This is a genomic window from Pseudomonas sp. GW822-FHT06B12, from assembly GCF_058799675.1.
Genome location: NZ_JBXALR010000001.1, coordinates 112,133 through 169,803, shown reverse-complemented (window position 1 = coordinate 169,803; position 57,671 = coordinate 112,133). Strand labels below are relative to the sequence as shown.

Annotated in this window: 49 protein-coding genes (2 of these 49 running past the window's edge); 23 read left to right on the top strand and 26 right to left on the bottom strand. The window is 57.7% G+C overall.

The annotated features are described in order from the left end of the window. From AC1RKH_RS00830 to tssB, 9 genes are all read right to left on the bottom strand, one after another. Positions 1-482: the 5' portion of a DUF2931 family protein gene (locus AC1RKH_RS00830; protein ID WP_493060698.1), read on the bottom strand. The gene continues 157 nt to the left of window position 1, outside the view; 482 of the gene's 639 nt are visible here — the first part of the coding sequence; it begins with the start codon at positions 480-482; the stop codon falls past the left edge of the window. After that, on the bottom strand, positions 479-4,456 hold the full coding sequence (vgrG, locus tag AC1RKH_RS00825) for a type VI secretion system tip protein VgrG (RefSeq protein WP_493060697.1): 3,978 nt from the start codon (positions 4,454-4,456) through the stop codon (positions 479-481). The genes AC1RKH_RS00830 and vgrG overlap by 4 nt, the downstream gene beginning before the upstream one ends. 2 nt (positions 4,457-4,458) lie before the next feature. Next, positions 4,459-7,122, bottom strand: a complete 2,664-nt coding sequence (gene tssH / locus AC1RKH_RS00820; RefSeq protein ID WP_493060696.1) for a type VI secretion system ATPase TssH — start codon at positions 7,120-7,122, stop codon at positions 4,459-4,461. A gap of 155 nt (positions 7,123-7,277) precedes the next feature. Next, a complete protein-coding gene (locus tag AC1RKH_RS00815) occupies positions 7,278-7,769 on the bottom strand; it encodes an Hcp family type VI secretion system effector (protein WP_493060695.1) in 492 nt (163 codons plus the stop codon). Further along, a complete protein-coding gene (locus AC1RKH_RS00810; RefSeq protein ID WP_493060694.1) occupies positions 7,735-9,525 on the bottom strand; it encodes an OmpA family protein in 1,791 nt (596 codons plus the stop codon). Before AC1RKH_RS00810 ends, AC1RKH_RS00815 begins: the two co-directional genes overlap by 35 nt. A 7-nt stretch (positions 9,526-9,532) precedes the next feature. Beyond that, positions 9,533-10,216 (bottom strand): type VI secretion system protein TssL, short form, encoded by a 684-nt coding sequence (gene tssL, locus AC1RKH_RS00805; RefSeq protein ID WP_493060693.1) that lies wholly within the window; start codon positions 10,214-10,216, stop codon positions 9,533-9,535. Further along, a complete protein-coding gene (gene tssK, locus AC1RKH_RS00800; protein ID WP_493060692.1) occupies positions 10,213-11,568 on the bottom strand; it encodes a type VI secretion system baseplate subunit TssK in 1,356 nt (451 codons plus the stop codon). The genes tssL and tssK overlap by 4 nt, the downstream gene beginning before the upstream one ends. A 41-nt stretch (positions 11,569-11,609) precedes the next feature. After that, the gene (gene tssC / locus AC1RKH_RS00795; protein WP_493060691.1) at positions 11,610-13,148 is read right to left on the bottom strand and encodes a type VI secretion system contractile sheath large subunit; all 1,539 of its coding nucleotides are present in this window, start codon (positions 13,146-13,148) and stop codon (positions 11,610-11,612) included. Positions 13,149-13,181: 33 nt separating this feature from the next. Next, complete coding sequence (gene tssB / locus AC1RKH_RS00790; protein WP_493061356.1) at positions 13,182-13,685, bottom strand: type VI secretion system contractile sheath small subunit; 504 nt, start codon at positions 13,683-13,685, stop codon at positions 13,182-13,184. Between the two features lie 563 nt (positions 13,686-14,248). Here tssB and AC1RKH_RS00785 point away from each other — a divergent pair. Then, positions 14,249-14,929 carry a glutathione S-transferase family protein gene (locus AC1RKH_RS00785; protein ID WP_493060690.1) on the top strand — a complete coding sequence of 227 codons (681 nt, stop codon included), beginning with the start codon at positions 14,249-14,251 and terminating at the stop codon, positions 14,927-14,929. A 432-nt stretch (positions 14,930-15,361) separates the two neighbouring features. Here the strand turns inward: AC1RKH_RS00785 and AC1RKH_RS00780 are convergent, their stop codons facing one another. Further along, a complete protein-coding gene (locus AC1RKH_RS00780; RefSeq protein ID WP_493060689.1) occupies positions 15,362-16,366 on the bottom strand; it encodes a LysR family transcriptional regulator in 1,005 nt (334 codons plus the stop codon). Between the two features lie 159 nt (positions 16,367-16,525). Here AC1RKH_RS00780 and AC1RKH_RS00775 point away from each other — a divergent pair, with 159 nt between their 5' ends. From AC1RKH_RS00775 to alr, 9 genes are all read left to right on the top strand, one after another. After that, positions 16,526-17,824, top strand: coding sequence for an MFS transporter (locus AC1RKH_RS00775; RefSeq protein ID WP_493060688.1), 1,299 nt, complete (start codon positions 16,526-16,528; stop codon positions 17,822-17,824). Between the two features lie 12 nt (positions 17,825-17,836). Continuing rightward, a complete protein-coding gene (locus tag AC1RKH_RS00770; protein WP_493060687.1) occupies positions 17,837-18,592 on the top strand; it encodes a class II aldolase/adducin family protein in 756 nt (251 codons plus the stop codon). Then, positions 18,589-19,518: a 2-hydroxyacid dehydrogenase gene (locus AC1RKH_RS00765; RefSeq protein WP_493060686.1), complete on the top strand. Its 930-nt coding sequence runs from the start codon at positions 18,589-18,591 to the stop codon at positions 19,516-19,518. Before AC1RKH_RS00770 ends, AC1RKH_RS00765 begins: the two co-directional genes overlap by 4 nt. A 23-nt stretch (positions 19,519-19,541) precedes the next feature. After that, the gene (locus AC1RKH_RS00760) at positions 19,542-20,780 is read left to right on the top strand and encodes a Zn-dependent hydrolase (protein WP_493060685.1); all 1,239 of its coding nucleotides are present in this window, start codon (positions 19,542-19,544) and stop codon (positions 20,778-20,780) included. Between the two features lie 177 nt (positions 20,781-20,957). After that, complete coding sequence (locus tag AC1RKH_RS00755; protein WP_493060684.1) at positions 20,958-22,286, top strand: MFS transporter; 1,329 nt, start codon at positions 20,958-20,960, stop codon at positions 22,284-22,286. 80 nt (positions 22,287-22,366) lie between these two features. Then, positions 22,367-23,692, top strand: coding sequence for an OprD family porin (locus AC1RKH_RS00750; RefSeq protein WP_493060683.1), 1,326 nt, complete (start codon positions 22,367-22,369; stop codon positions 23,690-23,692). Between the two features lie 59 nt (positions 23,693-23,751). Beyond that, entirely contained in the window at positions 23,752-24,147 is a 396-nt protein-coding gene (locus AC1RKH_RS00745) for a RidA family protein (protein WP_493060682.1), read from the top strand. Further along, complete coding sequence (locus AC1RKH_RS00740) at positions 24,144-24,761, top strand: RraA family protein (protein WP_493060681.1); 618 nt, start codon at positions 24,144-24,146, stop codon at positions 24,759-24,761. The genes AC1RKH_RS00745 and AC1RKH_RS00740 overlap by 4 nt, the downstream gene beginning before the upstream one ends. A 315-nt stretch (positions 24,762-25,076) precedes the next feature. Continuing rightward, the gene (gene alr, locus AC1RKH_RS00735) at positions 25,077-26,315 is read left to right on the top strand and encodes an alanine racemase (RefSeq protein ID WP_493060680.1); all 1,239 of its coding nucleotides are present in this window, start codon (positions 25,077-25,079) and stop codon (positions 26,313-26,315) included. Positions 26,316-26,451: 136 nt separating this feature from the next. On the opposite strand, the gene mqo is transcribed toward alr, so the two are convergent. Then, the gene (mqo, locus tag AC1RKH_RS00730; RefSeq protein ID WP_493060679.1) at positions 26,452-28,101 is read right to left on the bottom strand and encodes a malate dehydrogenase (quinone); all 1,650 of its coding nucleotides are present in this window, start codon (positions 28,099-28,101) and stop codon (positions 26,452-26,454) included. 317 nt (positions 28,102-28,418) lie between these two features. Next, the gene (locus tag AC1RKH_RS00725; RefSeq protein WP_493060678.1) at positions 28,419-29,300 is read right to left on the bottom strand and encodes a LysR family transcriptional regulator; all 882 of its coding nucleotides are present in this window, start codon (positions 29,298-29,300) and stop codon (positions 28,419-28,421) included. Positions 29,301-29,412: 112 nt separating this feature from the next. On the opposite strand from AC1RKH_RS00725, the gene AC1RKH_RS00720 reads away from it, so the two are divergent. Beyond that, a complete protein-coding gene (locus tag AC1RKH_RS00720) occupies positions 29,413-30,432 on the top strand; it encodes an SDR family oxidoreductase (protein WP_493060677.1) in 1,020 nt (339 codons plus the stop codon). 23 nt (positions 30,433-30,455) lie between these two features. Here AC1RKH_RS00720 and AC1RKH_RS00715 read toward each other — a convergent pair whose 3' ends face one another. The 3 genes from AC1RKH_RS00715 to AC1RKH_RS00705 all read right to left on the bottom strand — a co-directional run bounded on the left by AC1RKH_RS00715 (position 30,456) and on the right by AC1RKH_RS00705 (position 34,998). Then, the gene (locus tag AC1RKH_RS00715) at positions 30,456-31,985 is read right to left on the bottom strand and encodes a sensor domain-containing diguanylate cyclase (RefSeq protein WP_493060676.1); all 1,530 of its coding nucleotides are present in this window, start codon (positions 31,983-31,985) and stop codon (positions 30,456-30,458) included. 190 nt (positions 31,986-32,175) lie between these two features. Next, complete coding sequence (ggt, locus tag AC1RKH_RS00710; protein WP_123425515.1) at positions 32,176-33,903, bottom strand: gamma-glutamyltransferase; 1,728 nt, start codon at positions 33,901-33,903, stop codon at positions 32,176-32,178. A gap of 225 nt (positions 33,904-34,128) precedes the next feature. Next, positions 34,129-34,998, bottom strand: coding sequence for an AraC family transcriptional regulator (locus tag AC1RKH_RS00705; RefSeq protein ID WP_493060675.1), 870 nt, complete (start codon positions 34,996-34,998; stop codon positions 34,129-34,131). Between the two features lie 171 nt (positions 34,999-35,169). Between AC1RKH_RS00705 and AC1RKH_RS00700 the strand changes: the two genes are divergently transcribed. After that, on the top strand, positions 35,170-35,670 hold the full coding sequence (locus AC1RKH_RS00700; RefSeq protein WP_493060674.1) for a GNAT family N-acetyltransferase: 501 nt from the start codon (positions 35,170-35,172) through the stop codon (positions 35,668-35,670). 90 nt (positions 35,671-35,760) lie between these two features. On the opposite strand, the gene AC1RKH_RS00695 is transcribed toward AC1RKH_RS00700, so the two are convergent. From AC1RKH_RS00695 to AC1RKH_RS00685, 3 genes are all read right to left on the bottom strand, one after another. Then, positions 35,761-36,105 carry a cupin domain-containing protein gene (locus AC1RKH_RS00695; protein WP_493060673.1) on the bottom strand — a complete coding sequence of 115 codons (345 nt, stop codon included), beginning with the start codon at positions 36,103-36,105 and terminating at the stop codon, positions 35,761-35,763. 532 nt (positions 36,106-36,637) lie between these two features. Beyond that, positions 36,638-37,561, bottom strand: a complete 924-nt coding sequence (locus tag AC1RKH_RS00690) for an NADP-dependent oxidoreductase (protein ID WP_493060672.1) — start codon at positions 37,559-37,561, stop codon at positions 36,638-36,640. Between the two features lie 76 nt (positions 37,562-37,637). Further along, positions 37,638-38,081: a DoxX family protein gene (locus AC1RKH_RS00685; protein WP_123425520.1), complete on the bottom strand. Its 444-nt coding sequence runs from the start codon at positions 38,079-38,081 to the stop codon at positions 37,638-37,640. Between the two features lie 120 nt (positions 38,082-38,201). Here AC1RKH_RS00685 and AC1RKH_RS00680 point away from each other — a divergent pair, with 120 nt between their 5' ends. Both AC1RKH_RS00680 and AC1RKH_RS00675 read left to right on the top strand, forming a co-directional pair. Then, on the top strand, positions 38,202-39,110 hold the full coding sequence (locus AC1RKH_RS00680) for a LysR family transcriptional regulator (protein ID WP_493060671.1): 909 nt from the start codon (positions 38,202-38,204) through the stop codon (positions 39,108-39,110). 57 nt (positions 39,111-39,167) lie between these two features. After that, entirely contained in the window at positions 39,168-39,467 is a 300-nt protein-coding gene (locus AC1RKH_RS00675; protein WP_493060670.1) for a hypothetical protein, read from the top strand. A gap of 164 nt (positions 39,468-39,631) precedes the next feature. On the opposite strand, the gene AC1RKH_RS00670 is transcribed toward AC1RKH_RS00675, so the two are convergent. Genes AC1RKH_RS00670 through AC1RKH_RS00655 form a run of 4 tightly spaced genes read right to left on the bottom strand, consistent with a single transcriptional unit; the run spans position 39,632 to position 43,841 of the window. After that, positions 39,632-40,756 carry an agmatine deiminase family protein gene (locus AC1RKH_RS00670; RefSeq protein ID WP_493060669.1) on the bottom strand — a complete coding sequence of 375 codons (1,125 nt, stop codon included), beginning with the start codon at positions 40,754-40,756 and terminating at the stop codon, positions 39,632-39,634. Between the two features lie 14 nt (positions 40,757-40,770). Next, positions 40,771-41,874, bottom strand: coding sequence for an extracellular solute-binding protein (locus AC1RKH_RS00665; protein WP_493060668.1), 1,104 nt, complete (start codon positions 41,872-41,874; stop codon positions 40,771-40,773). A 1-nt stretch (position 41,875) separates the two neighbouring features. Then, positions 41,876-42,784, bottom strand: coding sequence for an N-carbamoylputrescine amidase (gene aguB / locus AC1RKH_RS00660; protein WP_493060667.1), 909 nt, complete (start codon positions 42,782-42,784; stop codon positions 41,876-41,878). A gap of 4 nt (positions 42,785-42,788) precedes the next feature. Continuing rightward, on the bottom strand, positions 42,789-43,841 hold the full coding sequence (locus AC1RKH_RS00655) for an agmatine deiminase family protein (protein ID WP_493060666.1): 1,053 nt from the start codon (positions 43,839-43,841) through the stop codon (positions 42,789-42,791). 134 nt (positions 43,842-43,975) lie between these two features. On the opposite strand from AC1RKH_RS00655, the gene AC1RKH_RS00650 reads away from it, so the two are divergent. The 5 genes from AC1RKH_RS00650 to AC1RKH_RS00630 all read left to right on the top strand — a co-directional run bounded on the left by AC1RKH_RS00650 (position 43,976) and on the right by AC1RKH_RS00630 (position 48,307). Further along, positions 43,976-44,848 (top strand): LysR substrate-binding domain-containing protein, encoded by an 873-nt coding sequence (locus tag AC1RKH_RS00650; RefSeq protein ID WP_493060665.1) that lies wholly within the window; start codon positions 43,976-43,978, stop codon positions 44,846-44,848. 164 nt (positions 44,849-45,012) lie between these two features. Next, positions 45,013-45,390 carry a c-type cytochrome gene (locus AC1RKH_RS00645; RefSeq protein ID WP_493061355.1) on the top strand — a complete coding sequence of 126 codons (378 nt, stop codon included), beginning with the start codon at positions 45,013-45,015 and terminating at the stop codon, positions 45,388-45,390. A gap of 129 nt (positions 45,391-45,519) precedes the next feature. Then, the gene (locus AC1RKH_RS00640; RefSeq protein WP_493060664.1) at positions 45,520-46,176 is read left to right on the top strand and encodes a hypothetical protein; all 657 of its coding nucleotides are present in this window, start codon (positions 45,520-45,522) and stop codon (positions 46,174-46,176) included. 998 nt (positions 46,177-47,174) lie between these two features. Next, positions 47,175-47,552 carry a c-type cytochrome gene (locus tag AC1RKH_RS00635; RefSeq protein ID WP_493061354.1) on the top strand — a complete coding sequence of 126 codons (378 nt, stop codon included), beginning with the start codon at positions 47,175-47,177 and terminating at the stop codon, positions 47,550-47,552. A 107-nt stretch (positions 47,553-47,659) separates the two neighbouring features. Then, a complete protein-coding gene (locus AC1RKH_RS00630) occupies positions 47,660-48,307 on the top strand; it encodes a VOC family protein (protein ID WP_493060663.1) in 648 nt (215 codons plus the stop codon). A gap of 172 nt (positions 48,308-48,479) precedes the next feature. On the opposite strand, the gene AC1RKH_RS00625 is transcribed toward AC1RKH_RS00630, so the two are convergent. The 4 genes from AC1RKH_RS00625 to AC1RKH_RS00610 all read right to left on the bottom strand — a co-directional run bounded on the left by AC1RKH_RS00625 (position 48,480) and on the right by AC1RKH_RS00610 (position 52,867). Next, the gene (locus tag AC1RKH_RS00625) at positions 48,480-49,385 is read right to left on the bottom strand and encodes a hypothetical protein (RefSeq protein ID WP_493060662.1); all 906 of its coding nucleotides are present in this window, start codon (positions 49,383-49,385) and stop codon (positions 48,480-48,482) included. A 273-nt stretch (positions 49,386-49,658) separates the two neighbouring features. Further along, positions 49,659-50,450: a hypothetical protein gene (locus AC1RKH_RS00620; RefSeq protein ID WP_493060661.1), complete on the bottom strand. Its 792-nt coding sequence runs from the start codon at positions 50,448-50,450 to the stop codon at positions 49,659-49,661. 171 nt (positions 50,451-50,621) lie between these two features. Continuing rightward, a complete protein-coding gene (gene drt2, locus AC1RKH_RS00615) occupies positions 50,622-51,914 on the bottom strand; it encodes an antiviral reverse transcriptase Drt2 (protein WP_493060660.1) in 1,293 nt (430 codons plus the stop codon). A gap of 680 nt (positions 51,915-52,594) precedes the next feature. Beyond that, on the bottom strand, positions 52,595-52,867 hold the full coding sequence (locus AC1RKH_RS00610; RefSeq protein WP_024264653.1) for a hypothetical protein: 273 nt from the start codon (positions 52,865-52,867) through the stop codon (positions 52,595-52,597). A 369-nt stretch (positions 52,868-53,236) separates the two neighbouring features. Between AC1RKH_RS00610 and kdpF the strand changes: the two genes are divergently transcribed. The 4 genes in view from kdpF to kdpC are tightly spaced (at most 12 nt apart) and all read left to right on the top strand, a layout consistent with a single transcriptional unit that may run on beyond the window. Further along, positions 53,237-53,329 carry a K(+)-transporting ATPase subunit F gene (gene kdpF, locus AC1RKH_RS00605; protein WP_019689681.1) on the top strand — a complete coding sequence of 31 codons (93 nt, stop codon included), beginning with the start codon at positions 53,237-53,239 and terminating at the stop codon, positions 53,327-53,329. Beyond that, the gene (gene kdpA, locus AC1RKH_RS00600; protein ID WP_493060659.1) at positions 53,326-55,098 is read left to right on the top strand and encodes a potassium-transporting ATPase subunit KdpA; all 1,773 of its coding nucleotides are present in this window, start codon (positions 53,326-53,328) and stop codon (positions 55,096-55,098) included. Before kdpF ends, kdpA begins: the two co-directional genes overlap by 4 nt. A 10-nt stretch (positions 55,099-55,108) precedes the next feature. Then, positions 55,109-57,187, top strand: coding sequence for a potassium-transporting ATPase subunit KdpB (gene kdpB / locus AC1RKH_RS00595; protein WP_493060658.1), 2,079 nt, complete (start codon positions 55,109-55,111; stop codon positions 57,185-57,187). Positions 57,188-57,199: 12 nt separating this feature from the next. After that, a protein-coding gene (kdpC, locus tag AC1RKH_RS00590) for a potassium-transporting ATPase subunit KdpC (RefSeq protein ID WP_493060657.1) crosses the window boundary here: on the top strand, positions 57,200-57,671 show its 5' portion. It continues 101 nt past the right edge of the window; the window shows 472 of its 573 coding nt (coding positions 1-472); the start codon lies at positions 57,200-57,202; its stop codon lies beyond the right edge, outside the window.

Below are 57,671 nucleotides of genomic sequence, written 5' to 3'. Positions count from 1 at the left end.
CCCAGCCAGACCTTGACGATGCCACCAGGGGCCATGCCTAAGGTGATCGTGTCTCGATAGAGGGTCACCACTTCTTGGTCCCACTTGCAAAATACCTTTTGCGGCTTAACCATCTCGTCGCGCACCCACTGTGGAATCGGGATCCTGATCCTGTAGGCCTGCGGTTCCACCAGCGATTGCCAACGCAGGAAAAGCCGCTCCGGCAGGTCGACGTTGTTTATCGGCTTCCCCCCCCCTCCTCCTTTGGGCCAGCCTTCCGGCTTGCGGGTGTAGCCGGCTACCCCCCCGGACACATGAAAAAACGCCAGCCCACGCTGATCGAGTACATCCACGGTCTCGACCCAAACTTCCATATGGCGCGGCGCAGCGAGGCTAATGTACCAACTGTTGTACGGCAGCTTGGGCGGCGACGGGGGTTGAGGCCCATTGGCGCAGGCACTGAGGCTGAACAACAGGCCGACCAGCAGCATCAGGCGCTTCATTCGGGATAACCCTTCTGCGGCTGGTTGGGATAGACCTTGCGCGTGTTGTCCAGCGCCGGTTTCATGGCCATCACCCCCGTGCTGGGGAGCCAATGGGCGGACTGGTGGATATAGCGGCGGCGCAACAAGCGCTCCTGCGCCCGGTCGAGGCTGACCTCGACGCCCCCCAGTACCTGATCGAGGATCTGGGTGGCGATGGGTTGCAACTCTTCGGGCAGCCGGAAACGTCGGTCCTGGTCATTGATGAGGTCAAACGGCACGCCATGACGCACGCCCAGCTCACGCATGACCCGCAGGGCAATCCGCGACAACTCGCCGTGCACCGGCCGGTCGAGCGCGATGGTCAGCAGGTAGTCATCCTTGTCCTCGCTGTTCTTGCCCTGCGGCGCCGGGGTCATCGACCATGTATGGATTTCAAGGCTGCCTTCATCACCGGCCAGACCGCTGGCCTCCAGGGCCAGCATCTGGGTCCGGGCCTTTGCCCATTCCAGATGCGCCTGCAGCGGACGATTGGCATCCTGAGTGACCCGGCGAGGCGGCGTCAGCCACAGCCGCTCGCGGGCACGCGGCAAATAACCACCGCCAATGTTCGAGTGCACCCCCGGCAAGCTGATTTCTCGATGGCCGTCCAGCACGCTGTTGAGGGCAAAGTTATGACGGCGCTCGTCGCGGGCCTGTAACTGGATGACTTGCCGCGCGCAACCGGGCGGCAGGTACAGGTTGACGCCGGGATTGTCGTCGTTGGCCACGCTCAGGTCCGCGCCCATGATGGCCGCGACGGTGTCGAACAGGCCAATCAGGTTGAGGCGGACGTCCACCGTCGGGTCGAAACTGGCCTGTAATCCGGAGCGACCGGCTTGCAACAACTCGCCGAACAGGCCGCGATCCGGTTTCAGCAGCTCATTGGCGCAATGCCGCGCCGCCGCCGCGCCACGACTGAAGCCGAAAATATCGAACTCGATACGACGTATAGCGCAATCGGCGTTCTTATCAGCAAATGCCCGCAACTGCTTTTTGATCAGGTCCGGCGCCTGCTCAACCCGCGCCACCACCCCGGTTTCCCCCCGTCCCGTCAACAGGCCCTGCAACACGTCCTTGCCGCCACTGCTAGTGCCGATGCCCTCCAGGTAAACCTTCACATAGCCGACTTCGGCTCCAGGAGGGAGACCATCGACGGCATGGTCCGGATACAGCTCATGCAGATGCGCCACATTACTCGGCGCATTCCCATAACTGCTATCCGGCGCCCGGTCGAAGCCATTGCCGTCGAACCCATCAAACCCGTACTGGTTGCACTCCTCGATGATGCTCGCCAGTTCGCTCGGGTCGAACAGCGCCAGGTCCTCGCGCCGGCATTGTTCGGTGGCCCCGGCATTGGCCTGGTTGTTGCCGGTGCCGTCGAAAAACAGCCCCAGGCGCAGGGTGATGCCGTCGAGCTCTTCTTCCTCTTCCTCTTCTTCCATGTCGTAGATCAGCGAGAGTTTTTCCGGGGTGGCGGTGCACACCCGTTCGGTGAAGCCCTGGCTGTCGGTGGCGCCTTTCCAGACCTTGCCGGATTCGGCGGTGATCTTGTAGCGCATGCCGGGGAGGATCGTTTCGCCATCGCTGGCAAATAGCCGGAACTGCTCATCGAACAATAGCGGCGGGTCGATGAGCGCGGGCAGTGCCGGTAACCGTGGGGCCTGCGTGGCTTTGTTCTGGACATAGTCGAAATTCGGCGCCTTGACGGTGTAATCGCCTTCCGTGCCCGATTCGATGCTGTACGGGTCGAGGGTGATGTAGCTGCCGCCGGCATTGAGGGTGATTTTCTTCTTGGCCGTGATGCGGATTTCGTCTTCCGTGCTGGTGATGTCGAGGCCATGACGGGCCAGCAGTTGCAGCCGGTCGTTCTGCGCCTGAATGTTCACCGGCCCCTGATTGGCGATCAGCTTGATGCCCAGCTTGCGCACGAACAGGCTCAGCCCTTGCCCCACGCCCACGAACAGGCGCTTGACCACGCTGATGTCGGCCTCGCCACCGGCGTTGAGCATCAGGTTGTGTTGCGCCGCCAGTTGCAGGTGCTTGCCGCTGGTCAGGGCGATGCCCTGCGGCGCGCTGAGCAGCAGGACCGACGACTTGAGTTGTTCCAGGTCTTGCCGGAGCAGGTTCAGTTGCGCGTGGATGTCGGCGGGTTCGGCCAGACTCGCCTGGGCGTCGCTGGAGAGCTTTTGCAACTGTTCGCCAGCCTGTTGCAAGCGGCCCACCGCTGCGCTCATGTCGAGTTGCTGGCCCTGCGCTTTGGGCTGCGCATCGGCACTGATAAACACACCCTTGCCCGCCCGAATCGCGCCCCAGCCATCGGTGCGCAGTTCAAAGCCTTCGCCGCGTTTTTGTTTCTTGGCATCGACCAGGTGCCCGAGATTGAGCTGGCTCTTGCCACTGTGCTCGGTGCTGAGCTTGACGTGCTCCTGGCCGCGGGTGTCGTCCATGCGCAGTTTGTTGTTGGCCGGGGTGCGCAGCACGTTGCGCTTGTAGTTGTAGAGGGTGACCGGGTCCGGGTGCTGGCTGTCGTGCAGGGCGTGGGCGATGTAGGGGCGGTCCGGGTCGCCTTGTTCGAAGGCCACCGCCACTTCGGTGCCGGCAATCAGCGGCAGGTGCAGGCCGTGGGTGTCGCCGGCGTAGGGTCGGGCCAGACGCAGCCACAGGCTTTCCCGCCCGGGTTTCCAGCTATCGCGGTCGAACAGGAAGCTGACCCGGTAGCGCCCTTGCGCGTCGATCTCGGCGTAGCGGTCGTGGGCCAGCGGGCTGCTGACGCGGGCCGGCACGGTGCCGGCGATTTGCGGTTTGGCCGGTATCTCCGGGCGAAAGCACACGGTTTCCGAATAGGGCATGGCCTCGAAGCTGACGTCGAAGCTGCGATCACGCGCAGCGCGGGTGCTCAGCGCGATGATCACCGCCCCCGGAGCAAAGGCCTGCGACGCGCCGCCGGAAATTTTCAGCACCTGGCCGGGGGCCAGGGTGGCGCTGCTGCTGAGGCCGCTGAGTTGGGTCTGGCCATTGAGGTAGCGCTCGTGGCGCAGGCGGGCGTAGAAGTAGCCGCTTTCGCTGTGCAGGTCTTCGTCCTGGGCCAGGGCATCGCCGAGCACGGTGTAAGGTTCGGCGTAGTGGTAGGCCTCGCCGTAGGTGGTTTTGGCGCCACGGCTCTGGTCGACGGCGCCGTCGAGGTGGGCCTTGGCATCAAGGGGGTGGTAGGCGCGAAAGTGAATATTCTTTTCCACCACCGCGTGGCTCGATTGCAGTTGCCACACACCGTCCTGAGCGCTGCTCAGCCCGGCAGGCGGGCGGTACGGTAACTGCACGTCGAACTGATAGCCGCGCTGGTCGTCGCAAAACTCGACGACGTCGATGCGCAGGCGTTCGTCGCTGGTGAAGCGGTACCAGATGCCGACCTCGGCCAGCAGCCGGGCGATGAAGGCCAGGTCGCTTTCGCCGTACTGCATCACTTGTTCGCGCTTGGGATACTCGCGCACCAAGCGGAACAGAAAGTCCTGCCCCTCAAAGTCGTGGCGGCTGCGCAGGATGCTCTCGACAATCTCCGGCACCGACTGGTGCTGATAAATGCGGAACTGTTTGCCGCGAGAGAGCAAGGCCAGACGGGGTTGCAGGGTGAGTTCGTAACGGGCTTCGTCGTTGGAACCGGACAGGCGCTTGAAGCCGCTGATCACCCCGTGCAGGGTGCGCAACGGTTTGACGGTGGGCGGGTCGAGGAACGTCAGCTTTTTCGCCGGCGCGTGCAGGCTGAAACAGGCGTCCTGGCCGAGCAGTTGTTCGGCGGCCAGGTCGTGTTCGGTGCTGGTGAATTCCACGCGGTAGGTGAACGGCTGGCTGAGGCGCTCTTCGCCCTCGAAGGCCAGGACGTCGAGGTGGGCCTGGAGATTGCGGACCCAGAGCTTATGCCGGCTGTGGTCGAAGAAGGTGCGCAGTTCGTTGAGCATGTTCAGGCCTCCATGGCGACGGACTGCGCCGCGTCCTGTGCGTCGGTGAAGTGCAGGGTGATGCCTTCATCGTCGCTGTAGCCCAGGGCCACGCCATGGGTTTTCTGTTGGGCTGCCTGACGTTGCAGCAGTTGCTGGCTGAGCACCGGCAAAATCTGCTGATTGAGCAGGCTGTCGATGTTGCGCGCACCGCTGTCGGGCAGCAGGCAAGCGGCAACCAGGACATCGTTGAGTCCGTCGTCGATCTGGCAAGCCAGGCCATAGTGACGCTGCAAACGCCTGGCGACCCGGGCCAGTTTGAGCGCGACGATGCGCTTGAGTGCGCAGGCGTCCAGCGGCCGGTAGATCAGGGTCTGAAAGCGTGCCAGCAAGGCCGGCTGGAAGTGTTCGCGCAGGATTGGCTGCAGCAGTTCGTGCAGGGTGCTGTCCAACGCGTAGGGGTGTTCCTGTAGACAGGCTTGCAGTTCGTTGCTGCCGAGGTTGGAGGTCATGACAATGACCGTGTTGCGAAAGTCGATTTCGCGCCCTTCGCCATCGCGCATGAAGCCACGGTCGAAGACCTGGTAAAACAGGTTGAGTACGTCGCGATGGGCTTTCTCCACTTCGTCGAGCAGTACAACGCTGTAGGGTCGTTGGCGTACCGCTTCGGTGAGCACGCCGCCCTGGCCGTAACCGACGTAGCCGGGCGGTGAGCCTTTGAGCTGGCTGACGGTGTGGGCTTCCTGATACTCGGAGAGGTTGAGGGCGATGAGCGACTTCTCGCCACCGAACAGGCTGTCGGCCAACGCCAGGGCGGTTTCGGTCTTGCCGACGCCGCTGGTGCCCACCAACAGGAAGACGCCCAGCGGAGCCTTGTCTTCGGTCAGGCCGGTCTTGGCCGCACGCAAACGCTGGGCCAGCGCGCTCAGCGCAGAGGCCTGCCCCATCACTCGTTCGCCCAGCTGCTGTTCCAGCGCCAGCAGGCTGGCGTGTTCATCCTTGAGCAGACTGCCCAGCGGCACACCGGTCCAGTCGGCAATCACTTCAGCCACGCTGCGTGGGTTTACATCGAGCGAGAGCAGTGGCTGGTTGCCCTGGATCTCGCTCAGTCGTCGTTGCAACACCACACAGTTATCCATCCGTGGTGGTTCGGCCCGGCGTGCGTCGAGCAATTGTTGTGTCAGGTCGAGCTCGTGCCGGTATTGCCGCACCAAATCGATTTGCTGGCGCTGCAGCTCGGCGTGTTGCGCCGCGATCATCGCCAGACGCTCGTCAGCGCTGTCGCCGCCGAGTTGCCGGTCTTCTTCCAGGGCCTGGCGCTCCAGCTCAAGGGCGGCCTGTCCGGCCTTGAGTCGAACCAGCGCCTGTGGCTCGCAGTCGAGGCTCATGCGCACTCGCGCGCTGGCGGTGTCGAGCAGGTCGACGGCTTTGTCCGGCAATTGCCGGCCGGTCAGGTAGCGCCGCGACAGGCTGACCGCGGCCTGTACCGCCGCATCCTGAATGTGCACGCCGTGGTGGCTGGCGTAGCGAGCCTTGAGACCCCGCAGCATGAGGCTGGCGTTGGTGTCATCCGGCTCGTCGACCTTGACCATCTGAAAGCGTCGCTCCAGTGCCGCATCGCGCTCGAAGTACTGTTTGTATTCGCTCCAGGTGGTGGCAGCGATGGTGCGTAACTCTCCCCGGGCCAAGGCGGGTTTGAGCAGGTTCGCCGCGTCGGCACCGCCCGCCTGGTTGCCTGCCCCGATCAAGGTGTGGGCTTCGTCGATAAACAGCAGCACCGGGTTTTCGGACTGCTGCACGGCATCAATGACGTTTTTCAGGCGTTGTTCGAATTCACCTTTGACGCCGGCGCCCGCTTGCAACAGCCCCAGGTCAAGGGTGCGCACACTGACCACCTTGAGGTTGTCCGGGACATTACCCTCGGCGATGCGCAACGCCAGACCTTCGACCAGAGCGGTCTTGCCAACCCCGGGTTCGCCGACAAGGATCGGGTTGTTCTTGCGACGGCGACTGAGGATGTCGATGACCTGACGGATTTCATCGTCACGGCCGAATACCGGGTCGATCCGCCCTTCCCTCGCCTTGGCGGTGACGTCGTGGGTGAATTTGTCCAGCACTGCCTGCAAGGCGTCATGCCTGGGAGCGCTGGAGGGATTAGCGAGTTGGTTTGAAGACACGTCGGTTTGGCCCAGGGCGATTTCCTGCTGCACCTGTGGACGTTCGTCGGAGTGTTGATCGAGCAATGCAAACAAACGCTGCAACTGAGTATCGCTGAGGCTGAGCAGCGGCCAGGCGGCTTCGCACGCCAGCAGGCTGGGGGTCTCCAGCAACGCACTGAGCAGGTGTGCTGAACGCAGGTTGTCGTTGTTGCCGTCCAGCGATGCATGCAGCCAGGCGTTCTTGATCAGTTGCTGCAACTTGCCACACAACTGCGGCTTGCTCTGCACACTGTGCGGCAGGCTGTCGAGATGCTCGAGTAGCCCGCGCCAGAGCGCGTCCATATCCCATTCATAGCGGCGCGCGATGAAGGTTAGATCGCCCTCGCCTTGCTCCAGCAGTTTGAGCAGCCAGTGTTCGATGCTGATCTGCGCATGGGCGCGGCTTTGACACAGCGAAGCCGCCGCACTCAGCGCCTGGGCACAGTAGGGATTGAGACGGCGAAGCAAACGAGTGGAATTGTGTGCCATGCGGGTACGTCCTTGTTCTGGATTTTCAGCGTGTCGTCGGTTGTGCAAGCGCTGGGCTTGAAGCTCGATGTGTTTGGCTGAGCGCCCGCGAACGGACGCTCAACCCTGCACACCGCGAACCGGCAGACAGAAACCCGTCTGCCGGTTCTATTGCGTCAAGCGCTCAGACGCTCGTTCCAGGAGTCGGAGTGAATGATGTTGCCGTCCTTGTAGGTCCAGGTGACCTTCTCGTAGCGCAGCTCAACCTGCTCCAGGTGGTTGTGCTTTTCCTTGGTCGGGTCTTTGACGTCGTGCATTTTCGGCGCGACTTTCACCACTTTGACGTTTTCCAGCTTGGTGACGAAGTACTCGACTTCCTGGCCTGCATCGTCGATGCGGTACCACTTGAATTCGGCGCTCTTGAGGGTCTGCCCGGTGGTCACCGCCTTGTACAGATAGGGACTGGAGGCATCGATTTCCTTGGAAAACAGGAACGGTGTGTGAACCCGGGTGCCTGTCAGCTTGCCGGTATTGTTGTCGGTGGGAATGTACAGGCTGTGGTCCTGAGCGATGACCTCGATGCTGCCTTCGCGCTTTTGCACATCCACTGAACCTTTGATGGCTGCACCGCCGTCATCTTGCAGCCACAGGTAAACGGGAATTGCCATGTGAAACTCCTTTTCTCGGAACATGAATGCCGCGGGATGCGACTGGGGGTTGCCTGTCCGGCTCCGCAGTGGGGAACACGCAGGCCCCCGCTTCCGGCACCAGACGGATGTCGACGCGACGGTTGGCCGTGCGTCCGGCCTCGGTGTCATTACTGGCGATTGGCTGACTGGCACCGAAACCCTGAACCGCAAAGCAGCTGTCGGGGATATCGCCCATGCGTTGCATCCAGTCATGCACCGCAGCGGCTCGGGCACGAGACAGCTTGAAATTTTGTTCGGCGTTGCCAGTGACATCGGTATGCCCGGCAATGACGATCAGCCAGCCTGGCTGGGCTTTGATGTCGACCAAGGCATTGATCAGTACCTTGGTCGAGTCAGGCTTGAGTTGAGCGCTCCCCGTATTGAACAGCGACAGGCTGTCCAGACGCACCGGCGCGGGGCTCCCCGCTGGCATTGGGGTCGCCCACGGCTGACGGTGACTGGCAAGCACCGCCAGCAGTTGAGCTCGCAGGGGTTCGCCGCGATACAGGCCCAGGCCTAACGCCAGGGGTTCGCCCTGTCGGTAGTAGCTGTCCAGACGCAAGGCATCCTGACGGAGCACTGTCACCGCCTCATCACGCTGACCGAACTCGGGCTGGTCACGATGTGCCGACGGGGGAATAGAGGTGTAACGACGCAGGTCATCACTGACCTGGCGTACCAGCAGGGTGTTCTGCCAGGCCGAGCTGGCCAAGGCGATGACACCAGCCACCACGAACAGCCACAGCGCGATAAGACTTGCGCGGCGTGCCGGAGAATTCTGGGTATGGCTCGGGAGCAGAGTCAGCAAGGCATCAGGAAACGGCAAGGCCGCGTCCGCGCCGGACAGCGTCTGCCCGGGGTCAACCAGCGCTATCTTGTCGCGCAGCCATTGTTGCCACAGGTTGCCCACGCGCGTCTGGGGCAGTGCCGGTACCAGAGTGATGGCGCAGGCCAGCGCCAGGTTGACGGGATGGCGGCCTTCGCGGGTGGCGAAATGTGGCAGTACCGCCTCGCCCAGCCAAGCCGCAACGCTATTCAGTTGTACGCTGGCGTGCAACCGTGCTGCCTGTGTTGTGGAGTCAGCGGTCTGCCGTTGCCAATCGCCCAAACTGACGCACGCACCGGCCTCGCGCACGCTGGGGCTGGTTTGACCGGCTTCCCAACTGAACCAGGGCCCCTCGCCGCGCGAGGCTTGCAGGTAACTTACCAACAGTAGCGGCAGCGCTATGCCGCGCTTGCGAATCAGCGCTACCTGGTAGCGAAAGGTGCGTACCCGGCCGGCCAACACGGCGCTGTCGGTGTGTTCGCCAGGGTTGACGATGAACATGACACTGAGCTGCCCGCCCCAGTCCGGGCGCGAAGCTATTACGCTTTCGCTGACTGCCGGCAGCTGTTCCAGGTCAGGCACCCGCAGATAACAACCTCGCTCGGTGATGCGCAGGGCCAGTTGTTCAGCGGGAATCGCGCCAAACAGACCGGCCAAACCATCACCACAGACCAATACCACGGGCTGAGGGTAGGCAGCCGGTGGCAAGGACATGTTGTCGGTCAGAGTCAATGACTCGCACAGTCGCGCCGCACGTCGTCCCGCTCGGATCCAGGCCAAGGCGACGAAGACCACAGCGGTCAGAACCGCCATCGCCCGTATCCAGTTGGCAAACGGAATGATGGCCAGCAGCGCCAGGACAAGCGTACCGGCCCATAGCCAGAGGCCTCGTTTCAATTTCAACGTCATCTGCCCCTCACGACTGGCCAGGCAAAAGCGTGACGATCAGAGTGCCCAACAGATTGTCCAGCCCCCACCAGGCACCAATGAGCAGCAGGCCCGCTGCAAAAACATGAGCCAGTGGTGACCGCAACCAACGCAGGGTGTCAGTTCGATGGCTGAAGTTTGTTTGTGTCGCTAACGTCTGTCTGAGTGCCAGTGGCGCAACCCGCGCATTCAAAACTGCCAGCAATTGCTCACGCTCGGGGTCGTTCAGATCGCGGTAACGACCTCGAAATCCAAGCATCAGCACCCGCAGGAATGCCGTCAGCACATGCTGATCCGGTGCGGGGTTGCGCAGCACTTCGCGCATGTCTTCATACAAGAACTCACCGGCCTGGTGACGATTGAAAAACTTCGCCTGCAGAGGTTCGCTGGCCCAAGTGATATGGGCATCGTCCTTGGCACAGGTGAGCGCGGTTTCATCCAGCAAGGCACATTGAGCGTGGCTGATGTGGTCGATACTGCGCTGGCTCAGGCCGGCATGCTTGAGCAGTTGGCGAACGTGCTCGACCTGCTTCACACAGTGCTCCCACAACTCCGGGCTATTCTGCGCCGAAGCCCCCTGCCGCAGCTCGACTACCAACAGATAGCTGTCCTGCAACAACGCGTCGATATCCACCGCAGTGGCAGTCTGTTTTTTGGACGCGATCAGGCTCATGCGCGCAGCACCGCGAACAGTTCAAGCTTCACCTCGGCCAGGGTGCTTGGAACGTAGAAGGCACAGACCCCTTCGGCCAACATGGCCCGCCCCTTTGCATGACTGAGGTCAAGGGCGAAGTACTGATTCTCCAGACGTAGTGGAATAGCTGCCGGCACATGGCTGAGCGACTGCAACGGAACACCGTCAAGCGCGGCGTTGATCAGATGATCGACCTCGTCCGGCGTACCTACCTTGCACAGACGTGGGAACTGACTCTGCAACTGCACGGCAGGCAGGCGGCAACGGACCGACAGATAAAAGTCGGCACCGTCACGCTCACGCAGGCGTGCGTCATTGAGGGAGACCTGCCAGCGGTTGGCGCCACTCTCCTCCAGTACCAGGGCAATGACCCGCGACGGCAGGCTGGCCTCCAGCAAGGTGGAGATAGTACGCATCAACGGCGCGAATACGGTTTCCAGGTGTTCGTGCCGATAGGCTGGAATCTGGTCGATATCGTGTTCCAGCGAAAAAGTCAGCAGACTGCCGGCCAGCTTTGTCAGCTCAAGATAGACCTGCTCGGGGTGTCGCGCGGGATGAGCCTTGAGATCAGCCAATACCGGTTGGTAGGTGTTCAAGGCATTGAGCAACCAGAACAACGACACATCAGCCACCGCGAAGTCAGCCATACGCTGGTTGCTCTCGCGACGCATGCCCATCAGCCGCTGACGCTTGGCGGACAGCTGGGTCAACAGGTTATCAAGCTGTGTCAGCAGCCCTGGATGAGCAGCGAAGCTGAGCAACGGCGGCACATAGGCTGGATCAAGACTCCAGACACCCTGCCCGTCGCGCACCAGACGGGCGATCGGGCAGGTCAGGTAATCGGCGTTTTCATCGCTATCCAGGCGCAGGCTCAGCGCGTATTCCAGTACGCCGATCGACTGCACCTCGTCTGCGTATAGGTCCTGTACCTGACGCCAATCCTGGCGATAGCGCGCCGGCCGATCAGCCCTGGCGCCGTCAAGCACACAGTTGTTGCCATTGGCCTGCTCCAGCGGCAACGCCAATAACAACGTGACCTCCTGGCTGGCATCGGACAGCACTCGGACCAACTCCAGCGCAGGGGGCAGCCGGTCCACATGATCGCTATCGACCAGGGTGCCATCGGGCATGCGCACAAGCACTTGGGTTGCCTTGAGCTTACCCAGTCGCAGGGCTTGCGGGTCAAACCCCACCGCCTGCACACCCCAAGGGTGTACCAGGGACAGATGGGCCAGACATTCATTTGCCCAAGCCTCCCAGCGCGTCTGCTGCTGGAATTGCTGCGGGCACAACAATGCCCCCGCGGCCCACAAGGGGCGGTCGATCTTCATGGCGTCGTTTCCCTACGCAGTGGCTCGGGTTTTGAAGTGGCTTAGGCTTTCGCTTTGGGCATCTGCGAAACCAGCGACAAATTGACGTCCATGCCTTCCACCTGGAAGTGCGGCACGGCATACAGCTTGACGCGGAAGAAGCCCGGGTTGTCCTCGATGTCTTCTACGGTCACCTTCGCATCGCGCAACGGGTGTGAGGCCTGCAGATCGTCGCCCGGGTCCGTCATTTCGGTCACCAGCCCGCCGATCCACTTGTTCAGTTCCAGCTCCAGCAGGCGACGGTCCTTGGTCGTTCCGATATTCTCGCGCTGGATCAGCTTCAGATAATGAGCGATGCGCGACAGCAGGAAGATATAGGGCAAGCGTGCATTGATCCGGCTGTTGGCAGTGGCATCAGCCGTGTCATACAGCGCCGGCTTCTGCGTGGAGTTGGCCGAAAAAAAGCACGCGTAGTCCCGGTTCTTGTAGTACGACAGCGGGATGAAGCCGAGATTGGCGAATTCAAATTCGCGGGTCTCTGGAATCATCACTTCGGAAGGAATTTTCACCTGGTTGCCGGTGCCCAGATCGTACAAGTGGATCGGTAGCTCGGTGACCGCACCGCCTGACTGTGGTCCGCGAATCTGCACACACCAGCCGTTAGTAATGAAGCTCTTCACCATGTTTGCGGCGAAGGCGAACGAGGCGTTGGTCCACAGATATTTATCGTGATCAGGGCCCTTGACGCTTTCGATATAGTTGAAACTGCGTACCGGAATGGTGTCTGGTCCGTAGGGCAGACGACCCAGAACGCGCGGCATCGTCAGGCCGATGTAACGGGCATCATCACTGTCGCGGAACGCCTTCCATTTGATGTATTCGGCACGATCAAAGTAGTTGCCGATGTCCTTGATAGCCGCAACCTCTTCCATCGACTCCTTGCCAAAGAAAGCCGGGCCAACGGAACCAATGAAAGGCATGTGCGCCGCGGCCGCAACCTTCGAAATATTGCGCAGCAGGGCAATATCCTGCGGACTGCGGTCGAATTCATAGTTGGAAATGGCCGCAGCAATCGGCTCACCACCCGGCGTGTCGTACTCCTGGGTGTAGGTGTGGAAATACAGGCCGCTCTGGGCGATCTCCGGTACATCTTCGAAGTCTTGTACCAGATGATCCTTACTGATATCCAACAGTTCGATGCGTACGTTCTGGCGAAAATCGGTCTGGTCAATCAGCGATTTCACGCCGCGCCAAGTCGACTCAACGCGCTGGAAATCCGGGTGGTGCATCACCGCATCAAGTTGGCGACTGATCTGTGCATCCAACGACGCGATGTGCTCATCCAGCAGTGTTTTATCCAGACGCTCGACTTTTTGCGACGATTGTTTGATCAAGTTCAAAAACACGCTGACGGCGGCAGTTACCCGCTCATCGGCAGAAACCTCGGACAGCGCCTCAGCGTTCTGAAAAGCTTCGATACCAACCAGCTCTGCAACCGGGCTGAGATTGATCTTGCTGAACAGGGCGCCATATACGCCTTGACTTTCTTCAGCCAGCACTGCGCCGCCGCGTGATTGCGCGGATGAATGTTCTACGGACATTATGGAAACTTCCTTTTAAACGACCGGGGTCAATTAACGATCTTCTTGCGTAGCCAAGGCAGCCAATTCGGTTCGCAGTTCGTCACTCAGCGCATCATCCTTGAGGATGCGTTCCAGTTCATGACGGAAGGTCGCGTTGTCCAACAGGTTCGACTTGAGGTCGCGCAGCAGGTTTCGCATAGCCAGCAAGGCACGCAAGTGCGGTATTTGCCGTGCCACCTGCTCCGGCTCAAAATCCTTCATGCTCTGAAAACTCAACTCGACAGAGGTGTCCGCGTCATCATTGACCAACGTATTTTCCACCGCCAGTTTCAGACGCGGAGAAAACTCGGCCAACACGCTGTCGAAGTTGTTTTTGTTAATATCGACTTTGCTTCTTTCGGACAATGAACGCTGTTCTTTGCCGTTACTGTAATCCCCCATCACCATCAACTTCAGCGGCAACTCGACTTTTTTCTGCGCACCGCCAGTGTGCAAATCGAGCTTAATATTGACCCGAGCCTTGGGCACTTCATTTTGAAAACTGTTTGAAGCCATAACTCCTCCAGACACCTGCGCAACAGCAATGCCGCCACGAAAATCAAGCAAGACTGGAATTCACACCTTTAGCCGACCCAACACAGTAAAGTTGCCAGCACGCCGCGCATAAATTCCTTTTATATACAATGGGCAAAGCACTTACGGCACATGCACCGATCTCTCCCCTACAACCACGATGAACTATCTCGCACAACCACACCACCCGCGACGCACAATCAGGAACACTCCCACAGAAATATATTTATACTCTTAAAGAATCATCCTACAAACGGTTGTTATAGAACCGCCGCAATAGTCAACTGCCTCAGTCCCTGGCACTCGGCAGGCGCGCCCTATCGACCGCCTCAAGTATTCCGAAACGCAGATGCAGTAGACATTTTTCTATTTGGAATACGCTGACTCCCCCATGATCGTCCCTTCTTCCTGTAAACCATCGTTACAAGCGGCGGCACGTAACCCGAGAGGGTATCAGGCGCCATCTGTCGTAGCGGCCCTTCGGCCCCTTCGAGCCGTCATTCCAGCGACTATGATGAGGGGCAACACCACTGAGGAGTTGAAAGATGTCGCTGACTCTTTACTACCATCCGCTGTCGTCGTACTGCCACAAAGTGCTGATCGCGCTCTACGAAAACGCTACCGAATTCGAAAAGCGGATCATCAATCTTGCGGACGACGCGGACCGGGCGGAGCTTCAAGCCCTCTGGCCACTGGTCAAGTTCCCGGTCATCAGTGACCACCTGCGCCAGCGTGCTCTGCCAGAGACCACGATTATCATCGAGTACCTGGATCGCTACTATCCGGGTGAGCAACCGTTGATTCCGAACGATTGGGAGGCCGCACTGGAGGTGCGTCTCTGGGACCGCTTTTTCGACAACTATGTGCAGGAGCCGATGCAACAGATCGTCGGTGATCGCCTGCGCAGTGCCAACGCTGACTTGAGCAAACAACGGTCCACGCTGGAGACGGCCTACGCCATGCTCGACCATCGGATGGCGTCGCGAATCTGGATGGCCGGTCAAGACTTCAGCCTGGCCGATTGCGCCGCAACCCCGGCGCTTTTCTATGCCAGCACGCTCTTGCCGTTCCCTGGCGAATTCAAGCATTTGAGTGCCTATTTCGACCGTTTGACGCGCAGACCGTCCGTCCAGAGAGTCATCGACGAAGCCCGGCCGTACTTTTCGCTCTACCCCTTTGCGGACGCCATCCCGAAGCGGTTTTTCCAGTCACCGGACATCACTTGATGGTGTCGATATGGGGCCCTTCGACACGCGACTAACGGTACTTGAGGGTACTCCTCCACCTTCCTACGATAGGTTTACGCAACTGTTAAATGCTCCTGCAGTTGCGTAGGTGGTGAGTGATCTGAACCCCTACCAAGCTCACCACTTGTTTCATGCGCATCTTGAGCCTCATGGGCTCTACTTCCTCCCCATCAAAGAGCTTTGAGGCTCTTTTTTGCCCGGAACAAACGCCAGAAACCATAATGCCCGGCACTAGACCAATACCTGGCAGTCAGGCGTTGGCTGCCGAAAAAGATCGCAGCCTGCGGCAGTTCCTACGGGGGAATGTGCCGGTCTGAATTCCCCTTGACTTACCGGCATGAGGGCAAGCCCCCTCAAGCAGCCTTTCGGGAGTTCACTGACCACCCGTCGCCAATGATGCCAATCAAAAAGTCAGTCTTCCTTGCCGACCTCTTGATCGGAAGATTGTTCTGCAACTGCAATGGCATGCTGGAAACTTTCAAGAAACACGGTTTCTGCATGGGTCATTTTTTGCTCGCGGTTCCACAACAAGTGAATGTCTACATCGGAGACACCATCCCTGGGCGGCAGGCGCCAAAGCATGCCGTTGTAGAGGTCGATATCAAGTAAGTGCTCCGGCAAACAGCCGATACCAAATCCTGCGATCACCAACCTGCGAATTTCTTCAAAGTTTGATGACGAAGCGACGATCCTGCCGGTGAAGCCCTGTTGGTCGCGAAACACGGTAAGCGGCGATAGATTGCCGCCAATCTGGTCGCTCGTGAAGCTGACAAAGTTTTCCCCCTGCAGCTCAGCCAGATCGAGGCCCCGCATTCCGAAAAAACGATGGCGTTTTCCGCAAAAGAAGGCATATCGCTGACGTATCAGGCAACGCTGCTCAAGCTTGGGTTGAGCAATGCGACAGAGACCAACACCGGCGGTGGCGGTCTTCTGCATCAGCGAACTGAGAATGTCAGAGCTGCGCAGAACCTCTATTTCCAACTCCACACGCGGATGGTTGAGATGAAAGCTCGCGAGAAAATCATCATAGACCGTCGATTGCACCCGGCTGATCGAGAGCAGACGAACCTTCCCCACCACATCATCCTGGGGGCCTTCGATGGCCGAGCCGATGCGCGACACGTTGCCATACATCTCTTCGGCAATCCGCAGCACTTCCTCTCCGGCCTCGGTGAGATCGAAGCGTGGCCCCTTGCGCGAAATCAAGGCGCACTCCAACTGCTCTTCCAGCCGCTTGAGCGATTGACTGACGGCCGATTGGGTAATGAACAGCCGCGCCGCAGCGCGGCTGATGCTCCCCTCCTGACCAATAGCCAGATAAGTGCGCAACAAGTTCCAATCCAGTCGATCGTTGAGGAAACGCCGCCCTCCCCATCTCGCTTGCACTAACTCTTCATTCGAGTGTTTGCTGCTCATCTTGATGTCCATTATTAGCATGGCTTAATCAGCGATTAAGAATTAGCAAATTGCTTAATTATAGAGGCTACGAGATAAAGCACGCAGGCGCCAGAGGGACAGAGCGTTACCGTGATCCGATTGATCCCTGTCGGAATAATAATTAGAGAAGGGCCTTGCATGCGTACTCACTCCAACCAACCGCGTCGCGCAGCGGCTGCCGCCTTCGTTGGCACGACCATCGAATTCTACGATTTCTACATCTATGCCACTGCGGCGGCACTGATCCTGGGGCAAGTGTTTTTCCCCAGTTCGGACTCCACGCTGAGTACGCTGGCCGCATTCGGCACCTTTGCGGTGGGCTTTATTGCCAGACCCATGGCCGGCATGGTCTTCGGCCATTTGGGCGACCGTCTGGGACGCAAAAAAATGCTGCTGTTCACCATGCTGCTGATGGGCCTGGCAACCACTGCCATCGGTTTGTTGCCCGGCTACGCCAGTATCGGCGTCTGGGCTCCTGTCGGCTTGATCGCACTGCGCATCATCCAGGGTATTTCGGTGGGGGGTGAATGGGGCGGTGCGGTGCTGATGGCCAGTGAACACGCCCCGGCCAAGCGCAAGACCTTCTACGCATCCTTCGCCCAATTGGGCAGCCCGGCAGGTTTGTTGCTGGCATTGATCGCCTTCCGTCTGGTGACTTCGCTTTCACCTGAGCAGTTCGCCCAATGGGGCTGGCGTCTGCCGTTCCTGTTCAGTGGTGTGCTGATGATGATTGGCCTGGCGATTCGTTTTGGCGTGCAAGAATCTCCAGAGTTCAAGGCCATCGCCGACAAGGGCGAAACCGTCCAGTATCCGGTGCTTGAGGTGATTCGTACCTGCTGGCGGCAGATTCTGTTCGCGGCAGCTGCGGTAACCATAGGCTCGGCCGGGTTCTTTTTCACCAACACGTTCATGATCACGTATGTCACGCAGTATCAGGGGATTGCGCGTTCGACGATTCTCGATTGCCTGTTCCTGGTCACGGTGATCCAGTTCATCTCCCAACCCATCAGCGCACTGCTGGCCGAGCGCATCGGTGAGGGCCGCTTCCTGAAGTTGGCCGCCCTGCTCTCCATGCTGGTCCCCTACCCCATGTTCCTGCTGGTCAGCACTCAGAACATCGTCTTGATGACCCTCGGCATTGCCATGGCCGTGGTCGTTCTGTCTGGCCTCTACGCGGTGATCGCCGGTTACATGGCCCAGGCGTTTCCAGCGCATTTGCGCTACTCGGGAATTTCCATCGCGTATCAACTGATCTGCGCCATTGCCGGGGGATCCACGCCCATTATCGGCACCCTGTTGGCCAGTCACTATGCCGGCCAGTGGATGCCACTGGCGATCTTCTTCAGTTTGCTGGCCGCCCTGTCGTTGATCGGCGTCTGTGGCCTGGCCCGTCTGCGCGGCGAGTCCACCGCCACCGCCCCCCAACTTGCGCTTTAACAAGGAGCTCACATGTACACACCCGACAACATCGACCCCACCGAGTGGAAGGCACGCTGCGAGTTGGCGGCACTGTATCGGTTGGTCGCGTATTTTCGCATGACCGATCTGATCGACACGCATATCACCCTGCGCATCCCTGGTCCCGAACACCACTTCCTGATCAACCGCTACGGTGTCATCTTCGACCGCATGAAAGCCAGCGATCTGGTGCGCATCGACCAGCATGGCCAGGTGGTGGGCGGTCCGAACGACCGTACTCGGGTCAATGCTGCAGGCTTCGTAATCCATTCGGCCATCCACATGGCTCGTTCGGATCTCAATTGCGTGGTGCATACCCACACCGCGGCCGGTATGGCCGTGGCAGCCCAAGAGCAAGGTCTGTTGCCAATCAGCCAGCATGCGCTGAAGTTCTACGGCAAATTGGCCTATCACACGTATGAAGGCATTGCGCTGTCGCTGGCCGAGCGCGAACGACTGATAGCCGACCTGGGGCCACACAAGGCCATGATCCTGCGTAACCATGGCCTGCTGGCAGCCGGTGGAAACGTGGCTGAAGCATTCCACGAAATTCACTTTCTGGAGCGCGCCTGCCAGGCGCAGGTCGCGGCGCTGGCCGGTGGTAGCCAGTTGGTCTACCCCAGCGAAGAAGTCTGCCGACACACTGCAGAACAGTTCGGTCGCGATGAAGCCGAGGAAATCATGGGCCTGAGCTGGAATGCCGCCTTGACCTTGATTGAAGACCAGCGCGAGTCCTATTGCTCATGAACACGATCGTACTGCTGTCGCGCGACAGCATCCTGCTCGGCCAGCTCCAGGCGGCCTTTGCCCGCCAGGCGCCGGACATACGAGTGGTGCTCGCCGACGACCCGCTCGCCAGTGAAGCACAAGTCGCGGCATGCTGGTTCCCGCCGGCCAACAGCCTGGGCGCGCTGCCCAATCTGCAACTGGTGCATTCGGTCGCCGCGGGTGTCGATCATTTGCATACCGATCCCAGCTGCCCGAACTTGCCGGTGTGCCGCGTGGTCGATCCCGCGCACCGCCAAGGCATGACCGAGTACGTACGCTGGGCGGTGATTCACTATCACCGACGTTTCGATCAGGTCTTGCAGCAACAGCCTGACCAGCACTGGCAGCGCCCGGTGCAGATCCAGGCAAAGGACTTCAAGGTCGGTGTAATGGGCCTGGGCTCGTTGGGCGCAGCCATTGCCGAGGACCTGGCCAGCGCCGGCTACAGCGTTCGCGGCTGGGCGCGCAGTGTCAAGAGCATACCCAACGTGGCCTGCCACAACGGCGAGCGGGAGTTCAGCGGCTTTCTCGAAGGCCTCGATCTATTGATCAACCTGCTGCCGTTGACCTCGGCTACCCGAGGCATTCTCTGCACTGAAACCTTCCAGGCCCTGGCGCCAGGTGCAGTGGTCGTCAACTGCGGTCGCGGCCAGCACGTACGCATCGACGATCTACAACAGGCATTAAGCAGCGGCCGGCTGCGCGGTGCAGTGCTCGACGTCTTCGAGCGCGAACCTCTGCCGGTCGATGATCGCCTGTGGCGCATGCCTGGGGTGATCGTCACCCCGCACATGGCCTCGGCCGCGTCCCACGACTGCATCGCCAGCCAGATTGCCGAAAACACGCGGCGGCTGGCCCGTGGTGAACCCCTGAACAACCCCGTCGATACGTCCCTGGGCTATTAAGACACGCGACAAGAAGGTGAATGATGAAAGTATCCAACATCAACGGCGAACGCCTTTGGGGCAGCCTGATGGACATGGCCAAAATCGGCGCCACCGAACGCGGCGGCAATTGTCGCCTGGCCCTTTCCAGAGAAGACCTGGCCGGTCGCGAGTTGTTCATGAGCTGGTGCCGCGAAGCTGGCCTGAGCATTGCGTTTGACGCCATCGGCAATCTGTTCGCCCGTCGCGAAGGCCTGGACAACAGCCTGCCGCCGATCGTCATGGGTAGCCACTTGGACACGCAGCCAAAAGGTGGGCGCTTCGATGGTATCTACGGTGTGCTGAGCGGCCTGGAAGTAGTGCGTTGCCTGAATGATCAAGGCATCGAAACCCGCCAGCCCATCGAAATCGCCGTGTGGACCAACGAGGAAGGCGCGCGCTTTACCCCAGCCATGTTCGGCTCAGCGGTGTTCACCGGCATTCTGCCGTTGCAAACCGCACTGGATGCCCGCGATGCCAATGGCATCAGCGTCGCTGAAGCCCTCGCCGATATCGGCCAGAGCGGTGAACTGCCCTTGCAGCGGGCCTTCAATGCTTACTTCGAAGCCCATATCGAACAAGGTCCGATTCTGGAGGACAACGGTCTGCCGGTGGGTGTTGTCACCGGAGGCCAGGCGATTTGCTGGCTGGATGTGCAGGTTGGCGGTGTCAGTGCCCACGCCGGCACCACCCCCATGCCACTGCGCAAGGACGCCCTGTTCGGCGTCGCGGAAATGGCCAGCGTGCTGGAAGCACTCGCCAGAGACTTCGCGCCCAAAGGACTGGTCACAGTGGGCCAGCTGGAGATTGCCAAGTCATCGCGCAACACCATCCCCGGCCGGATCAACTTTACTGTCGATCTGCGCCACCACGAAGACCAACAGATCACCGCAATGGAGCAAGCCGTATACGAGCGTTTGCAAATCGTTGCCGACAAGCGTGGTCTGAGCCTGGAGATCAGTCGTCACTGGCTCAGCCCGGCGACGCCCTTCGATACCGATTGCGTGGCCGCGGTGCGTTCGGCAGTCCAGGCGCTGGGTTATCCCCATCAGGATATCGTCAGCGGTGCCGGGCATGACGCCATTCACCTCGCCGGGCATTGCCCCACCACGATGGTCTTCATTCCCTGTGTCGGTGGCCTGAGCCACAACGAAGCCGAAGACGCATTGCCTGACGATGTCCGCATGGGCTGCGACGTGCTGCTCAATGCCGTACTCCGGCGAGCACAGCACCTGACCGACTGATTGTGCAAGCAACACCGAACCTTTGAGGTCACGTCACCCACGCGACCTCAAAGGCAGGGCCCGCTTGTGCCTGAAAAACAATAAAAACCCACTTCCAACCCGAACATCACCGTTACCCACACTGCCAACCAATAAATCAATCCACTGAGCCTGACGCTCAATTTGGAGATAAAAGGCATGAACAGCTCCGCGTGCATCCAGACTGCTACCCCGGCGGTCGACCCCAGCGTCAACATGAAAAAAGTCGCCGTAGCCAGCGTCATTGGCACCACGGTGGAATGGTACGACCTGTTTGTCTTCGCCACGGCGTCTGCCCTGGTGTTCAACAAGATTTTCTTCCCGGCTTTCGACGCCTTGATCGGTACTCTCCTGGCGTTCGGTACCTTCGCTTCGGCTTACGGCGCACGCATTGTCGGGGCCGCCTTGTTCGGCCATTACGGCGATAAGCTTGGACGCAAATCGATGCTGTTGATTTCACTGTTGACCATGGGCGCAGCGACGTTTGCCATCGGTCTGTTGCCGGATTACGCCAGCATTGGTATCTGGGCGCCGATCCTGCTGTTGACCCTGCGGATCATCCAAGGCCTGGCGCTGGGCGGTGAATGGGGTGGCGCGGTGCTGATGGCCGTCGAGCATGCCCCAGCCAACCAGCGTGGTTTGTATGGCTCATGGGTGCAGATCGGCGTGCCGGCCGGCACCATGATTGCCAACCTGGCCTTCCTGGCGATTGCCTGGCTGCTGTCACCTGAAGACCTGCTTGCGTGGGGCTGGCGCATCCCGTTTCTGGCCAGTGCGCTGCTGATTGCCGTGGGCTTGTATATCCGCCTCAACATCACCGAGACACCCGCGTTCAACAAGGCAAAAACCTCCGAGCCGCAGATCAAACTGCCACTGGCCGAAGTCTTCCGCAAATACTGGAAACAAGTCCTGCTCGGCGGTGTGGCAACCATGTCGACCGGCGCATCCTTCAATATCATTGTCGCCTTCGGCCTGACGTATGGTACCCAGACCCTGGGCTTCAGCCGCACCATCATGCTCAGCGCGGTACTGGCCTCCTGCGCGCTGTGCATCGTGCTCCTGCCGGCCTTCGGCGCACTGTCTGACCGCTACGGCCGCAAGCCGGTGATCATCGCCGGTATTGTCGGTGAAGCCTTGGTTGCCTTCCCGATGTTCTGGCTGATGGATACACGCGAACTACCGCTGGTATTTCTCGGCTACGGTCTCTTGATGACTGCATTCGCCGCCAACTACGGGCCCATCGCAACCTTTCTCGCCGAGCTGTTCGGCACCCGTGTGCGTTACTCCGGCCTCTCGGTGGCTTATATGCTCTCCGGGCTGTTGGGGAGTGCCGCCACGCCCATCGTGACTACTGCCCTGCTCGCGATGACAGGCAAAGGTTCGTCAGTGGCCTGGTACATGATCGGCTCGGCGCTCATCTCCCTGATTGCCCTATTGCTGTTGACCGAAACGTTCAAGCGCGACTTGAGCGATGGGCGTGCTGCGTAGCGCCAAGTGACCCACAACAACAATAAATCTACCTGCACTTGATCCTGCTGCCATTCACGCACCGTCTGGACTTACACACCATGGAAAAAACTCTGCACCTGATTGGCCTGGGCGCCGGCGCTTGTCTCTTGACCCTGAGCCAGGTTGCTTCAGCCGATTTTATCAGCGACAGCAAGGCCACTCTGGGCCTGCGCAACTTCTACTTCAACAACGACTATCGCAACCAGCCCGGCAGTGCCGGACAGAGCAAGACCGAGGAGTGGGCACAAGGGCTGATGCTCAATTACACCTCCGGCTTCACCAACGGAACACTAGGGTTTGGCGTCGATGCGCTGGGGCTGGTCGGCGTGACTCTGGACAGCGGCCAGGGCCGCCATCGCGGCAGCTCGATGATTCCTTCGGACGGTGATGGCGCCGTCGATGAGTGGAGTCGCCTGGGCCTGACTGCAAAAGCACGCTTGAGCAAGACCGAAATGCGCTATGGCACACTGATGCCCAAACTGCCGATTCTGCAATCGAACGACGGGCGCCTGCTGCCACAAACCTTTGAAGGTGGCCAGATCACCAGCAAGGAGATCGACAAGCTGACAATGACCGCCGGGCGCCTGGAACACGCCACCGGACGCGGCTCCAGTGACAGAACCGGATTGGCGGTCAGCGGCGGACGTCAGGAGAGCAATGATTTTCTGTTTGCCGGTGCCGACTACACCATCACAAAAGACCTGAGCGCACAGTACTATCTCGCCAATCTCGAGGATTACTACACGCAGCAGTTCTTCGGATTGCAGCATGTGCTCGCCCTAGGCAATGGCCAGTCGTTCAAGACCGACCTGCGCTATTTCGATACCGCCTCCAGCGGAGCCAATGGGTCCGCCAGCGGACGAGCTGATGGTTACAGGGTCGGCGGTTACACACGCAACGGCTCCGGCGAAATAGATAACCGAACCTGGAGCGCCATTTTTACCTACAGCCTTGGCGGCCACGCATTGACCGGTGGCTACCAAAGCGTTTCCGATTACAGCAACTTCGTCCAGCTCAACCAGGGCTCCTTGCCGGACAAAGGCGCCGGGGGCTCGAGCATTTATCTGTTTACCGACCGCATGCTTGCCAGCTTCAACCGGGCCGGTGAGCGCACCTGGTTCGGTCAGTACGCCTACGACTTTGCCGCTTCCGGCATCCCGGGTCTTCGTGCATCGCTGGTCTACCTCAAAGGCGACCAGATCAAAACCACTTCCGGCAACGACCAGCAGGAATGGGAGCGTGATCTGTCACTCGATTACGTCATTCAGGACGGTACGTTCAAAGGCCTCGGATTCGGCTGGCGCTATGGTGTTCTGCACTCCGAGGCTGATGGCAATCAGGACCAGAACCGCCTGATCGTCAGCTACACCCTGGCGCTGTTCTGACCCACTGGCCCGCCGCCATTCGAGGGTCGGCGGGCCTCATTTTTTGCGAGGTTCACCCTATGAAACGCATCCATGCAGCACCTGGCACCATCGGCCCTGTCGGTCCTTACTCCCAGGCGGTGGTCAGCGGCCATCTGGTTTTCACCGCGGGTCAAATACCCGCCGTGGACGGACTGGACCAGCACCCCGAAGATTTCGAAGAACAGGTACGCCAGACCTTGCGTAACCTTGAAGCCATCCTGATCGCGGCAGGCTCGGACCTCGACCACGTGATCAAGGTCAACGGCTACCTCACCGATCCGGCTCAACTGGAACCCTTCAACCGAGTCTATACCGAGGTGCTCGGCCATGCGCCGCCGGCACGCACCACCGTCTGCGTCGCACTGTGGGGGGTGGCGCTGGAAATCGATTGCGTGGCCGAACTGATTGATTCTGCGTCGGGAAATCCCGCATGAACGCTGATCGCCAATTACTTGAAAAGCTCCATCAGGTCAGCTTCGCCACCCTCGGCCACCTGCTTGAACACGGTTTTGTGAGTGCCGAGATCCGCTCGATGCTGACCAACGTCAAAGTGGTCGGTCGTGCGGTGACGCTGAGCGTGATCGACGCCGATGCCATTGCCGTCAACCGCGCCTTGGCCAGCCTGGTGGATGGCGACGTGCTGGTCATCGACATGAACGGTGATCGACGTCACGCCTGTGTCGGTACGGTCACCGCGTGTGCGGCTCAAGCGCGAGGCGCCAGGGCTATCGTGGTCGACGGCGTAGTGACCGATATCCTTGAACTGCGCCAAGCCGGGCTGCCCATTTTCGCCCGCGGTACCAACCTGCTGACCACCAAACTGCATGGCAACGCCGAGAGCCGCCTGAATGTCACGGTCCAGTGTGGTGGGGTTCAGGTACGGCCGGGCGATCTGGTGCTGGGCGACGATAATGGCTTGCTCATTTTGGCACGTGAAGCGCTTGCCACTGTCATTGACCAGGCTCTGGCCAGTGATCATGCGGAACCTGATCTGCTCAAGCGCCTGGAAGCCGGAGACCCCATAGACGCAGTGTTACGTGTTCGATAGTTGATCGTTGCCGGTTACGCGTCAGATGAAGCGCCCACTGTGTTTACCGTGGGCACTCATCGAATCCGCAGCCGACTCCGCACGCACTGAAAGGAACTCTCGCTGCTGATTATCTTCGCTCGTGCGTCCATTGACTCTCTGCTGTTTACCCCCGATTAACAACGTCATCCGCTGCGGATGGCCGATCACACCACATAAACAAACGACGTCTTTGCATAAGAATTCCATCGCTGTTCGCTCCATGCCATAGGGACCTGGCGGATGCCAATACCCCATGCGCACAGAGCTCTCCTCATCTTGAATGGAAGACTCGATATGCCGCGTTTTATGCTCAGCACGCTGACGCTCGCTCTGGCTTTGACGGCAATGATGCCCGTGGTTAATGCCGCCCCTTTGCTCGATCCCGCGCCAGAACATCCACGCGTCGACAACCGATCAGGTCAGGCCAACACCTGGCTGGAGATCGACCAGGCCGCCTTCGAAGGGAACATTACCAAGCTCCAGCAACGGCTGGCGGGTAAAAGCCAGATGTGCGCTGTGATGAAAGCCGACGCCTATGGCAATGGCATTGCCTTGCTGGTTCCTTCCGCAATCCGAATGGGCGTCACCTGCATCGGTGTAGCGAGCAACGAGGAGGCGCGTGTTGCACGGGCCAAAGGCTTCAAGGGTCGTCTGATGCGTTTGCGCAGCGCCACTGTTGACGAAGTGTCCAATGCGCTGCGCTTCAACATCGAAGAACTGGTCGGCAATCTTGAGGTTGCGCGCCAGCTTAACGAACTGGCCACACGCAAAGGCGTGAAACTGCCTGTTCACCTGGCGCTGAACTCGGCGGGCATGAGCCGCAATGGCCTGGAAATGAGCACCGCGGAGGGGCAACAACAGGCGGTGGAACTGACTCGGCTGGATCACCTGAACATCGTCGGGATCATGACCCACTTCCCGGTCGAAGAACGAGAGGACGTTCTGCGAGGGCTGGCGACATTCAAGGAGCAATCCGGCTGGCTGATCGAGCACGGCAAACTGGACCGCAGCCGAATCATCCTGCACTGCGCCAACACCTTCACCACTCTTGAAGTACCTGAGGGCTGGCTGGATATGGTGCGCCCCGGCGCTGCGCTTTATGGCTATCCGGTGGGTGGGCATAACGAGTTTCAGCGGGTCATGCAGTTCAAGTCGCGGGTCGCGGCGGTCAACGCCTACCCGGCGGGCAGCACTATCAGCTACGACCGCACCTTTACCCTGAGCAAAGACTCATTGATCGCCAACATCCCGGCCGGCTACTCAGACGGTTATCGAAGAGCATTCTCCAACAAGGCCTCCGTGTTGATTCACGGTCAACGCGCGCCTGTCATCGGCAAGGTCACCATGAATACCTTGATGGTCGACGTCAGCGGTATCAAGGACGTGCAGCCGGGAGATGAAGTGGTGCTGTATGGCAAGCAGGGTGATGAAGAAATTACCCAGACGGAGCTTGAGACCCTCAACGGGGCGTTGTTGGCAGACCTCTACACGGTCTGGGGCAACTCCAATCCGAAAGTCTTGAAGTCCAGGTAAGGAGGGAGAGATAGAAGGTGCGCAAGCACCCTCTTTTTACCCCGAGACGCGAGATGCGTAGAGGTTTGACTGCAATCCATCTTTAGACTGCCTCAACGAAAAAGCCCCACCAAACAACGTTTGGCGGGGCTTCGTCTTACAGGGCCATATCAGCCGCTGGATTGCCTTCTTTCTGTGGTTTCGCTGGAGCCGGAGCGGCTGTTTGCGCAGCCGCTGCCTTGTCAATCACAGGAGGTGTGGCAAGTTGCAGAACCTGACTGGTGTATGTCCATTCCTGGTAAACACGCTCAGGACTGTCGTTCAGCTTGGTCCCGTAACTCGGAATGATCTGGTGCAGCTTTTCCTGCCAGGCCGGGGTCGCGACCTTGTCCTTGAAGATCTTCTCAAGCACGCCCAGCATGATCGGAGCCGCGGTGGACGCGCCTGGCGATGCACCCAACAGACCGGCAATGCTGCCGTCCTGGGAGCTGACGATCTCGGTGCCCAGTTTCAGGATGCCGCCCTTCTCTTCATCGCGCTTGATAATCTGAACGCGCTGACCGGCTTGCCACAGACGCCAGTCTTCCTTCTTGGCGTTCGGGAAGTATTCCTTCAGGGCATTCATACGGTCGTCATCCGACAGCATCAGCTGACCGGCCAGGTATTCAACCAGTGGGTATTGCTCGATGCCCACCTTGGTCATTGGCCAGAAGTTGTGCGTGGTCGTGCTGGTCAGCAGATCGAAGTAAGAGCCTTCTTTCAGGAACTTCGTGGAGAAGGTCGCGAATGGGCCAAACAGGATCACGCGCTTGCCATCCAGTACGCGGGTATCCAGGTGCGGAACCGACATCGGCGGTGCGCCGACCGACGCCTTGCCATAGGCCTTCGCCATATGCTGTTCAGCGATTGCCGGGTTATCGGTCACCAGGAACGAGCCGCCGACAGGGAAACCTGCATACTCTTGTGCTTCAGGGATGCCCGACTTCTGCAGCAGATGCAACGCACCACCGCCCGCGCCGATGAACACGAATTTGGCGTCGGTCTGGGTTTCCGAGCCGTCTTTCAGGTTCTTGTAGGAAACACGCCAGCTGCCATCTTCATTGCGCTTGATGTCTTCCACTTCGCTCGAAAGCTTCAGCGAGAAGTTCGGCTTGGTTTGCAGATAGCCGACGAACTGGCGGGTAATCTCGCCGAAGTTCACATCCGTACCAATCGGAGTCCAGGTCGCTGCAACCTTTTGGTTCGGGTCGCGGCCTTCCATCATCAGCGGAACCCATTTCTTGATCTGCTCCGGGTCTTCCGAGTACTGCATGCCGGCGAACAGCGGGCTCGCCTGCAGCGCTTCGTAGCGCTTCTTCAAGAACTTGATGTTGTCATCGCCCCACACAAAACTCATGTGCGGAGTGGAGTTGATGAACGAATGGGGATTCTTCAACACGCCATTCTTGACCTGCCAGGCCCAGAATTGACGCGTGATCTGGAAGCCTTCATTGATTTCAACGGCCTTGGGGATCTCGACCTTGCCATTCTTGTCTTCTGGCGTGTAGTTCAACTCAGCCAAGGCAGAGTGACCGGTGCCGGCGTTGTTCCAGCCGTTCGAGCTTTCCTCGGCGACGCCATCGAGACGTTCAACCATCTCCATGGACATGCCAGGCTCAAGTTCATTGAGATAAACGCCCAAGGTCGAACTCATGATGCCGCCGCCGATGAGGAGCACATCGACTTTCTTTGTTTCAGCTGCGTGCAAAGGCATGAGGACCATCGACATGGCCAGGCCGAGTAGCCCCGTGTTCACTTTTTTTAACATTCAGTAATACCTAGGATAGAACGCCATCCCCCCACCATTACTGATCATGAGGTGCCCAGGCTCACCGCATGCAATGCCGCATGCCGTCGAACCCTGCACTCAGAAAGACTGATGGGTGGACATATAAGACCGACAGACACTATCGGTCTCACGTTTAGGCCCCTCCCGCGCTGACTTCTTATTAGTCATTGGCTTCAGCTACTTGGGTGACACTAATTCTGTTGTGTAAGTTATCGGACGCTGAAATGAACAGTAGAGCATCCAAACCGCGACATTCTACCTCAGGTCTCCCAAATCGACGAAGACGCATAATTTTCTCATTCTTCGACGGATGCTACACAAAGGGCTTCGCGCAGTACCTGATCCAAAATGGCAAAAAAACCTTTGATGTGGGCCTGTTTCAACGCTTGAGGCCGGGTGACCAGATAGACCTCCATATCCGGCAGCTGGATATCTGGAAACACGGCTATCAGGTCCTTTGCCAAAATACACGGCAACACGGCTACCCCCATCCCTCGCCTTACGGCTTCGATCTGTGCTGCGAACGAGTTCACTCTGACCTGCGCACGCGTAAGCCCCGCGACTTTTGCCGCACGCATCTGCGGCAACATGTCCAGCGGAGGGAGCAAGGCAATATTCACCGCGGTGGCCGGAGCCGCCGCTGGAAACCGCTTCAGGTAGGCCGCATCGGCGAAAACACCATAAGCGAGCTTGCCCATGGATCGATAAACCAGCGACGGCTCGCCCAAGTGCGCTGTGCGAATAGCGATATCCGCCACGCCGCGGACGATCTTGTGAAAGTCGGCTGTTACCAGCAATTCCACCGAGCAACGCGGATGAATAGCCGTAAAGCGCTGTGAGGCCTCCAGCACACAAGACGAAAACCCTTCCCCGGCGCTGACCAGGACGCTGCCGCAAAGCTCCGTTGGTAATCGGGACGCGCCGGCAGCGGTTTGACGCCTCAAGCCTTCCTCCGCGGCCAGGGCAACTTCAACCAGGGATTGGCCCCGCGAGGTCAACCAGCATCCTTCAACTCCGCGCTCGACGAGAGGCTCGCCGAGTGAGCCCTCAAGCTGGGTAATCCGTCGGGATACAGTAGACGCAGCAATACCCAGCAATTGGCCGGCCTGAAGAAAGCTGCCACGTCGCGAGACTGCCAACAACAGACGCAGATCGTCCCAATTCGCTTCTGAACTCATGTCGCATGCCCGCCGCTTTGCAAATGTGCAAAGCCATTATGCAGTAGTCGCCGTTTTTCGGGAGTCACGGCAAAGGTATATCTACCAGCTTTAGTCAATGAAGGGATGACACATGCGTAGTACATTCGTCACCGGCGCAACCGGTTTGCTGGGCAACAACCTTGTGCGTGAACTGGTCGCCGATGGCTATGAGGTCAAAGCCCTGGTCCGTTCCAGAGCCAAAGGTGAACAACAGTTCAAAAACCTGCCAAGCGTGAGACTGGTCGTGGGTGACATGGCCGATGTCGATGCCTTCGCAACGTCGCTGCAAGGCTGCGATACGGTGTTTCACACGGCGGCGTTCTTTCGCGACAACTACAAAGGTGGCAGTCACTGGGAGGAACTCGAAAGGATCAACGTGGATGGCACGCGGCGTCTGCTTGAGCAGGCGTACAACGCCGGTGTCCGACGTTTCATCCATACCTCTTCGATTGCCGTGCTCGACGGCGCTCCCGGCACATCGATCGACGAGACGTGCCTGCGAAACGAAGCCGATGCGGATGACTACTATCGCAGCAAGATCCTCGCTGACCGTGTCGTGTTGTCGTTCCTGGAAGACCATCCCGACCTGCATGCCTGCATGGTCCTGCCTGGCTGGATGTGGGGCCCTGCCGATATCGGGCCGACCTCCTCGGGGCAGTTACTCAACGATGTCGTGCGCAATAAGCTGCCCGGCCTGGTTCCCGGCAGTTTCTCTGTCGTCGATGCCCGCGATGTGGCCTTGGCGCAGATCGCCGCAGCGCAGCGCGGGCGACGTGGCGAACGCTACCTGGCGGCGGGACGCCACATGACGATGGGTGAGTTGGTGCCCTTGCTGGGCAGGATCGCGGGCGTCAAGACACCGCTACGGCAATTGCCGCTGTCGCTGCTGTACGCCTTGGCTTTCGCGCAAGAGCTCTACGCGCGTCTGACCGGCAAGCCGATTCTGCTGAGCATGGCGACCGTGCGCTTGATGGTGCGCGAAGCCGGGCGCACGCACTTCAACCCGCACAAGAGCGAACAAGAATTGGGGCTGCGGTTTCGCCCCGTCGAACAGACCCTTACCGATACGCTGAACTGGTACCGGAATCATGGCTGGTTTCAAAAGCCGTAGCACCACACCAGCGCAATCGCGGATTACGCAGACTCGTTTTGCACGCCAGTGGCGGCAACATTCAGCCGATTTCTGCCCTGCGACTTTGCCAAATACAGTGCGCGGTCGGCGAGGTCGATCAGGGCCTTTTCATCATGGTCGCTATCGTAGGTGGTAAAAGTCGCCAGCCCCAGGCTGGCGGTCACGATGCCGAAAGGGCTCGACAGGTGTTCAAGTCGCGCGTGAGCAATCCCGAGCAGGATCGCCTCGGCAACCGAGCGGGCACCCGCTTCGTCCGTATTGGGCATCACGATGGCGATTTCTTCACCGCCGTAGCGGGCGGTCATGTCCCCTGGACGGCGCACGCACTGTTTGATCGACTGACTGATTATCCGCAGGCACTCATCTCCGGCGAGATGCCCATAGTGATCGTTGTAACGCTTGAAAAAATCCACATCGATCAGGATCAGTGACAGAGGGCTTCGCAATCGCTTGGCGCGTTTGAATTCGATATCCAGAAACTGATCGAAATGCCGGCGATTGGCAAGACCGGTCAGCTTGTCCTCGCTGGCGAGAACTTCCAGCGTCTGGTTAAGCTCGATCAGCGCAGTCTGGGTGGTTCGCAGCTCTGCCTCTGCCCGAATACGATGACTGATATCGGCAATCAATCGGCGCCCAAGCGTAATCAGGAGTCCCAGCAACACCATCACCACCGCAACCGTTTGCCTGGTCTGGCTCCACCACGCGTGCATGGCCTCGTCCTGGCCCACCGCAACAGTCGTGACGAGGGGATATTGATCACTTCTCGTGAACCCGTAAATTCGATGGACGCCATCGACTTTTGAAGCAAAATCCACGGTGCCTGACGACATCTTGCGCAGGTACTCGGAAAATATCGGTGCCGGTGATAGATCACGCCCGATGTCCTGCTCCTGGAAGGGATACCTCACCAGAAGACGCCCTTCGGATGAAGTCAGGCTGATCGCGCCGAACTGCCCCACTTGAATGGTTCGATAAAGCTTGAGGAAGTGTTCGAGACTCAAGGTGGCAGCGATCACCCCGGCAAAACTTCCATCCGGATGATCGATCCGTCGACTGACCGAAATCACCCAGACGCCAGTGGCACGACTGAGAATCGCCGGACCGATGAAGATGCCGCGGTCCGGATTGTCGCGGTGATGCTTGAAGAACGCTCGATCAGCGTGGTTGCTGTTGGGTGAGGCACGCTTGTTGGTCGAGAATATCCAGTTCCCCTGAGCGTCATACAGCGCCACGCTGTTCAATTGCGTCAGCGCCTTCATCTCCTGAGCAACCAGCACTCGCAGGCGCTCGAGCTGCTCCGGGCCGGTGCCGTCTTTCTCGATCCTGTCGGTCAACCCCAGCAGTACCACTTCACTTTGCTTGAACGTGCCCTCGGTATACGTGTTGAGCGCATTGGTCAAATTCAACGTGTCGGTTTCGATGTCACTCAGGGTGTTCTCACGGGCTGTCCAGATCTGCCAGGCAATCAGCACCACCACGGATACACACACCAGGGAGGTCAGCAAAGTGGCAAGTCGAAGGTCGCGTTTCAAGTGAGTACCCAGGCGGTTGAGCGCACATTTATCAAAAGCCCGCGCAGTATAAACGCCTTCGAACGGTACAAATGACTGAAATGAAAGCTATTGGCCATCTTTCTTCCATACCAAAGACCGCTTGCGTTGCTTCAAAGCGGTGAGTTAGCCGCCATTCAGCGGAGCCCTGAAACAGGGCTCCGCCGCTCACTCAATAGCCCAGCGAAAGTCCGGTGTTACGCCGCGGATCGTTCGCGCCATAGAAGCGGTTCTTGCCGACCGGTTTTGCGCCAAGTGCAGGTGCGCCGACCAAAATCGCCGCAAGATGGTTGGCATCCTGCGGACCGATGAACTTCTGCCCCCAGCTTTCGAGGATTTTCCGGGTATCCGGGCTGACGGCGAAGGCTTCGAGATTGGTCTCTTCAGGCAACCATTGTTGGTGGAATCGCGGTGCATCGACTGCTTCCTGAATATTCATTCCGTAGTCGATCACATTGAGGATGGTCAGCAAGGTCGCGGTGATAATCCGACTGCCTCCCGGCGTGCCAACGACCATGACTGTCTTGCCGTCTTTGGTGACGATCGTCGGGCTCATCGAAGACAGCGGTGCTTTGCCTGGAGCGATGGCGTTCGCTTCACCTTGCACCAGACCGTACATATTGGGCACACCCACCTTGGAGGTGAAGTCGTCCATTTCGTCGTTGAGCATGATGCCGGTCTTGCTGGCCATGACCCCTGCCCCAAACCAATCGTTCAGGGTGTAGGTCACCGAGACCGCGTTACCCCACTTATCGACGATCGAGTAGTGCGTGGTGTTGTTGCCCTCGTGCGGCGCTACCCCAGGTTTGATATCGCGTGAAATGCCGGCTTTTTGCGGGTCGATGGCCGCGCGTAGCTTCTCTGCATAAGCTTTGTCCAGCAGGTGCGCTATCGGGTTCTTGACGAAATCGGGATCGCCCAGATAACTGTTGCGGTCGACATAGGCGTGACGCATGGCCTCGATCTGATAGTGCAACCCCTGCGCCGAGTGAAAGCCCAGGCTTGGCATCGGGTAGCCTTCGAGGATGTTCATGATCTCGCAAATAATCACCCCACCCGAGCTTGGCGGTGGCGCAGAGACGACGTGGTAGCCACGGTAGTCGCATTCGATCGGCGCGAGCTCGCGGGTATGATACTTGTCGAGGTCGGCCTGAGTGATGAGGCCCTTGCCAGCCTTGCTTGAGTCGACAATGGCCTGGGCAACCCAGCCCTTGTAGAAACCGTCAGCACCTTTACTGGAAATTTCCCGCAGCGTCTTGGCCAGGTCCTTTTGCACCAGCTTCTGGCCAACCTGCAGCGGCTCGCCATTGCTCAGGAAAATCGCGCCCGAGTCATGAATATCTTTCTTGAATTGGTCAGTTGCAGTATCGAGCAGGTCGACGTCGCCCTGCTCAAGAACGAAGCCGTCCTCGGCGTACTTGATGGCCGGGGCGATGATATCGGCACGCTTCATCGTGCCGTATTTTTTCAGCGCCAGCTCCATCCCCGACACCGTCCCCGGCACACCGACGGCCAGATGTCCCTTCGAGCTCAGATCCGGGACGACATTGCCGTCCTTGTCGAGGTACATGTTCGCGGTCGCCGCCAGGGGCGCCTTCTCGCGGAAGTCGAGGAAAGTCTTGCGGCCATCGGCCAGCTGGATAGTCATGAAACCACCGCCACCGATGTTGCCCGCCGCCGGGTAGACCACCGCCAGCGCATAGCCGACCGCGACCGCCGCATCGACTGCGTTGCCGCCGTCCTTGAGGACGTCGACGCCAACGTGGGTGGCCAGTCGTTGGGCGGTGACCACCATGCCGTTTTCGGCGGCGACCGGGGCTTGCGAAGCAGCTTGTGCGCAGGCGCAACCAATAGCGAGTGCAGTTGCTATCAGCGATTTGGCAAGGGGCTCGAATGTCATAAGTCGATTCTCTTGTTTTAAGAAAGGGGGACGTCGTCGTGTCGAATGGAATGGCGACGCCCCACAAACTGTAGGACAGTTTTCGCATTCCTGAGCCGGCAAATCCTCACAATGGGGCTATCGCCCCTGCTGCCCACTGAAGAGTCGACTTATTCAACACAATTGCCCCTGACCGGACATTCGCCAACGACAGCTCCAGGTCGAAAGCAACGGGCTCCACAACCGCTATTGCAACGGAATATAGATATCAGTCTGCCATTGATCCTGCGGTGTCTCGGGATAAGCACTCAGGTAATCGAAGTACAGCGGTTGGTCACGAAGCTCCTCACCGCTGGCAGGAAGCCAGTCGCGGTAGATCGGATAGATCGTTTCGCCGATATGATCCGTCGAGCCCATATGTCGCACCACCACGCAGCGACCGCCAGGAATGACGATCTCGCGTACGCCAAACTCATTCGGCGCCACTGCCTCGTGAATCTCGCCGCAGATTGCGAAGCGAAACTCTTCCGGCGGTGTCGTATCGGGGTTGCTGTAGGGAATGCCGAAGGTCCGACTCGATGCCACCGTCGACTGTCCGCTCTGCATACGCCACTCGATGAACTTGCGCACAGTCTCATTGATGAGCCCGGTTGGCCCGCAGTGCTCAAGTGCCGCGACCCTGACTTCGGAAAATTCTACGATTCGTACCTGCATGATGATGCTCCTGGAAAAGTGAGGGATTGCAAACACCGCATTCCAGACCTGCCAGTTCGGTTCCTTCCTGAACGCACTCGGCGTCATACCGAACGCCCGCCTGAACGCCCTGCAAAACGCTTCGGGACTTTCAAAGCCTGCATCGAGTGCGGCGTCCAGCACCGAATGATCCGCAAAAGAGGCCAGGCGATGCGCTGCACGTCGTAGCCGCATCAGTTGCACATAACGTGAGACAGGCACGCCCACGAACGCGGTGAATTGTCGATGGAAGTGAAATTCCGAAAAGTTCGCCACACGGCTCAACGTCTTCACCGAAAGGACGCCTTCGAGGTTGGCGTCGATGTAGGCGAGTACGACGTTGAAGCGTTTTGTGTAGGCGGCGTTAGTCGACATGTCAGACACTGGGTAAAGGCTCCGGGAAGTACGGTAGGCAACAGCATCGACTATGCCTGTGTGAGCGCGCCTAGCCGCGTTTGCTCAAGACACTTGGGTAGCCAGTAAAGCGGCATCCCTTTACGATCAGGCGAGCACACGGAAGGCGTTGCCCTCGGTGACAGAAAAAGGAGCGACCTTATGAAGCCCATCAGAATTCGTACCCTGCAAAGTACCGATGCTGGGGCGTTGCTGAGATTCGAACTGGACAATCGCGAATGGTTCGAGCGCTACATAGACGCGCGCGATTCGGCTTTTTACTCGGTGCAGGGCGTCACCGACCACATCGCGGATTATTTATCCGATTTTGCCGCCGGAACCTGGCACCCATTTGTCATCGAAGATCCTGACGGAAAAATAGTCGGTCGAGCGAACCTGAAAGGCATCGACCTATCCGAGCGATCGGCAGAAGTCGGCTATCGGATTGCTCAAAGCGCTTGCGGACAGGGGCTGGCAACGCTGGCGGTGAGGCATCTGATCCAGGAGGCGCAGCTGCATTGGAACCTTAAACAACTGGTTGCCAACGTATACGCTGGAAATATCGGCTCTGCAAAAGTACTCAAACGGTGTGGCTTCTTGATCGAACATATCTCTCGGCAAGAAGGGACAGAGCACGATTATCGGTTTGGCCTTTCGATTTAGATCAGTGAATGATTGGCCAACACCTGTAAATCGGTGGTGGCTTGCAGCACGTCGAGTGGGGGCTGACCGAGTTAGATGTCGGGCCTGAGCTTACTCTTGCCTGACAATATCGACCGAGATCTCCACCGCCGTAATCGTTCCTCTGTTTTCAAGCCAGTGTGTAGTGTTTCTGTCCTCGGGCCAGCCCACTCCCGGCCCATAGTCCGTGGCGACTCCATTTCGATGGTCAGTAATCGTTCCTTGCAGTATGTAGACGGTGCCTGGCCTGCCTTTATGATTGTGAACCGGCCCGAAGACGCCTCCAGGCTCGATGGTCACCATACGCATTCTAAGTTGGCGCCCTGCCATGCCCTCGATCTCGGGGCCAAGGTCAACCGTTGCAAGTAACTTCACCGCAACACCTTTCGTCTCGGCTGCCGCCTGTTCGTTGCTCATCGTGCTCTCCTCTCTGTACAGACAGGGCCTAACCAGAAGTAGACACCCTGAAAGGTGTGATCACACACACTTATCAAAGCAGTAACTGGCTACTTGTGAGGTCGAGAGGCGACAAAGGGTCGAGAGCAGACATCGTTCCGGCGTCGACCGGTTGAATCCACAGCCAATTGTGGTGAGTTAATGACCCACTCGCTCGACATACAAAACGGGCGCTCTGAAGGCGTAATGCTGGTCAGTTAAGCGAACACCAGGTTCGAAACAGCAAAGATCAAAAGTGGGAGCGAGCTTGCTCGCGATGACGGTATTACATTAGGCATCAACGTTTACTGTCACACCGCTATCGCGAGCAAGCTCGCTCCCACACTGGTTTTGCTTCGTTTTACAGAATGTATTGCCTTAACTGACGGGCATTAGCCCTGAAGGCGCCAGTTTTCATTCACTTCAACCGTTAAAGTTTTTGCACTTTTTCAACAAATCAGGCGATCCAATCAAGCGATCGCCTGCATGCTTGCGGTCTTTTATTGCCTGACTTTTATTGGCCAAGATCAAGCACGATCTTGCCACGTGTATGTCCGGCCATACTTTTTTCGACGGCCTGCTTCACCTGCGAGATCGGAAACACTTCGACCTCTACGGAGAGTTGGCCTGCATCAAACAACTCGGCGATGGCCGTGAGTTGCTTGCCATCCGCCCGAGTGGCGAAGTTTTTCGCTGAAACGCCGTGCGCCTTCGCCAATTCCGCGTCCGGTGCGCTGACCGGCGACACCAGGACCCCGCCCTGCTTCAACACCTTCCAGGAGCGTCGCTGGGTTTCGCCGCCAATCAGGTCAAGCACGATGTCCACATCCGCCACCACCTCCTCGAAGGCTTGGCTACGGTAGTCGATCAGCTGATTCGCGCCGATTGTTTTCAGATAACCATGGTTGCCGATCGACGCTGTGGCAATGACCGTGGCGCCGGCATGCCTGGCTATTTGCACGGCCAGGCTGCCGACTCCGCCGGCGGCACCGTGAATCAGCACTCGCTGACCCGCCTTGATACCCGCATGCTCATGCAACGCTTGCCAGGCCGTCAGTGCCGCCGTTGCTACACCACTGGCCTGCAAGGCGGAAAGACTGCGCGGTCTCAGCGCCAGACGATCTGCCGAGACGACGGCCTTTGTGGCATAGCCACCGACCAGGCCGATAAAACCAAAGACCTTATCGCCGACTGCAAAACCACTCACACCCTTGCCGATCGCGGAAATCGTTCCTGCCACTTCGACGCCCGGCGTGTAGGGCAACGGCAACGGGATGAAGGCTTTCATGGCGCCCGAAAGAAGTTTCCAATCGATCGGGTTGACCCCTGCCCCCTCCACATCGATCAACACCTCGCCCTCGCCCGCAAGCGGGTCGGCGACGTCATCCAGGCGCAGCACATCTGGGCTGCCGTATTCATGCACACGTATGGCTTTCATGGCGAATCCTCGGATTATTTCGAAAGATGAAACCAGAGAGGCGCCGCACGCGTTCATCCACTGCGGCGCTATTGGCTCAGCGACGACGGGCGTCGAGGCTGAAGCGACCGGCGCCGAACGCGACGACCTGCAACAGGCCGCCCGCCATGGCGATGTTCTTGAAGAAGTGGATGAACTGGTTCTGGTCGCCCAGGCTGTTATGGAATGCCAGCGCAGTGACCACGCTGAACAGGGCAAGCACCAGCGCCACGGTACGGGTGCGGTAGCCAGCGATCAGCGCAATACCGCCACCGATTTCGATGATGATAGCCAACGCTAGTGCGAGTTGCGGGAACGGCAAACCAACCGAACCGATGTAGCCGATCATCATCGCCGGGGCGCTCAGTTTGGAGATGCCCGAGAGGATGAAGATGGCGCTGAGGAACACACGGCCGGCCAGAGCCGCCGTGGCGGTGGTGGTAGCGACAGAGCTGGACAGTTCAAGGGTGTCGCGGGAGGTAGTAGCTGTAGATTGGGACATGGTCGTTCTTCCATCAGTGGGGTGCATCCACCATGGAGCACCGCGTTGAAGAAAGTCTGCCACCCACTCTACAATCGTAATAGCCGACTAATTTCGACGATTACGTTCGAGTAAATAGAAATGATCTCAGACCCAGGCACTCCCACTCTCGATCAACTGCGTGTGTTCCTGACGGTTGTCGAGGTCGGCAGTTTTGCGGCCGCCGCACGAAAACTGCACCGAGCCACTTCAGTCATCAGCTATTCGATCGCCAATCTCGAGATGCAACTCGGCGTGGCGCTGTTTGACCGACATACGACTCGTAAACCCCAGCTCACCGATGCCGGCCGCACCGTGCTGGCCGAAGCCAGAACCATCGCCAATGGTATTCATGGGTTACGCGCCAAAGTAAAAGGCCTGCTTCAGGGTCTCGAAGCTGAAGTTCATGTCGTACTTGATGTCATGCTTCCCGCTGAGCGCGTGGTGGACGCACTCAAATCATTTCGAGAGGAATTTCCTACGGTTGCACTCCACTTGCATATGGAGGCGCTCGGCGCAGTCACTGAATTAGTGATCAACGGCGGCGCGTCAGTCGGCGTCAGCGGCCCGATGAATGAGGGGATTGATGGTATCGAAAGAATTGCGGTTGGCAGTGTTGAGTTGATTCCGGTTGCAGCCCCCAATCATCCACTGGCTTCAAGCGATTCGAATACTCCAGGTGCTGGACGTGAGTTCACCCAGCTTGTGCTGTCCGACCGCTCGCGCCTGACAAAAGACAAGGAATTTGCAGTCCTCAGTACCCGCACGTGGAGGCTGGCCGATCTGGGGGCTAAACACATGTTGCTACGTGAAGGCATTGGCTGGGGGAACATGCCGATCACCATGGTCCGGGAAGATCTGGACTCTGGCCGACTCGTCCACCTGAAAATGCCGGAATACAAAAGCGGGCTGTATACCTTCGACGCCATCTATCGCACGGATCTGCCGCCAGGACCCGCCGCCAGGTGGTTGATTGATCGGTTCGTTCAACAAAGCAGAGACACCGTATAATCTGAGTAGAACACGATCACAAACACACCTCTAACCTCCTGATACAAGGGAAACGGGATGACCGGAAAAACAGCGCGCCAATGCTCGTCATGGGTCTTGCTCTCCCTGCTCGCCATCAACCTGGCGCTGACAGCGGGATGTGCTGGCAAAGCCGCCGCGCATCGCTATTCGGCCTCAAGCACAAGCTCAAAATGCTACGCAAAAGCACTACCCACTGCCGGCGAGGGCGGCCTGGCTTGGGGCTCCACCTTGAACATGGCTCGCCAAAAATCCCTGGATAATTGCATGCGCTATGCCAGCCAATCCGGTGGTACGCCGAGCACCTGCCGAGTGGTGAAGGCGGAGTGCAAAAATTAATGGAACGGCAGCGAAGCAGGCCGTTCGGTTCGCGGTCAACCCTCTGCCCGAACGCCAGTCGGTCATGACCGAGGGCATCTGATTAACACACCCCTATAAGGCGCCTTTGGCGCCTTATTCGTTTCTGGATCTGGCGTTTGTAGACGGCAACGAGTTGATCCAGGCTAAACCAAAGGTTGGTGACTGGTCACACAGTGGATGCCGCCACCACCGGCAGCGATTGCGTCGATATTGAGCTGCACCACCTCACGGTCCGGGTAAAGCTCGGACAACAGATCAAAGGCTTTGGTATCTGCCGCCTTGTCACCGAACTCGGGCGCAATGACCGCTCCATTGATCACGAAGTAGTTGATGTAGCCTGGCGCGAAGTCTGGATTGTTTTTGCTGAACATACTTTTTCGTGGATTGAGCGGAGGCGATACGGTGTGCACGTGCAGCGTGCGGCCATCGGCATCAGTGGCATTCTTGAGAATGTCCAAATGGGCAAGCGTCACTGTGTGGTCATAGGACTCAGGGTCGTTGTCGAGGTTGGCGATCACGACTCCCGGCTTGACGAAGCGAGCGTAGAAGTCGACATGGGCGTCAGTGATGTCCTTGCCTTTGATTCCCGGCAGCCAGATGATTTTGCGCAAGCCAAGCCTGGCTTTCAGTTCTTCCTCTACGTCTGCCTTGCTCCAGCCGGGATTGCGGTTGGTATTGACCCAGCTACTTTCGGTCATGATCCCCGTGCCGTGGCCATCCACTTCGATAGCGCCGCCCTCGCCCACCAGCTGGCTGCGGATATAGCTGGCGTCAGTTGTCCGGGCGACCAACGCGGCCAGCTGCGCATCATCGGCATGCTGCTGTTTGTTGCCCCAGCCGTTGAAGTTGAAATCCACAGCGCTGAGCCCACCGTCTCCATCAATGACGAAGTTGGCCCCGATATCGCGCATCCAGATATCGTCCAGCGCCGTGACAACAAAGGTGATGTTGCCCGTACCGCATTTTTCTTCCGCCAGATCCCGCTCGCTCTCACGACAAAACACGGTGACCGGCTCGTATTTGGCGATGGTGCGGGCGATCCGGCCCAAGGCCTCTTGCACGTAAGGCGTGAAGTCCTCGTGGATGGCCTCCTGAGCACCAAAGGCGATAAAGGCCCGCCGATGTTTGTCGCCCTCGTCCGGCATATGCCAGCTGCCCTTGATGGCTGCTTGCACCCGGGGAGCATTCAGGCCCAGCCCCATGGACGCCGCTGCGCCCAGACTGGCAACGACCGATACCTGCTTGATGAACTCACGACGTGTCGACATGCGTACCTCTCTGTTCATTTCGCGGAAGCTGTCTTGAACTTGGTCCACGCCCGCATGCGCGCACGCATATCCGCCTGGGGAATGTCTTGGCCCGGAATCAGTCGTTCGTAAGTGGCGTCATCAAGGTAGATATCCGGATTGTTACGCATCACTGAATCGACGCTCGGACGCGCCTTGGCATTGGACGTAGGGTAACCGGTGAAGTTACTGATGGCGGCCATGTTCTCCGGACGCATGACGAAGTTGATGAACGCATAGGCGTATTCTGGATGCCTGGCGTCGACGGGGATCGCCATGGTGTCCATCCACACCGTGGTGCCCTCGCGCGGGATGTGATACTGGAACGTCGCTTTCTTGCCGGCGGCATCTGCTGCGCGTTGCGCCTGAGTCATATCGCCGCTGTAACCGAGCGACAGGCACAAGTTGCCGTTAACCAGATCGGTCACCGGTTGCGACTGGAACTTGCGGATGTACGGCCGTAGTTTCAGCAAGAGTTCATTGGCCGCTGCCAAGTCCTCCGGCTTGGCGCTGCGCGGCTCACGGCCGAGGTAGTTGAGCGCGACCGCCAGCACTTCGTCTGGCGAATCGATCAGGGAGATACCGCAGTCCGCAAACCTGGCGGCCAGCTCTGGCTTGAACAGCATGTCCAGGCTATTCACCGGTGCATCCGGCATGCGCTTTTTGATCTGCTCGGCGTTGTAGGTCAGGCCGATGGTGCCCCACGTGTAGGGGACGGTGGCCTTGTTCGAGTAAAGATAATGCGTCCGTAGTTTCTGCAGACCCGGCTCGATGTCATTCAGCGCGGTGAGCTTTGACTTGTCCAGCGGCTGCAGGCTGCCGGCATGCATCAGACGCTCGCCAACGGTGTCGCCCGGAAAGATCAGGTCATAACCACTGCCGCCGGCCATCAGCTTGGCTTCCAGTGTTTCACTGCCATCCATGACGTCGTAGATCACCTTGATCCCGGTTTCGGCGGTGAACTTGGACAGGGTGTCCTCGGCGAAGTAATCGGCCCAGTTGTACAACCTCAGGGTCTTCTCCTCCGCGTGCGCCGACGACAAAGCACCGCTTAGAACCAGCCCCAAGGAGCAGAGCAAAAGCTTGTTGGTCACGTTCATGTCAAACCCCTTGAGTATTCCAGCGAGCATTAATGTGACGACCATCCAGGCTTAACAGCGCCCCGTACATGTCTGGACGACGGTCGCGGTAGATACCCCAGGTCAGGCGCTCTTCGCGCATGGCGGACAAGTCCAGGCTGTGTACCAGCACACTCAAACTGTCGCGGTCAGCCTCGGCGAGGAGCTTGCCCTTGTGGTTGCAGATAAAGGACGAGCCGTAGAAGTTCATCTGCAGGGTCGGATCGGTGGTCGCCACTTCTCGGCCGATGCGGTTGGCGGCCACCACCGGCAGAAGGTTTGCGGCGGCGTGGCCGCGCATGGTCATCTGCCAGTGGTCACGGGAATCCAGTGTTGCGCAGCCGGGTTCAGAACCAATGGCGGTGGGAAACAGCAAGACTTCGGCGCCCATCAACGCCAGGCAGCGGGCGGTCTCGGGGAACCACTGATCCCAACAGATCCCCACACCTATGCGCCCGAAAGCAGTGTCCCAGACCCGAAAGCCGGTATCGCCGGGGCTGAAGTATTCCTTCTCCTGATAACCGATGGCATTGGGTATATGCGTCTTGCGATACACCCCCAGCAATTGCCCATCGGCATCGGCCACACTCAACGAATTGAAGTAGGCATTGCCCGCCTTCTCGAACCAGCTCAGCGGCAGCACTACACCCAACTCCCGTGCCAGCGCGGCAAAGCGCTTGAGCACGGCGCTGTGCTGATACTCCTCAGCCAGCGCCAGGTGTTTGTGATGTTGCTCGATGCAAAAATAGGGCGAGGCAAACAGCTCCTGCAACAGGATGACCTGGGCGCCCTTGGCGGCCGCATCACGCACCAACTGCTCGGCCTGATCGAGGTTGTGTTTCAGATCCCAGGTGCAGGGCATCTGGGTTGTGGCAACAGTCAAAAGAGTCATGGCATTAACCCTTCAGTGGCCAGGCTGGCTGTTGCTGGGTAATGCAATGCACACCGCCGCCGCCATGGGCCAGATGATTGATTCGCACCGGCACCACCTCGCGCCCGGGGAACGCCTGACCCAACACTTCGGCAGCCACCTTGTCGGCATCGATCCCGTAGGCCGGCATGATGATCGCGTTGTTGGCGATGTAGAAGTTGGTGTAGGAGGCACAAAACACTTCAGCCTCGGTGTCCACGGCATCGGTGGCTTCATACAGTTCGATCAGCTCGAACGGTCGACCGCGGGCATCGGTTGCCAGCTCCAACGCACGACGGTTCTCTCGTACAACCTCGGCATACACCGAGTTCCTGTCATGAGTGGCGTCCACCAGCAGCACGCCAGGACGGGCGAAAGCGCACACGCCATCGACATGGCCGTCAGTCATGTCGCCGGTCACATAGTCTGGATCACCCGGCAGCCAGACGGTCTTCTTCACGCCTAGCAAGTGAGTGAAAATCTCCTCCATCTCGGCCTTGGTCATGCCCGGATTACGATTGGGGTTGAGCAATACCGACTCAGTGGTAATCAGCGTGCCTTCGCCGTCGACATGAATGGCGCCGCCTTCGTTACTCAGCGTGGGAGCAAAGCACTGAACGCCCAGGTGATCGAGTGCGCGGCGAGCCAGGCTTTCGTCCAGGTCAAAGGCCGACTTCCCGCCCCACGCGTTGAAGCGCCAGCTCACACCGGCCAGCCCCTGTTGCGGGTGGCAGATGAAGCTCGGGCCGGAGTCCCGGCACCAGCTGTCGTTCACCGCCAGCTCGATCAGTTCAATGTTTGGCCCACACAACGCTTTGGCACTCGCTACCGCAGAAGGATCAACGACCATTTTCACCGGTTCAAAACGGGCAATGGCGTTGGCCACGCGAGCGAAATCCTCTTGCACCAGCGCCAAGGTGACGCCCCAACCCGACTCCCAGAGTGCCTGGTTGTGCGGCCAAACCATCCAGGTTGCTGCGTGCCTGACCCATTCCGCCGGCATCAACCAACCACTGTTTTGAATTTCATTCTGCTGCATGACAAGCACCTTTAAGTTAAGTCATTGTGTTCAATGAAAACTGCCTATGCGGTCTTGGCATGCATGCTACGGCTGCAAAAACGGGCAAACAAACGATGGATTTTGTAGATAAATGATTAGAGGAACTTATCAGCATGCTCAAGCACTGGCCGCCTCTCGGCACCCTTCGCGGCTTTGAAGCTGCCGCCCGGCTGGGCAGTTTCCACAAGGCCGCCGAAGAGCTGCACCTCACCCAATCGGCGATCAGCCAGCAGATTCGCAGCCTTGAGGCGTACCTGGAACAACCCTTGTTCTATCGCAGTGGACGCAGCGTCAGCCTGACCGATGCCGGTCACGACCTGCTCAGCACTACCCAGGCGCTGCTACAGCAACTTGCCGTCGGCATTCGCCGCCTCGGGCAGTACCAAAAACCCAACCAACTGGTCCTCAACACCACCCCGGCGTTCGCCCGTCACTGGCTACTGCCCCGCCTGGAAGACTTCCGCCGCCAGCACCCGGAAGTTGATCTGTGGATCTTCAGTACCGATGAAGTCCCGGACATGACGAGCCAGACCATCGACCTCGCCGTGCGAGACGACATCAGCTCCCAGGCCGAATGCAGCTTCAAGGTGCTGCACGCCGACCGCCTTTACCCGGCGTGCCACCCAAGCCTGTTGGCGGTGCCCAGCGCACAGCGCACTACCCTCCATGGCGAGCGGGAAATGGACTGGAGTCACTGGGCGGTGGAGGCTGGCATCGATGTCGGCCAGAAGGATCAGGGGCTGAACTTCTCCGACCCCGGCCTGCTGCTGGACGCCGTTTGTGCTGGGCTCGGTATCGCCTTGGTCAGCCAGTTATTGAGTCAGCCAGCGCGCGCCAATGGGCTGTTGCAGCCGTTGGTTGAGGAGACCATTCGCGGTCCCAACTGGGCGCTGTTGACCCATCGGGACAGTGAGAATAATCCGATGGCGCGGAGTTTTAGTGGGTGGTTGCTGAGCAAGCTGGCAGTGGGGAGACAGGTGATGTAGAGGTTTTGGGGTGTGGGTTTCGGTCAGTTGGGACGGGCAAGAGTCGGCCAAGAGCTAACGTGCCCAGAACTACTTGCCTATGGCAAAGCAGCTTCGGATAAACTAACGCCAGCTCAGTAGAGACGCGCTCTAGCATTCACGGACGAGACAAAACCCACATGTTAATGAAAACATCATTCATCGCTTCGCTAGTAACTTTATCGCTGATTCAAACACCACTATCCTTCGCGGATAATGCCAATGGGAAAAATCTCTATTTACAGAGATGTGTCATGTGCCACGGAATAGATATCAAAGGAACAGGACCACTGGCTAATAAAAGCAGCCCTCCTACACCTGACCTTACGACATCCGCTTTCAAAAAAAGACTAAATGATTATCCTGGCGTTATTGTGTCATCGATAATACTTCGTCCAAATGGAGACTTGATTCCAAAAACGTTGCGAGAGAACGGTGTAAAGATTCCGCCACACGCTTGGAGCATTAAGGATCTACGCGAGTTAAATCAATACATGAGTGGTGTGATTTCAAAAAATCGATGATTTTGAGATGAGCAATGAACAGTGGACGGACTTATTTATCTGCTATCAGCCTGGATGCAATGAAAAATAAATCTGCCCCACGTCTCTTCACCCTATAGCTTTAGCCTTGGATAATTCAGGACAGAAAATATGAGCTATATCGACACGATAAAACATGAGTTAGTCGGACACATCAATGGCTTAGCCATATATCACCCCCTAGAGCCTATTGAAGCAGGAGGATGGGGAGACCGTAACTTTTCATGTTCTCCCGACAATTTGGTTATCGGGGGCGGAGCCGGCGAACATCCGGCAATAGTCGTCCACGGACTAGGATCATTAGCTGCATCGTATATTCTTTTTTGCATTGAAAAGAACACAGAGCACTTCCCGGAAAGTTTTATTACTCCACCAGAAGACACAATTGTTCGGCTCAGTAACATTGCGTATGACACGGAAGAAAACTTGGAGTTTTGCGGTTGGTCGATGATAAAAATTCGAGATTTTGTGGAGCTGGCAAAATCCCCCTTACACGTCACGCCTCTTTCGGAGAAGCAGAATCCAGAAGAATGGCTGAAGGAATCCATTGGTGAATTTATATATTATTCACTTCCTGAACTCAATCCATTTCATGAAGAGATCAACAGCCTCCCCGGCATAGAAAATTGGCATCCTGGTTACTTGATGCGCAACGTAACATGCCCACCACCTAACTACTTTAAAAGCAAAGAAGAGTCACTTCGCAGCACCCATTTCCAAGAGCAAGGCTTTTTTCGCTGGGACTATAGTTATCCGCCAAAGGAATAAGGGTCATGTACCTCAATGAAAACGGGACAGACTTATTTATCGACCATAAGCCTCGACGCAATGAAAAATAAATCTGTCCCCTTTTCCAGGCGTTGCCAACTTCGGAGAGCGATGGATTGTGAGCCAAGGCCCCACGATAAATGCAACAGTCAACATACACCACGCGTTTGCGAGCCACATGATGGTTGCCCCGATCCAAGGCGCAAAATGTGCTCTGGACTTCCTTTATGATGCGTACGTGAAAAACATAAAATGATGTCAGCTAAAAAATTACTAATATTGGCCACTGCGCTGATTTGCAGCGCATGCGCTCGGACACCCAACATCCCGACTGCGTCATTGACGTTTGTAGGTTTTGCAAACTATGACGACGCGCTACTTTACGTGACGCTCGAATCAGATCAAAACCTGAGCGAGGTCTTCAATATCTACGAAAAACAGAATCAAAACACCCCTAAACTCGTATGCTCCTTGAATCATGACAAAAATTTCGATGTAAACCACACAATTAAGACACGAGGCATAGGCCTTTTGGAAGCTGACGTTATACCCAGTAAAAATGGACACTTTTATTTCCGCTCTTCGCTATCATTCAACACAACCGAAGAAAGAGAAATATCCATACCGACCCCAATCACCTCGGGCACAGTATTAGAGACTCTGTTAGCGGGGCAAGAGAGCGTCCCATGTCAAGTGCATATTACTGCTTATGGATTCAAAGCTTATTACACCAATACCGTATATATCCCTACCGCAAACCTGATTACACATTTAAAAGAAATGAATAATGCGGCTGAACGTCGCCAGTAATTGCTTAGCGCCAACGCGCTCCCTTATTCGCCTTATGGGAACATCTTTGTTCAAAATGGCACTTCGTCAGGCACGAGAGACAGAACACCTTGCTACCCATAGAGAAGGTCGTTCGAATGATTGAATTTGATTTGAACACAGTAGAGACGCTCTCTAGCATTCACGGACGAGACAAAACCCACATGTTAATGAAAATATCATTCATCGCTTCGCTAGTAACTTTATCGCTAATCCAAACACCACTATCCTTCGCGGATAATATCAATGGGAAAAATCTCTATTTACAGAGATGCGTCATGTGCCACGGAATAGATCTCAAAGCAACAGGACCATTGGCGAATAAAAGTAATCCTCCTACACCTGACCTTACGACATTCGCTTTCAAAAAACGACTAAATGATTATCCGGGCGTTATTGTGTCATCGATAATACTTCGTCCAAATGGAGACTTGATTCCAAAAACGTTGCAAGAGAATGGTGTAAAGATTCCGCCACACGCTTGGAGCATTAAGGATCTGCGCGATTTGAATCAATACATGAGTGGTGTGATTTCAAAAAGTCGATGATTTTGAGAAGAAGGGGATGGCGCGCTCAACCGGTCAACGTAACGTCATGGTGTATCTGTTGTTACTATTTCCACCTCGTTAATAAAAGGTATCCGGAGGTTCGGCGCATGAAAACTACCCTTGACCACCTCGCCATCGTCGCCCCCGACCTCGACACCGGCTGTGCCTTCGTCACCAACGCACTCGGCGTGGGGCTTCAACCGGGCGGCGTGCATCCGCGCATGGGCACTCATAATCGGTTGCTGCGCCTTGGCCCGGAGACTTATCTGGAAGTGATTGCCGTGGACCCGTCCGCCAATCGCCCGGACCGGCCACGCTGGTTCGGCATGGACCAATTGGCCGCTGATACGCCGCAATGCCTGGCGACCTGGGTCGCACGCACCGACGACATCCACGCAATGAGCGAAGCCTGCCGCGCCATTATCGGGGAACCCGAACCCATGACCCGAGGTACGTTGTCCTGGCAGATCACCATTCCTGCCGATGGCCACCTGCCGCTGAATGGATCAGCGCCGACATTGATTCAATGGGAACAAGCGCAACATCCCGCCAGCGCGATGCAGGATCAGGGGTGTTCGCTGGTGGCGCTGGATGTGTTTGATCCTGATCCTGAGAAAGTCCAGGCGTTGCTCAGCGCAATCAACTTTTCCGGGCCGGTTCGTCTTCATGGGTTGGGAGCAAATTCAAAGCCCTATTTGGTGGCGCACATTCAAACCCCCACTGGTTTGAAAACATTGCCGATTGCTCATGGTTAGGACCAAAAGATCGCAAGCTTCGCCAGCCCCTACGTTGAAACGCATCGCCCACAAAGTGACCAAGCCAGGATCAGTTTTTGTCTAGTCCTGAAACAGGTGTACACCTTATTCAGGACGGGACATTTAAAGGAAAAATGGGTGTCCCTTTTTCGAAGCGACACCGACGCCAGCGTCAGGGCTCTGCTGGCCGCAGATAGGGCTCGATAAAGCCGCAGCCAAGAATCTCGTTCAGGCGTTGCGCATCGTTCATTCGGCGAAACAGTCCAATAGTCTTCCACGGCGCGTGACCATCGACATTGGGCGCTCCCAATCCGGCCAGCAGGTCGGCGATCAGTATTGATCGGGTCTCGAAAGAGATGCGTGTCAGCCCGGTGCTATTGCCGACGCCGGCATGGGCATGAGCCCCGGAAAAGGCGATCAAGCTCCCCGGAGCGATATCGACGGCAATCCCCTCCTGCGGGTCAATCGCTTCCAGCAGATGCGGAATGGCTTCGTCGGCATCCACGGCATTGCGGCCGTCTCGATGGGATCGCTGCAAAATGGCGCGCATATCGAAATCTGCGCTCGAATTACCCAGCGGTCGCTGCCAGAGGCCCGGATACAAGGCAACGGTACGCCCTGCCGCGATGGGATAGATGGGCGCCCACCAGTTGGTTTGTGCATAGATATTCGACCCCCAGGTATCGCGGTGAAACGCGATGGTGGCCGTCGTGCGGGCACGCAGCGTCGACTGTTCTGGCTCGCAATGCGGCTGAAAACGCAAATGCAGGCGATCGCACGCCAGGGTATCGGGGGCGATGCCAAGGCTTTGCACGACGTCCTGCCAGCGCTGCTGGATCTCAGCCGAGCCTGCGAAGTCGTTCTGAATTTTCGCAAAACGCTCAGTCTGCTCAGGGTGGCTCAAATGGCGATGGATCAGTTGCGGCGACCAGGGATGCAGCGCGTCTTCGAGGAACGCACGCGTATATTCCACCAGCGCCGTCATGGACTGCAGGTCAGTGAAGCGAATGATCTCGCCAGTATAGATCCGGTCATGCAATTGGCGAGCGGTGCTCGGTATGGCAAGCGAGCTGTACATGACTGGAAGTCCCCTGAAGGTGCGCCCCTGACTTTAGATCCACGCCGATTGTGGCGAAAGTGGCAGGTGAGGCGAAAAAGCGCGGATCAGGCCCTGGGGACGTGAGCTACAGGTGACCTTCAAGCCATGAATGAGGCGCTTATGGCAGTTCTTGGCAGACAGTTAACGGCCAAAAGCGGCCAGTCGTAGAAATGGTCGATTGTTCCAAGCCGGCTTAGTCATCGGCCATAAGCGCAATCAGAGATTGCTACCTGCTCAATGAAAGCCATCAACTTATTTCGAAGCTTCTTTTTGCGCAGCAATGGATTTCCAGTACCTATCTATCACTCTGTCCCAGCCGCCGGGACGATTATTACCTGTAGAAATAACGAACGAACCCTCATCACTCTTAAAAATATTGAACTCGTTTTTAACCTTCCAATAAAACTTATCCTCTGCCATTTTTAATGGCTCACCGAAAGCCTGCTCTAATTGAACTTGAAGATAATCCGAGCCAACTGACCTGTCGGCACCATGTTTAGACATATACATTATTTGATATATCGTTTGCGAAGCATCATCTAAGTAGTAGTAAACAACACTTCCAAAGAAGGGGTGAGCAACCTCCACAGTAATAAATCCGTCTTCTTTTTTTATAGGGAAGCCTTCAAATTTTTTTTCAACTGCACTGACGGACTGCCCAACCTTAACCTTGTCAAACGACGATGGATAAACTCCTCCTTCAAAAAATAGATTCCCTAGTTTAAGCCTTGAGAATTCTAAATTTGTTTTTTCTAGCATCGCCTTAACAGACGCCAGCTCTGAAGATAAATGTCCTTTTTCAGATAGATAAGAAGACTTATCTATCTCTATATTTTTTTCAGTTATTAACTTTTGCGCATTGACATCTTTGACCTGTCTCTCCAACTCACTCACCTTGTAATCGCTCGCTGCCATTTGGGCTGGCAGCAATACTTCTTTATATAAGGCGATGCATATGGCAATAGTTCCGGCTACCGAAACGCCTGCTACGTAAACTGGATGATCGACCCAGCTTCGCTGGGACGATAGGCTCTGATTGGTCATACTTACCCTTTAATTCAGTCGGTTGTACTTCACATTGCCGACAAAGCTAATTTCATCTAATGACTTTGCATGAAAATTAGGACGGATTTATTTTTCAGAAAATAGATCCGTCCTCTTTGTTTATTATCCGCCCGTGTTTCTCCACTACTCAGAACTAATGCGAACTCTTTATTAATCACTTGAGCTAGCATCAGCTAACAATTTTTTTAGCTTTTTCCAATGAGAACGCAACTGCTTCCTAATTGATTGGGATTCCATAATATTTGCAGCCCGGAACCCATATGAAATGAAGTTCCTCCGCCCAAGGTAGCTATAACCTCTATAGATAGTACGAAGGAAAAGCTCTCGCGGAAGCTCCCCCCTTCCAGCCCGGAGTTCATTACAACGATCCATTGCTTTCTTACTTACCCAGATACGTTTGCGAAGCTTTTTATAGTATCTCGTTATAGATGATGATCGAATATGCTCGCGCTGCCCATCAAACGAAAAGCCAAGGTAATGCACCGGCTTATCAGAACGAAGTTTACCAGCGGCGTCAAATATAAATTGTCTAATCTCCGTTTTCTTCTCCTGCAAATTCAACCCCAGCTTTCTAATTTCATCATTCACAAACTCATAAATCTCATCTTCCTTTTCCGAATCACATATGACGAGTATGTCGTCGCAGTAGCGATAGAAGACTGCCTCTGTCAAGGACAATTTGGAAAGTAAACCGAGATCAAACTCCAGCATATAGATATTGGACAGGAGCGCACTTATTGGAGATCCTTGCGGAATGCCTCGTGACTCAGGGTTGGTAGCAAGAAGCCCTCCACCCCTCACATCATCACGGAATCGCTTAGCCGAACAGAGGCGCTTATCCTCAACTCGTGGATTGTGGACCGACACACCGAGCTTATTATAGAGGGCGACTTTATCGACGCGAGAACTCTTGGTGATCGCCTTGAAAACCGCAAAATGGTCAGCCGGAAGTTTTCCGACTCCTAGCAACTTAGCCCAAGCGGCCTTCAACCGTGAATGATCAAGACGATCAAAGAATTTTTCAACGTCGAATGCAAGAACGCAGCACTCTCCCTTAGACTTGATCTCGCAGAACGCATCATGTGCAAAATGAATATTACTTTTTCCATCAATGGAGCGAAAAGCCAATACCGACGCATGCAAACCACGTCGCACTAGCTCCTTCTCATACAGCTGACTTAAAACGAAGCAGTAATAAGCATATATATGCGAATCCAAGTGAGCAGAGTAACTGATTGGCCTAGGCTTGGGGTTCTTGACGAACACGCCTCGATCATTATCTAACCGATATTTCAGAATCACCGAGGTGTAGGTGATAAAAGGATAAAATGAATGAGCTGCGACTTTCTGAGGAGATGAAACGTAATCCAGTGCAGCTTTCTGACCAACAGGACGATCAAAGTGAAGATACTTTCTAGGTTTGTACCACGACAACTCGTCCATGCTCACACCTTGATAAGCCAACCGGCGGGACTAGGATGGCGGCAATCCCTAAACCGCCCCGCCGGCTAAACTTAATGCTCTAAACATTATCCATCTTTTCAGACTAGGCCGCGTATTGCTAGAGTTGACGTATAGTGTCAGTATCACGATTACATCTGGAGGTTCTCAATGAAGAGATTCCGCGTGCTGTTGTTCGCCATGTGTATCCCGCTGATAAATAATCATGGGTGGCTTGACAACTTGTGATCCACCTCGTAGCCTAATGCCACAAGCACTCTGAATCTAGCACAAGGAATGTGATCACGCCTAGGGAGCGAATCATAATTTTTCACCCCTAGCCCCGCCCGAAGAAACCAAGCTGCCTTCCAAACATCGTAGTTTTACACCGGAAAAATAAGATGCGATGCTCCCAGATGGTTATGCCCGAGGTGCTTAGCAGTGTGCAACTGGAGTCTTCGTGAACCCGATATTTGAACTGCCCCTAATTTCCTAGACTCATTCGAAAGTCCGCTCCTGGCCGATAGCAGTCATCGGTGCATGCAGGATAGCCAAGATCGCAGCCTACGCCAGGCTCCCACGCCAAGCAGTCGAGTCCGTACGTAAATCCGGAGCTGCCGCAGGCTGCGATCTTTTAAGCGCTTAACGGACCGGCATCACACCCTCAGAGCCCCCGTTTCCATTCACTTCCCCGCCTCCTCCCGCAAGCGTCTACCAATCACATCCATCAAATCACACCCATCGCGCAACGGAATGGCCAGCAGTTTGGCGAAGTCGGCGAGCACCACCGTGTCGCTCTCGATGTCGGCACGAAAGGCGATATTTTCCAGCACCTGAGTGACCGTGCGGATGCGGTAGTCGGCAGTGGCTTGCAGCACGTCGAGTGGGGCTTGGGTGTCAATGAGCAGCGAGGCCGGGATCAGGTCGATTCCGGTGAGGGGCATGTATCGATTCATTTTGAAGATCTCTTATTGATGGGATCCTCTGTTGATCAGGTCGCCAAACCTAGTCGCCATGTGGGCGACGGAGCGAACTATAAGCCTCACCCAATCACGGGGCAAGGTGACGGATTCTTGGGTTTACGTAGGACCTGTATTGACGCGGTCCTGAACCTTTAAACAACCTGTTGTACCTGAGCAGCATCTTTATCAAATCTTTATTTCCCCGCCCCTAATCCTGTCAACAACTTTCCAAGCGTCCATTTAGGCTTTCCTCATTACCGGAGGAAACGCCATGGACTTCATCTTTTTGCTACTCGGCGCCCTGTTTTTCATCACCCTGGTCGGCTTGGCGCAAGGCTGTGCAGCGCTCAACAGGAGACGGTCATGACGGGCTTCTATCTGTTCGGCGGGCTGATCGCCGCCGGTTTGCTGGTTTACCTGGTCGCCGCGCTGTTGTTTCCGGAGGACTTCCTGTGACTATTCAAGCCTGGGTTTTACTCGGCGCCTTTCTGCTGGCGCTGGGCATTCTTGCCTGGCCCCTTGGGCGCTGGCTGACCACCGTGATGGAGGGCCGGTTTGCCTTCGGCTCGCGCATCGAGTCGCCGCTGTATCGCCTTGCTGGCGTTAAACCTGACGTGCAGATGGGCTGGCTTCAGTACGCCCTCGCGCTGATCCTGTTTAACGCGCTCGGGATGTTGGCGGTGTACGCCTTGCAACGCTTGCAAGGCGTTCTGCCATTCAACCCGCAGGGGTTTGGCGCCGTGACGCCCGACTCGTCGTTCAATACCGCCGCCAGTTTCGTCACCAATACCGACTGGCAAGCCTATAGCGGCGAGTCGACGATGAGTTACCTGACCCAGATGCTCGCGCTGACGGTGCAGAACTTCCTGTCCGCCGCCACCGGTATTGTGGTGGCGATTGCGCTGATCCGGGGATTTGCCCGCCACAGTGCAGACAGCATCGGCAATGCCTGGACCGACCTCACCCGCATTACGCTGTGGGTGTTGTTGCCGCTGTCGCTGATATTCGCGCTGTTCTTCGTCAGCCAGGGTGCGATTCAGAACCTTGACCCGTACAAGGACGTCTCGACACTGGAGGTCATGCAGTATCAGAACCCGGTGCTCAATGATGCCGGCCAGCCGACCCTCGATGCCCAGGGCAACCCGGTGACCAAAGCCGCCAGCACCGACAAGCAGACGATTGCCATGGGGCCGGTCGCTTCGCAAGAAGCGATCAAGATGCTCGGCACCAATGGCGGTGGTTTCTTCAACGCCAACTCGGCACACCCCTATGAGAACCCGACAGCGCTCACGAACTTCTTTCAACTGATCGCGATCTTCCTGATCCCGACCGCACTGTGTTTCGTGTTCGGTCATGTTGTGGGTGACATACGCCAAGGCTGGGCGCTGCTGGCGACGATGACGATCATTTTCGTGATCGCGGTGGTGGCCGTCACCCATTACGAACAACTCGGCAATCCACAGTTTTCCGCGCTGGGTATCGATACGGCGGCGGGCAACATGGAGGGCAAGGAAGTGCGCTTCGGCATCAGCGCCTCCAGCCTGTTTGCGGCTGTGACGACGGCGGCTTCATGCGGTGCGGTCAACGCGATGCATGACTCGTTCACCCCACTGGGCGGTGCGGTGCCGCTGGTGCTGATGCAGCTCGGCGAAGTGGTGTTCGGCGGCACCGGCTCGGGGCTGTACGGCATGCTGGTGTTCGCCATCCTCGCGGTGTTTATCGCCGGTTTGATGATCGGTCGTACCCCCGAGTATCTGGGTAAAAAGATCGAAGCCTACGAGATGAAAATGGTCGCCATCGCGATTCTGGTGACGCCGCTGCTGGTGCTGTTCGGGACCGCCATTGCGGTGATGGCCGAGGCCGGCAGGTTGGGAATCGCCAACCCCGCAGCCCATGGCTTTTCGGAAATTCTCTACGCCTTCACCTCGGCAGCCAACAACAACGGCAGTGCGTTCGCCGGTCTGTCGGCCAACACCCCGTTCTACAACACCATGCTGGCGATCGTCAGCTGGTTTGGCCGCTTCGGCGTGATCGTACCGGTGCTCGCCGTCGCCGGCAGCCTCGCCGCGAAGAAACGCCTGGCCGTCACCGGCGGCACGATGCCGACCCACGGGATGCTGTTCGTGGTGCTGCTGATCGGCACGGTGTTGCTGGTCGGTTTGCTGAACTATGTGCCGGCGCTCGCGCTGGGCCCCGTCGTCGAACACCTCATCATGATCAAGTGAGACCACGACCATGACACGCAAAGCGTTCTCCTTGTTCGACCCGAAACTGATAACTCCGGCCATGCTCGAGTCGGTGCGCAAACTCAGCCCGAGGATCCAGTGGCGCAACCCGGTGATGTTCGTCGTCTACATCGGCGCGATCATCACCACCGGCCTGTGGGTCCAGGCCCTCAGCGGCAAGGGCGAGGCCAGCACCGGGTTCATCCTCGCGATTGCCTTGTGGCTGTGGTTTACCCTGCTGTTCGCCAACTTTGCCGAAGCGCTGGCTGAAGGTCGCAGCAAAGCCCAGGCGGCCTCCCTGCGCGACCTGAAAAAGCAAACCTGGGCGAAGAAACTGCGCGAGCCGCACTACGGCGCCGAGTGGCAGTTGGCTCAGTCGAGCGACTTGTGCAAAGGCGATGTGGTGGTGGTTGAAGCCGGTGACCTCGCGGACTCGGTGATCCCCGCCGACGGCGAGGTGATCGAAGGTGCGGCCTCGGTGGATGAGTCGGCCATTACCGGCGAATCGGCCCCGGTGATTCGCGAATGCGGCGGCGATTTCTCGGCGGTGACTGGCGGTACACGGGTGCTGTCGGACTGGATCGTCGTCCGCGTGACCACCAACCCTGGCGAAACCTTCGTCGACCGCATGATCGCGATGGTCGAGAACGCCAAGCGGCAAAAGACCCCCAATGAAATCGCCCTGTCGATCCTGTTGGTCGCACTGACCATCGTGTTCCTCGGCGTGACGGTGACGCTCCTGCCCTTCTCCCTGTTCGGGGTGGCGGCGGCCAAGTCCGGGGCGCCGGTGTCGATCACTGTGCTCATCTCGTTACTGGTCTGCCTGATTCCCACGACCATCGCCGGCCTGCTGTCGGCCGTCGGTGTGGCGGGCATGAGTCGCATGATGGAAGCCAACGTGATCGCCACTTCCGGCCGGGCCGTGGAGGCCGCCGGTGACGTGGACGTGTTGCTGCTCGACAAGACCGGGACCATCACGCTTGGCAACCGTCACGCGTCGGCGTTCTTACCGGCGCCGGGTATCAAGGAGGCGGAACTGGCGGATGTGGCGCAGCTCGCGTCCCTGGCCGACGAAACGCCTGAAGGACGCAGCATCGTGGTGTTGGCCAAGCAACGGTTCAACCTGCGCGAACGCGACATCGCGGCGTTGCAGGCGCACTTCGTACACTTTTCGGCGCAGACCCGCATGAGCGGCGTCGACATGGGCACGCGGCAAGTGCGCAAGGGGGCCGGCGAAGCGATTGTGCGGCATGTCCAGAGTCTGGGCGGGCATTTCCCCGAAGCGGTACAGACCATCGTCGAAGAAGTGGCGCGTCGGGGCAGTACGCCGCTGGTGGTCGCCGACGGGGCCAAGGTGCTGGGCGTCATCGAACTCAAGGACATCGTCAAAGGCGGGATCAAGGAGCGCTTCGTCGAATTGCGCCGCATGGGCATCAAGACGGTGATGGTGACGGGTGACAACCGGGTGACTGCCGCCGCCATCGCTGCCGAGGCCGGTGTCGATGATTTTCTGGCGGAAGCCACGCCCGAACAAAAGCTCGAACTGATCCGCAGCTATCAGGCCGAAGGCCGGCTGGTGGCCATGACCGGCGACGGCACCAACGACGCCCCGGCACTGGCGCAGGCGGATGTCGCGGTGGCGATGAACTCCGGGACTCAGGCCGCCAAGGAAGCCGGCAACATGGTCGACCTGGACAGCAACCCGACGAAACTGATCGAGGTGGTGGAAACCGGCAAACAGATGCTGATGACCCGAGGTTCGCTGACCACTTTCTCGATTGCCAACGACATCGCCAAGTATTTCGCGATCGTCCCGGCGGCCTTCGTCAGCACCTACCCACAGCTCGCGGCACTCAACATCATGGGCCTGACGAGCCCGAATTCGGCGGTGCTGTCGGCGGTGATTTTCAACGCGCTGATTATCATTTTCCTGATCCCCCTGGCGCTCAAAGGCGTGAAGTACCGCCCGGTCGGCGCGGCCCTGCTGTTGCGCCGCAACCTGTTGATCTACGGGCTGGGTGGGGTGATCGTTCCATTCATTGGCATCAAAGTGATCGACATGGCGTTATTCGCTGTCGGTCTGACGTGAGGGAGTATGGCCATGTTATCTCTGCTGCGTCCGGCATTGACCCTGTTGACTGCACTGTCACTGCTCACCGGGCTCGCCTATCCGCTGGTCACCACCGGGATTGCCCGGCTGGTCTTTCCCCATCAGGCCGCCGGCAGCCTGATCGAAAGAGACGGCAAAACCGTGGGTTCGCTGTTGATCGGTCAGGGCTTCAGCGATCCGAAGTATTTCTGGAGCCGCCCTTCCGCCACCAGCCCCATGCCCTACAACCCGCTGGCCTCGGGCGGCTCGAACCTCGGTCCGCTGAACCCGGCGCTGGCGGATGCGCTCAAGGGTCGCATCGATGCGTTGCACGCTGCCGATCCGGGCAACACCGCCACGGTCCCCGCCGACCTGGTCTACAGTTCCGCCAGTGGCCTTGATCCGCATATCAGCATTGCCGCAGCGCTGTACCAGGCGGGCCGGGTTTCGCGAGTGCGCAATCTGCCCATCGAGCAGGTTCGCC

Excerpts from the sequence above, each read along its gene's own strand:
- vgrG (WP_493060697.1), bottom strand. The coding sequence starts at position 4,456 with ATGCTCAACGAACTGCGCACCTTCTTCGACCACAGCCGGCATAAGCTC.
- tssH (WP_493060696.1), bottom strand. The coding sequence starts at position 7,122 with ATGGCACACAATTCCACTCGTTTGCTTCGCCGTCTCAATCCCTACTGT.
- AC1RKH_RS00815 (WP_493060695.1), bottom strand. The coding sequence starts at position 7,769 with ATGGCAATTCCCGTTTACCTGTGGCTGCAAGATGACGGCGGTGCAGCC.
- AC1RKH_RS00810 (WP_493060694.1), bottom strand. The coding sequence starts at position 9,525 with ATGACGTTGAAATTGAAACGAGGCCTCTGGCTATGGGCCGGTACGCTT.
- tssL (WP_493060693.1), bottom strand. The coding sequence starts at position 10,216 with ATGAGCCTGATCGCGTCCAAAAAACAGACTGCCACTGCGGTGGATATC.
- tssK (WP_493060692.1), bottom strand. The coding sequence starts at position 11,568 with ATGAAGATCGACCGCCCCTTGTGGGCCGCGGGGGCATTGTTGTGCCCG.
- tssC (WP_493060691.1), bottom strand. The coding sequence starts at position 13,148 with ATGTCCGTAGAACATTCATCCGCGCAATCACGCGGCGGCGCAGTGCTG.
- tssB (WP_493061356.1), bottom strand. The coding sequence starts at position 13,685 with ATGGCTTCAAACAGTTTTCAAAATGAAGTGCCCAAGGCTCGGGTCAAT.
- AC1RKH_RS00785 (WP_493060690.1), top strand. The coding sequence starts at position 14,249 with ATGTCGCTGACTCTTTACTACCATCCGCTGTCGTCGTACTGCCACAAA.
- AC1RKH_RS00780 (WP_493060689.1), bottom strand. The coding sequence starts at position 16,366 with ATGAGCAGCAAACACTCGAATGAAGAGTTAGTGCAAGCGAGATGGGGA.
- AC1RKH_RS00775 (WP_493060688.1), top strand. The coding sequence starts at position 16,526 with ATGCGTACTCACTCCAACCAACCGCGTCGCGCAGCGGCTGCCGCCTTC.
- AC1RKH_RS00770 (WP_493060687.1), top strand. The coding sequence starts at position 17,837 with ATGTACACACCCGACAACATCGACCCCACCGAGTGGAAGGCACGCTGC.
- AC1RKH_RS00765 (WP_493060686.1), top strand. The coding sequence starts at position 18,589 with ATGAACACGATCGTACTGCTGTCGCGCGACAGCATCCTGCTCGGCCAG.
- AC1RKH_RS00760 (WP_493060685.1), top strand. The coding sequence starts at position 19,542 with ATGAAAGTATCCAACATCAACGGCGAACGCCTTTGGGGCAGCCTGATG.
- AC1RKH_RS00755 (WP_493060684.1), top strand. The coding sequence starts at position 20,958 with ATGAACAGCTCCGCGTGCATCCAGACTGCTACCCCGGCGGTCGACCCC.
- AC1RKH_RS00750 (WP_493060683.1), top strand. The coding sequence starts at position 22,367 with ATGGAAAAAACTCTGCACCTGATTGGCCTGGGCGCCGGCGCTTGTCTC.
- AC1RKH_RS00745 (WP_493060682.1), top strand. The coding sequence starts at position 23,752 with ATGAAACGCATCCATGCAGCACCTGGCACCATCGGCCCTGTCGGTCCT.
- AC1RKH_RS00740 (WP_493060681.1), top strand. The coding sequence starts at position 24,144 with ATGAACGCTGATCGCCAATTACTTGAAAAGCTCCATCAGGTCAGCTTC.
- alr (WP_493060680.1), top strand. The coding sequence starts at position 25,077 with ATGCCGCGTTTTATGCTCAGCACGCTGACGCTCGCTCTGGCTTTGACG.
- mqo (WP_493060679.1), bottom strand. The coding sequence starts at position 28,101 with ATGTTAAAAAAAGTGAACACGGGGCTACTCGGCCTGGCCATGTCGATG.
- AC1RKH_RS00725 (WP_493060678.1), bottom strand. The coding sequence starts at position 29,300 with ATGAGTTCAGAAGCGAATTGGGACGATCTGCGTCTGTTGTTGGCAGTC.
- AC1RKH_RS00720 (WP_493060677.1), top strand. The coding sequence starts at position 29,413 with ATGCGTAGTACATTCGTCACCGGCGCAACCGGTTTGCTGGGCAACAAC.
- ggt (WP_123425515.1), bottom strand. The coding sequence starts at position 33,903 with ATGACATTCGAGCCCCTTGCCAAATCGCTGATAGCAACTGCACTCGCT.
- AC1RKH_RS00700 (WP_493060674.1), top strand. The coding sequence starts at position 35,170 with ATGAAGCCCATCAGAATTCGTACCCTGCAAAGTACCGATGCTGGGGCG.
- AC1RKH_RS00695 (WP_493060673.1), bottom strand. The coding sequence starts at position 36,105 with ATGAGCAACGAACAGGCGGCAGCCGAGACGAAAGGTGTTGCGGTGAAG.
- AC1RKH_RS00690 (WP_493060672.1), bottom strand. The coding sequence starts at position 37,561 with ATGAAAGCCATACGTGTGCATGAATACGGCAGCCCAGATGTGCTGCGC.
- AC1RKH_RS00685 (WP_123425520.1), bottom strand. The coding sequence starts at position 38,081 with ATGTCCCAATCTACAGCTACTACCTCCCGCGACACCCTTGAACTGTCC.
- AC1RKH_RS00680 (WP_493060671.1), top strand. The coding sequence starts at position 38,202 with ATGATCTCAGACCCAGGCACTCCCACTCTCGATCAACTGCGTGTGTTC.
- AC1RKH_RS00675 (WP_493060670.1), top strand. The coding sequence starts at position 39,168 with ATGACCGGAAAAACAGCGCGCCAATGCTCGTCATGGGTCTTGCTCTCC.
- AC1RKH_RS00670 (WP_493060669.1), bottom strand. The coding sequence starts at position 40,756 with ATGTCGACACGTCGTGAGTTCATCAAGCAGGTATCGGTCGTTGCCAGT.
- AC1RKH_RS00665 (WP_493060668.1), bottom strand. The coding sequence starts at position 41,874 with ATGAACGTGACCAACAAGCTTTTGCTCTGCTCCTTGGGGCTGGTTCTA.
- aguB (WP_493060667.1), bottom strand. The coding sequence starts at position 42,784 with ATGACTCTTTTGACTGTTGCCACAACCCAGATGCCCTGCACCTGGGAT.
- AC1RKH_RS00655 (WP_493060666.1), bottom strand. The coding sequence starts at position 43,841 with ATGCAGCAGAATGAAATTCAAAACAGTGGTTGGTTGATGCCGGCGGAA.
- AC1RKH_RS00650 (WP_493060665.1), top strand. The coding sequence starts at position 43,976 with ATGCTCAAGCACTGGCCGCCTCTCGGCACCCTTCGCGGCTTTGAAGCT.
- AC1RKH_RS00645 (WP_493061355.1), top strand. The coding sequence starts at position 45,013 with ATGAAAACATCATTCATCGCTTCGCTAGTAACTTTATCGCTGATTCAA.
- AC1RKH_RS00640 (WP_493060664.1), top strand. The coding sequence starts at position 45,520 with ATGAGCTATATCGACACGATAAAACATGAGTTAGTCGGACACATCAAT.
- AC1RKH_RS00635 (WP_493061354.1), top strand. The coding sequence starts at position 47,175 with ATGAAAATATCATTCATCGCTTCGCTAGTAACTTTATCGCTAATCCAA.
- AC1RKH_RS00630 (WP_493060663.1), top strand. The coding sequence starts at position 47,660 with ATGAAAACTACCCTTGACCACCTCGCCATCGTCGCCCCCGACCTCGAC.
- AC1RKH_RS00625 (WP_493060662.1), bottom strand. The coding sequence starts at position 49,385 with ATGTACAGCTCGCTTGCCATACCGAGCACCGCTCGCCAATTGCATGAC.
- AC1RKH_RS00620 (WP_493060661.1), bottom strand. The coding sequence starts at position 50,450 with ATGACCAATCAGAGCCTATCGTCCCAGCGAAGCTGGGTCGATCATCCA.
- drt2 (WP_493060660.1), bottom strand. The coding sequence starts at position 51,914 with ATGGACGAGTTGTCGTGGTACAAACCTAGAAAGTATCTTCACTTTGAT.
- AC1RKH_RS00610 (WP_024264653.1), bottom strand. The coding sequence starts at position 52,867 with ATGAATCGATACATGCCCCTCACCGGAATCGACCTGATCCCGGCCTCG.
- kdpF (WP_019689681.1), top strand. The coding sequence starts at position 53,237 with ATGACGGGCTTCTATCTGTTCGGCGGGCTGATCGCCGCCGGTTTGCTG.
- kdpB (WP_493060658.1), top strand. The coding sequence starts at position 55,109 with ATGACACGCAAAGCGTTCTCCTTGTTCGACCCGAAACTGATAACTCCG.